Below are 57,117 nucleotides of genomic sequence, written 5' to 3'. Positions count from 1 at the left end.
GTAGACAACCCAGCGAGCATTTACCACCAGCAGGTTTTAAAGGCGCGTGTGGAGTGGATCATGCGCGCTGATGGGGTGGTGTATTTATGAAGGATAGCCCAGAGATCATCGCAGCGAGCACGCTTGTTACATGCGATGCGTCCTTTCATGTCCTAGAACATGGGGGGGTGGTGATCTTTGGAGGGCAGATTGTCAAGGTGGGTCCTTTGGCGCATTTGAAAAGCGCGTATCCGGGCGCGCCTGTGGCGTTTTACAAACATTGTTTGCTCATGCCCGCACTCATCAACGCCCATATCCATTTTGAATTTTCTAGCCACAAGGACACCTTCACTTATGGCAGTTTTGAAGCGTGGCTAAGCAGTGTGATCCAGCACAGAAACGCGGTGTTTCACAACGCTAAAAGGCATATCCACCACGCCATCCGTGCCCAGTTGCAAAGCGGGGTGGGCAGTGTGGGGGCGATTAGCAGTTATGGGCTAGAGCGCGAGATTTTGGCGCATTCTGCTTTAAGAGTGGTCTTTTTTGATGAACTCATCGGGAGCGCTCCCCATGCTTTGGAGCAAAATTTTAAGGATTTCCAAGAGCGCCACGCCCGGAGCTTAAAATACAAGAGTCCTAAATTCACCCCGGCCATTGCCATCCACTCCCCCTATTCGGTGCATAAAGAGCTCGCCCAACGGGTGCTAGAGAGGGCAGATGCCCACACGCCCATTTCTACGCACTTTTTAGAATCGCATGCAGAATTGGAGTGGCTGGAGAGCGGGAGGGGATGGTTTGGGCGCTTTTTTCAAGAGAGTTTGGGGGTGGCAAACCCTGCACCCAGTTTTGAGGGGGTTGTAGACTTCTTAAACTTGTTTGCCCACAAACATCTATTGCTCGTACACGCCCTGTTTGCCCGCCCAGAGCATTTTAAGCACGCCCAACAAATCGCCACACAAACCCATGTCATCACCTGCCCTAGGTCTAATCGCCTCTTGAGCGGGCATTTATTAGAAGTGGCGCGTTTGCGCACTTTGGCTTTACCCTATGCCCTGGCCACTGATGGGAAGAGCTCTAATTTGGATGTCCATCTTTTAGAAGAATTGCGCCATGCCCTCTTTTCTTTACCCGGCCCCTTAGAGCACAACGCGCAAGATTTATTGCTGGCTTGCACCGCGCATGCTAGCAAGGCTTTGGGTTTGAATAATGGGGTTTTGCAAGAGGGCAAAGATGCGGATTTGGTGCTTTTTAGCGCTAAAAAAGCCCACACCCCCCTAGACATTCTCTTAAGAATCCTCCAAGCCCAAAAAGCGCGCGCGCTTTACATTCAAGGCAGGCGCGTTTTTTTCTAGTTTTTAAGCCAAATTGCGCTAAACTAGGGGGTATTATATGTTGAGGAATCCCATGGAGTTACACTTAGCCAAACCGAGTAAAAAGCATAGCGCTAAGAGCCTGAAGGTGCGTTTGGAGGATTTGCTGAACAAATACCGCCACGGTGAGCACATCTTTTATTTTGCGCCCAGCAACACACACAAGGACATGTTGAGCGCGCTCGCCTCTCTAGAGAAACAGGGCTATCAGGCGTATTTATCCGAAGTGAGAATCAGCGCAGACGACAAGGATTTCATCTACGCCCTGCACATTATCTAAGGAGCATGCGATGACCCCCTCAAAAACCCTCTACATTGAAACGATGGGTTGCGCGATGAATAACCGCGATAGCGAGCACCTTTCTAGCGAATTGGCCAAGGTGGGTTATGCCCAAATTGACGACCCCAAACAAGCCGATCTCATCTTGCTCAACACCTGTAGCGTGCGCGAAAAGCCCGAGCGCAAATTGTTTTCTGAGATCGGGCATTTTGCCAAGATCAAAAAGAGAGGGGCCAAGATTGGGGTGTGTGGGTGTAGCGCTAGCCACATGGGGGCGCGTATTCTGCAAAAGGCCCCCAGTGTGGACTTTGTCCTAGGGGCGCGCAATATCTCCAAGATCACCCAAATTATCCACCAACCTAAGGCGGTTGAGGTGGCTTTAGATCACGATGATAGCCATTATGTCTTTGAGAGCTCCAAAAACCCGCTCAAGGCCTTTATCAATGTTTCTATCGGGTGCGACAAGCATTGCACTTACTGCATTGTACCCCACACACGGGGCAAAGAGATCTCCATCCCCTTGGATTTGATCTTAACAGAGGCGCGCTCTTGTGTGAAGCGCGGGGTGAAAGAAATTATCTTGTTGGGGCAGAATGTGAATAATTACGGCGCGCGTTTTTCTAGCGCGCACCCCAAAGTGGATTTTAGCGCGTTGCTATGCGCTTTGGGTGAAATTGTGGGTTTGGAGCGTATCCGCTTCACCTCGCCCCACCCTCTGCACATGGACGATGCCTTCTTAGAATGTTTTGCGCGCCATCCCAAAGTGTGCAAGAGTATCCATATCCCCCTGCAAAGTGGTTCGAATGCGATTTTAAGGGCGATGAAACGAGGTTATACTAGGGAATGGTATTTAAACCGCATAGAGAAATTGCGCGCGCTGGTGCCAGAGGTGGGCATTGGCACGGACATCATTGTAGGTTTCCCTGCAGAGAGCGAGGCGGATTTTCAAGACACTCTAGAGGTGGTGGAGCGGGTGCGTTTTGACACACTCTATAGCTTCATTTACTCCCCGCGTCCCTTGACTCCAGCAGCGCATCTGCACCACCAAGTGCCCAGCGCCATCGCTAAGGCGCGTTTGCAAGTCCTGCAACGCCGCCACCAAGAGCTTTTAGCCCAAAAGGCCCAAAGCGAAGTGGGCAAGGTCTATACAGTGTTGGTAGAAAATGTACAACAGGGCAGGGCACAGGGCAAGAGCGATCAAGGGCGCTTGTTGAGCTTTGAGGCGCAGGGCGTGGGCGTGGGCGATTTGGTGGCCGTGCAGGTGATCGCGCACCACAAGGGGAGCTTGCAGGCCCAGCGTTTAGGGGCTTAGTTTGTGCTAAAGCGTTTGCGCAATGGGTTTGTGTTAAGAGCGTTGCCGGTACTTCTCTATTGGATTTTGCAACTTCTCTTTAAAACCTGCAAAAACCGCTTTTATTTGGCGCATGGCTTGGAGGACACCCCCTTTATTGCGAGTTTTTGGCATGGGGAGATTGCGATGTTGCCCTTTGCCTACCTGCGCTTAAAAGAGGGTTCTAACCTCTATGTGATCGCTAGCCAACATTTTGATGGCTCTTTGGCCGCAAGGCTGTATGAATGCTTTGGATTTCGCGCCATTCGAGGTTCGAGCAAAAAGGGGGGGGTTAGGGTGTTGGTGGAGGGGATTAGGCATTTAAAGGCGGGGGCCGATGTGGGCTTAACCCCAGATGGCCCTAGGGGTCCCTATCATAGCGTGGCCGATGGCGTGGTGGCGTTGGCGCAAAAAAGCGGGGTGGGGGTGGTGGTGTGCCGCGTGGTCTTTGCCAACGCTTTCACCTTCAACACTTGGGATCGCTTCCAATTGCCCAAACCCTTTTCAGAGGTGCGCTACTACATGCGTGAACCCTTTTTCATCCCCAAGGATATGGCACTAGAACAGGCCAAGATGCTTGTAGCAACCCGTATGGGGGAGTGTTATTAATGTGGCGGGCTTTCAAGGCGATTTTTTATGACACTCTCAAAGAGTTCTTTTTTTCCGATGTCTTTATTTGCTTCAATGTGGATCATGAAATGCTAGTGGGGCGGGTGGAGCACCTCAAACGGGGCAAAACTTTAGAAGTCGTCAACAAGGTCTATGCGATCAAAGATGGGGTGATTCCCATCAAAGCCCTCAAGGACGCGCGCAATTTTACGCGGGTCTATCCCTTTTCATATCTGTGTGGCATGGCCAAGAGTTTGGATCAAGGGGTGTGTAAGAAGGAGCATTTAGAACACTACGCCCCCGTGCCCAAAAAAGACTTGGTGTTTTTGGAGATAGACCAACATTACTTCTTTATCCCTAAGAAATCGCTCAAGGAGGAGATTGCAGCTTTTGAAAGCGCGCTTTTCAAAGCAGACTATCTCTTTTCACCTTTTTTACTCATGTATGGTTATATCCGCCCTAATCTGCAAGAAAGCGCCACTCTCTATGCCATGCTAGAGCATTCTAGGCTTTGCGTGCTCATCACCCACCGCAAAAAAATCTGTTATGCACAATGTTATAACTTAAAGATTCCTGAACATCTAGGTTCAGCGGATGCCAAAGAGGAACAAGAAGACTATGTTCAAGACGAGGTCTTTTTAAAATCCCTATTGAGTTCTATGGAAGCTAATTTAACCCATATGAACGACACCGCCCAAGAAATGCACGACCAAATCCCCGGCGACACCACACCCCCCCTTTCCGCTCAAGAATCGAAACTCTTAGAAGAGGAAAAAGCGTCCATCTCTGAAGTGATTGGTCTTTTGCAAGAAAGTCTCAAGCAGGCCTACAAGCACCCTCTCTATCCCTTAGAAGATTTTGTAGAAAAGGCATGCATTCTCAACACCTACCAGCTTGGACCACGCATGGTAGAGAAACTACAGGACGAGCTCATGATAGAAGTATCCTGCGTGCCTATCTCTGTGGTGGAACAACTGAGCATCTTTGCTCAAAGAGAACAAAGTGATGACGCGTTATAGCTATAGCAAGCCCCATACCAAACACATGGTTAGCCCCCATACGAAAGTATGGGTGTTTTACATGATTTTGGCGGTGGCCTTGAGCGCGTGGATGGCGCATTTTTTGAACCAAGAGGCGCGCGCGGCCGGTCATAGAAGTGAAATTGCCCAAGTGGAGAGCAATATTTATGGGCATGAGAGCGAACGGGTACGCGGCAAACACAAAGAACTAGAGCGCAGAGTACGTGAAGTGGATCATAAAAAGATATACATTCTGAATATCAAAGATTCGATCAAGGGAATCCTAGAGATCATCCCCAACTCCATCACGATTCAATCCATCACCATTGACTATTCTAGTCTAGTAATCAAGGGAATCGTACCCTCTAAGGAAGTGTTCCAATTATCCTTGCAGCAACGACTCAATTCTATCTTTGAAAATAGCCAAGTAACCTTTTACCCTATGGGGAATGGGTGGTTTAGATTTGTGTCTCATAATTCTTCTACCGTGCCCTTTATTGACAAGGACCCCAAATGAGTAAAAAGACTCAAGAAGCCAAGCCAGAAAGCCATTTTACAGGCAGTGTGGTCTTTGAGAGGCTAGTTAGAAACTCGCTATTCACATTGGTGTTTTTTGTTTTGGCGATCGTCTCTGTGCGTTTTTTAGTGTGGGACAATTTGGAAAAGTTTCGATCCCAGCATGGCGATGAAGTACAAAAACTCCTTATCATGGAGCATAAACAAAAAATGTTTTTTGAAACTTTTGCAGACTACCAAGCTTACAAGCAAGCCATCGCGTCCAAACTCGCCCACCCCAGCTATCAAGAAAGTGTCAACACTCTTAACCAACTTCTCAGACAACACTTTACTCAAATCCAAATACAAGCGGGTACTGAAGACAAGCACTCCCAAGCTGACATTATCCACGAAATTTTTTACATCAAGGCGCATGCCCGCTCTTTACAAGATCTGTATACTTTTTTAAAAAGCATGCTAGAGATTAGCAATTACACGCAAATGGCACTCCCTATCAGTATCACCAAAGAAAAACGCGATTTGGCTCTAGAGTTTAGGATTCACATTGAATACAAAGTTACAGAGTTTTAGATTTGATTCCCAAGTTTGCGCCTCTTGTGGGGCGCGTTGTTGCATAGGGGAGGGCTATGTTTTTGTGAGTCTAGCAGAGATTCAAGGCATCGCTACGTTTTTAAACATGCCTTTAGATCAATTTGGGATGCGTTATCTCAAGCGTGTGGGGCATGCCTATAGCTTGTTAGAGCAAAACGCAGCGCATAGGGCATGCGTATTTTTAGACATGCAAAGCAAACGGTGTCGTATTTACCCCGTGCGCCCTAAACAATGCCGCAGCTATCCCTTTTGGCAGGATGATAAAACCCCCCAAGAGCGCGCGCTAGAATGTCCGGGGGTGGTGCTTGAGTAAATCAAATGTGAAGGTTTTATGCTATATTCTTAAGAAAAGGAGTTAAAAATGAAAAAGGCGACTTCCTTTAAGCGCAAGGGCGCGGTGTTGACGATGACGCTAGCAGGTGTACTCTTCGCCCAAAGCTTGAGCGAAGATCAACAGATTCTCATTACTTCTGATGCCTTCCATCGGGGCGATTTTGCCGCAGCTAAACGAGGCTATTTGCATCTCTATAAAGAGACAAACAATATTCTATACGCCAAAGAAGCGGCGATCTCTGCGGCCAGTTTGGGCGATCTCAGCACAGCGGTAAAATTGGCCATGCTCTATAGAAAAATCACTAAGGACAAAAAAGACATTTCTATCAATAAGATTTTGGTGGATGGCTATATCCAAACTGGGCAGACCGATAAGGCGATCGCGATGTTAGAAACTATCCGCCGCGAGGATAAGTCTTTAATGTTGGATGATGTTTTGGGTTCTCTGTATTTGAGTCAAAAACGCTATGATAAGGCGTTTTCCTTGCTCAACCGCTTTTACAACCAAACCCATAGCGAGGACAGTTTAGAGAAGCTCATCACCATTTATTTTATGCAAAACAGCCACCAAGAGGCCGTGAGTCTACTGAGCTCTCATTTGAAAAATTACGGCTGTTCGCCTGATTTATGCCAACGCGCCTACAACACTTTCTTGCAGCTTAATGAGTTAGACAGAGCTAAGGATGTCTTTGGGACCTTGTATGAGAGAGACCCTATTGTACAAAATGCCCAGCTCTACATCTCTGTATTAATAGCACTTAAGGAATTTGACAAAGCCCAAAAGGTCGCCGAGAATTTCCCCTTTGACCGTCGCTTGCTCCTAGACCTCTACACCGCGCAAAAGAAATTTGCCCTAGCTGCCAAACAAGCTAGCCTGATCTACAATGAAAAAAAAGACCCTAGCTTCTTAGCCCTAGAGGCCATTTACACTTATGAGCACCTCAACGCCATCCACAACCCCCCCAAAAAATCTGAAGTGGTCAAGATCACCCAGAAACTAGAGCGCGCCATTGCAGAACGTAGCCAAAATCTCAAGCGCACCAAGGGGGATATGAACCCTCAAGACGCGTTTTTTTACAACTTCTTGGGTTATTCTCTGATCGATTACAATTTAGACATCAAAAAGGGGATCGCCTATGTCAAAACCGCCCTAGAAGTCGAACCCGATTCGATCTTCTATTTGGACTCCCTAGCGTGGGGGTATTATAAATTGGGTGAGTGCGCGCAAGCTAGAGATATCTTTGCCAAGATTGACGCTACAGAAATTAAAAACCAGCCCGAGCTCAAAGAGCATGCCGATGCGATCGCCAAATGCCATTAGATTTAAGTGCCCTGAGCCATTACCTAGAAACCAAGCAGGCCTTGACCCCCCTAGAGGTCTTGGGGCGCACTCTAGCCTATAACCCCTATGCGCCTAGACTAAGAGTCCAAGACTTAGAACGCACCCAAAGCGGTCCCCAGCAGGTTTTGCGTCTAGATGCTAGCCTAGAGTTAGAAGTCCTGTTGGAACAATTGGAGCGCCCCGCCCGTGCCCTTTTGCTGGACTTCATGCCCCTTTATACCCCCTTACCTGCTTTAGAAAGTTTGGACTTGCTAGGTTATGTGCGCCGCCTAAGCCCCAACCCCTTGATTCACAAGGATTATTTTGTAGACCCCTACCAACTCTTAGAAAGTGTGGTGCACGGGGGCGATGGGGTGGTTTTGAGCGCACAACTCTTGGGCGCACACCTCAAAGACATGTGCGCTTATGCCAGCCGTCTAGGCTTATTAGACATTGTAGAAGTACGTTGCAAAGCAGATTTGAAAGCTGGTGTATTAGCTAGAGCGAGCGCTCTTTATTTGAGCCAAGATTTTGCGGCACTCCTAGAACTTACCCCTCAACGCTGCGTCATTCTCAAAGACTTTGATTCAAGCCATCCTGATGATCATGGGGTAGATGCGCTAATTTTACCCTAATCAACGCCTATTGCCCATTTTAAGGCAAGGAATACGCCCACTAAAGAACCCCCTCAATGGAATTTTGTTACCATGCGCTTCAAATTTTTTTAAGGAGTTTGTATGCTTTTTGGTATCATTGGGGTGGGGGGATTTATCGCCCCCAAACACCTACAGGCAATCCAAGAACTAGGGCATGTACTCGATTGTGCAATGGACGTTCATGACAGCGTACGCATCTTAGATCAATACGGGCTGGATTGTGAATTTTTCAACGATTTAGAGGATTTACACCAGTATTTACAAGATTGCAAGGCGCAAGAGAAGAACTTAGACTACATGGCCATCTGCAGCCCTAATTACCTGCATTTTGAGCATATTGAATTTGCGCTCTCGCATGGTATCCACGCTATTTGCGAAAAGCCCCTAGTGCTAGACCCTAGTGAGCTTGATGAAATCAGCGCGCTTGAGAAAAAATATAACAAACGGGTGTTCAATATCTTGCAGTTGCGCCTACATCCTAATATCATGCAGCTCAAAGAAGATGTACGGGCCGAATTGCTCAAAGTTCCCGATAAGATTTATGAGGTTTCTTTAACCTACTTGGTGTTGCGCGGAAAGTGGTATCTTAACTCGTGGAAAGGAGATGAAAACAAGAGCGGCGGGTTAGCCAGCAATATTGGCATCCACTTCTTTGACATTTTGCTAGATATTTTTGGAGGGGTGGTGGATAATGTGGTACATGTGCACCAAAATGATTGCATGGGGGGGTTTTTGACTTTGGAGCACGCGCGCGTTTCGTGGTTTCTCTCTATTAACCCCGAACATTTGGGCATACACCACGATAGTGCCTATCGCTCTTTGGTCTTGGAGGGGAATGAAATTGATTTTAGCGATGGTTTTGACGATCTGCACACCCAAAGTTACAAACAGATTTTAGACGGGGAGGGGGTAAGTGTACAGAGCGCGCGCCCGGCCATTGAATTGGTGAATGCCATTCGGTGCATGTCTCCTAGTAGTTTAGATGAGGATTGCCACCCCCTATGCCACAAAGCCCTGCATACAACGCCCTCAGAATAGCCCTAGTAGCCCTTGTGTGCTTGGGGGGGTGCGCTAGGGAGACGTACCTAAAAGATGGTGATAGGGCGCGTTATGCCCAAGACATCAAAAAGGCCATTGCAGACTACCAAAGGGCTGGGGAGTTGGGGAGCGCGCGGGCATATGAAAGACTGGGCTTTTTTTACTGGGAGGGCGCGCCTAAAGACATTACAAAAGCCGTTGTTTCTTTTAGAAAGGCATGTCAATTAGGCTCTAAGCAGGCTTGCGCGCTGGTGGCACGCCCGCCTGAGAGCCAAGTAAGTACCTATTTAGAAGGCTTGCTTCAGGCCGGTTATGCTAATGATCGCCCTAAAATCATGGCTTATTTAAACAAGATGGCGCAAATGGGGATCGCGCGCGCCTATTTGGCTCGTGGACAATTAGAAGAGAGCAGCAATCCCAAGCAAGCTATCATGGACTACCAAAAAGCGGGCAAAATGAGGGATATGCAGGCTTACCGCACTTTGGGTTGGATTTATGAGCAGGGTTTGTTAGGTGTGCACAAGGACATAGACCAAGCAATCAAATACTACCAACGGGGCGCAAAATTAGGCGACCCCTATGCTTGCCATAGCTTAGGGGTGATCTATTGGGATGTTCATAGTGTGCGTAAAAGTCGCAAAAAAGCTAAAAAATACTTTCTAAAGGGTTGCGATCTAGGCTTTAAAGGGTCTTGCGATATGCTCAAAGTAGAATGGCATATTGTTAAGCCTTAATCCCCTTGCATCTCAGTTTGAATCTCGCGCTCTAGGGCTTGGGTGAAAACCTCGCTATAGGGCTTGTCTTGGGGGAGTTTGCTTTTAAACTCTACCAAAATATTTAAATAATGCTCTTTAGCCAACTCTCCCTTAGAGAGGATGTATTTAAGATAAAGCCAATAGGTGTTGAGCACATCGGCCTGACAATAGTTATCGATGCGATCTAAGCGATCATCCTCTTGACCATAGTAAATTTCATGCACCCTCTCCCCACTCAAGCCAAATTTACCCGGCAAACCGGCCATAGAACACACCCCATCGAGGTTAAGCCGCGGCGCGCCAAACTGAGAAAGGCTATCGAGCAAATCCGTATGGAGCGCTTCGCTGTAGCGGTAGCGGTAATTGCTTTGCTCATAAAAGGCGTGCGCATCTAGGTTATAAGCTAGGGCTTTGAGCATGAGAGTGGGCAGATCAAAATTGCGCCCATTGAAACTAACAAGCATGGGCTTTCTGTGGTTAAAAAACTCTAAAAAGTCCCCCACTAGGTGCTTTTCCTCATTTTCATGCCCCTCTTGCTTGCCAAAATTGCCCACCTTGATAAAATGCCCCTGCGCGTTGGCTAACACCGCTGCAATAGAAATCACCTTATGCCAATACAGGGGCAAAAACTCGCTCCCACTCTTGGCTTTTTGTACTTCAAAGGCTTTAGCGCAAAGCTCTAGGGGGCTTAGTGTCCATTCGGGGTCTAAATCGCGACTAATGCGCTCGAGATCGGGTACGGTTTCAATGTCCAACACACAAAGCATGCGCGCCCCTTTAAGTCAGCTTATATTAAAATGTGTATTTTAGGACTTTTGCGCTTAAAGGACATGCATGGTTGTAACTCGTTTTGCGCCCTCTCCCACAGGGCATTTACACATTGGAGGCTTGAGGACGGCTCTGTTTAATTATCTTTACGCCAGGGGGCGTGGGGGTAAGTGTTATTTGCGCATTGAAGACACCGATTTGGCGCGCAATAGCCAAGAGGCCACAGAGGCGATTTTACAAGCCTTTGCGTGGATGGGTTTGGGCTTTGATGGAGAAATTCTCTACCAGTCTCAACGCTTAGAGCTTTATCAAAGCTATGTCCAACAACTCTTAGACACGCACAAGGCGTATTATTGCTACACGAGTAAAGAAGAGCTAGAGGCTTTAAGAGAAACCCAGCGCGCCAAAGGGGAGACTCCCCGCTACGATCGCCGTTATAGAGATTTTACCGGCACACCCCCTCAAGGGGTTAAGCCTGTGGTGCGCCTTAAAGCCCCTCTGCAGGGGGAGATCGCCTTTAAAGACGGGATCAAGGGCGTAGTGGTGGTACAGGCTAAAGAGTTAGACGACTTCATCATCGCGCGCGCGGATGGCACGCCCACTTACAATTTTGTGGTAAGCATTGATGACGCGTTGATGGGCATTAGCGATATTATTCGCGGAGACGACCATTTGAGCAACACCCCTAAGCAGATTCTCATTTACCAAGCCCTAGGTTTTAAATTGCCTAATTTTTACCATGTGCCCATGATTTTAAACGAACAAGGGCGCAAATTGAGTAAGCGCGATGGGGCGATGGGCGTGATGGATTACAAGGCTTTGGGCTATCTTAAAGAGGCTTTGCTGAATTTCTTAGCGCGCTTGGGTTGGAGTTATGGCGATCAAGAGATTTTTAGCCTAGAAGAATTGCTAAGACTCTTTGATGCCAAAGATTTAAATAGCGCGCCCAGCTGCTTTAGCCCCCACAAATTAGACTGGCTCAACGCCCATTATCTCAAAGCCACCTCTAACGCCCAATTAGAGATACTTTTACAAGATTTTGAGCTGCCCCCCGCCTTTGATCGTCTTAATACGCTCCAAAAAGACATGTTATTGGGCGCGCTTAAAGAGCGTTGCACCACCCTTAGGAGCTTGAGTACAGGCGTGCACGAAGTGCTAAACCCCCCTGTTAGCTATGACCCTATTAAAACCCTGCAAGCTAAACCCCTGCTAGAAGCATTCGCCCAAATCTTAAAAGACGCGCCCTTAGAGAGTTTAGAGAATATCCAAACCCTCTTGCACACCTTTTTAGACACCCACGCGCTCAAACCCGGGGCGTTCATGCCCGCATTGCGCGTCGCACTCTTGGGCAAGAAAGGGGGGATTGATCTCAAACAAGCCCTATTCGTGCTAGGTGATCAAGCTTTAGAACGCCTGCAAACTTTCTTAGCGCGCGCCTAGTGGCGGTGGCTGCGTACAAAGTCCACCAGTTCTCTAGTGTCAATGGAGAGGGTTACAAATTGCTGGAAGGTGGTATACCACTTGCCCCCTGTCCCATTCAAGCTGTGCCCATTGCCCCCGCCCATGAAGTTAAAGAACGCGTCCGCACGCAAGCTCATGAACTTGTTCTTATAGACATAGTAAAGCGCGAGGCGTTGGAAGTTAGGCGCGTGGTACCAAGGTAGCCCTGTGTAGAGCGCGCGCCCATAGGTGGCATAAAATTTCATCTGAGGCTTGTCTGAAAAGTAGTATTTTTCATAGAAACCAAAGCCCTTATACTGCGCCACAAAGTCAAATTGCCCCCCAAAGCTATTATACCACTGGCTGGGTCCACACTTCACCCCCGAACGCACGCAATAATGTTCTTGCTCAGACATCGTGCCAAAGGCAAAAGAGATTTTGTCCATATAGGGCATCAGACGCTTGAGATCGGTTTTGATATAGCCATAGTAGTAGATGCGATCGAGTACTGTGGGGTTGGCGTACTTGCCTGGCACGCCCCCTAGTGGCTCCCCGCTGAAATAGGGGTAACCATTGGGCCAAAGAGGGGTTTGGCCCCGCATGCTCGGATCCGAATGCCCATCAAAGGGGTATTTATCACCCATGCTATAAGAGCTAGTGTTGTGGAAAGCTACGATTCTGCCCCCAAAGCCAAGATAGCCTTTTAAAAACGACCACTCGGTAGAACCAAAGTAGAGCATTTGGTTCATGTTGTAATTTTTCTTAGCCGGACCATTGTTCCAGTTGCGCCCGCCATACCAGTCTATGATGAACTCCGCCCAGCCATTCCACCAGCGATTAGGGTTGTAAGCGGGCTTGTATTGCAACATTGCCCCTCTAGCGGTAGGGTCTTTAAACCAAAAGAGCTTTTTAAAAGCCGCTAGAGGGTAAGAAGAGATGGAATAAGTTCTAGGGATGATACCCACATGGGCTCTAAAATCCTTCCATACCCCACTATAATACATTGTAACCCCCCAAGAATAGGGGAAGTAGCTATAATGGGTGTGTAGGTTTTGGATGAACCACCCGCCAAACATGAGGGATTGGTTTTTATCAAACTGAATCCCAATTTCGGGCATGATTCGATTTTTCATGTTCACTAGGCTATTCCAGTAGGGGTTGTCTTTGCCGGCCAAATTGTAGGTGAAGCTTACAAACTTGAGATCGTAGGCAAAACTGGCTGCCTGTGCCATCGCTCCACACAGCACCATGCTACATGATAAAACCTTTAACACGCGCAAACTGTCCATACCGCACCTCAACTTTTTTAAATAATATTTACATTATACATTATAATAATAAAATAAATCTTAAGATATTTTATAAGACTCTTGAATCTATTTGTAAGGCTTATGTATCTAATTTCTGTGTAAAAAGTTTCTATTATTGCCCTAAGCGTTTCTAGATTTTAGGTTTGTGGTATAACTCCTTTCAAGAAAAATAAAGGATAAGCCATGAAAACCCCCTCACAGACCAAAGAAGAGTATTTTTTACTAGGCACTTGTGGGCATGTAGACCATGGCAAAAGCGCGCTTATTAAGGCATTGAGTGGGTTTGATGGGGACACAAGCGTACATGAGAAAGAAAGAGGGATGACGATCGATCTGAGTTTTTGTCGTGTACAAAGCCCTGGGCGCACTTTGGGTTTTGTAGATGTGCCCGGACACCAAAGCTTGATCAGCACGATGATTTCAGGGAGCTTTGCCCTAGACATGGCCTTGCTTGTGGTAGATGCCTATGAAGGAATCAAAGAGCAGACCTTGGAGCACATTTTGATCTGCGCTCTCTTGCAAATCCCGTGTTTGGTGGTGCTGAGTAAAGTGGATAGATGTACGCATACCCAGAACCTAGAACACAATGTTATGCATACTCTGCAAGATTATAAAGCTGCCTGTATCGGGCTTTTTAAATGCAGTATTTACGATCCTAGCAGTATAGAAGCTCTCAAACAATTTTTACTCCAACACCCCTTTAGCAAGAGAACCCCTAAAAATGCTCTAAAAGATCTTTTTAGGCTCTATATTGATCGTGTTTTTATGGTGCAAGGTAGGGGGGTGGTCGTGAGTGGAACTGTGCTAGGAGGACAAGTAAAAACCCATGATCATCTCAGTGTACTGCCTTTGCAAAAGGGGGTACGGGTGAAAACCTTGCACCAGCATGGCCAAGAAGTGGCGCAAGCTGGCATGCATGAACGCGTGGCATTGCACTTGGGCGGAGTTAAAGCCCAAGAACTGAAAACAGGCATGCTTTTAAGCCACAAAGGGGTCTTGCGTGCTTTTCATACTTTAGATGTGAAACTCTTAGCCCCCCCAGACGCTCCTGCACTCAAACACAATCAAGTCATTAGCGTGCAACTAGGCACTTTGCGCGCCCAAGCGAAACTTCTCTTACTAGATTCTCCTTTTGCCACTCTCCTCATCGATCAAAAGCTCTTTGCATGTTATGGAGAGTGTGTGATTTTGAGTTGTCAAGGGCGGGTGTGGGGAGGGGCTTTGATCTTAAACCCCATCGCCGATCCGCTCAAAAAAAGCCTAAAGCATGCCTTGCTCCATGCCTTAGAAGCCCAAGACTTTCCCCAAGCCTTTGCAATCCTTTGCCAAGCGCACCAAAAAGGTTTTGGACTCCTCTGCAGTGTACAACGCTTTGGCCTAAACCACACCCTAGCCCTAGAAATCGCCAAACAAGTACCCCATGCCATTGTAGATGCACAAGAAATGGTGATCTACCCTGTTAGCGCGCTCTCTAGCTTGGTGCAATCCATCAAAAGTATTTACATGCACAACCCCCATGCCCTCTTGAGTGTCAAGGGGATTTGTGCCAAATACAGCCATGTTAGCGCGCACTTAGCTACCCTAGCCTTTGTGGAGCTAGAAAAACAAGATTTTTTGCGACAAGAACATGGATTGTGGCTGCGCCAAGGGGTTAAACTAGAACAACTCCAAGACAATTTGAAAACCCAGCTCTACAACGCGATCCAACACGGGGGTTTTACCCCCCAAGCTCCTTACAATCTTTACGCAGTATTGGATGTAGACCGCCAAGCCGGCGACAATGCGCTCAAAGCCCTTTGTCGAGCCCAAAAAGTCGTGCGGCTATGCCATAATGTCTTTGTAGAAAAAAAAACCCTAGAACGCGCTATTACATTGATGCAAACGCTTCTAAAACAATATGGGTATCTAGACATCGCATTGCTCAAAACGCATTGGCCTCTATCGCGCAAATTTCTCATCGCCTATTTAGAGTATTTGGACACTTTGGGAGGCACAACCAATAGTCATGGCAAACGCCAAGCAAAGCCCTAGGGCAACCACTTTTCTATGGGGTGTAAAACTTGCGTCCCCAAATTGCTCTTGATCTCCACGCGCAGGGGGTCATCACAAAAGACCTCATAACGCATTTTCTCGTGCAGTAAAAGAGTATATCCAGGCAAAATGGGCAAAAGAGCGCACCGATCCGCATTAAGGCTGACGTGATCGACATGTACCCTGTCTACCAACGCTTCAATCTCCAAGACGCGTTTAAAGCGTTTAGCCCCATAATCGCGCGTCCAAGTTAGATAGGGAATCTCTTGAGTGTAAAGCGTAGCGCTCAGGGGGTTGGGGGGGGGTTTGTTTTCCTCTAAGAGTTCTTCGCCCGTAGGCAAGCGCTGCGCACCCAAAAGCATAAAACCCACCAATAACCACTTGAGCAAGATCACTCCTCAAGACCCTTATCTAAGATGGAATGGAGTTTTTCCACATTTTGAGGGGCTGTGGAGAAAAATATCTCAACGCGGTTATTGCGCATGCGATTCTCCACGCTGTCATTAGGGGCGATGGGGTTGTTTTGGCCATAGGAGGTAAAGGAGAGCTTTTGGGGGCTGATTCCATCGTTGATCAAGGCGCGCATCACTTTAGAAGCCCGGCTTGCGGCCAATTCATAGTGATCTTTAAAATGCACCCCCGGGGGGATGGGGGTGTTGTCTGTATACCCACGCACATTGATTTGCACTTGACCGGGCAAAGCGCGGATGATACTGGCAATCCGTACAATGTATTCGCGCATGCTAGCGTTGATGGTGTCGCTATAGGGATTGGTGAAAATCAAACTAGAGGGAAGCTTGAGAATAGCTCCCTGATCGGTCTGTTCTAACACACTCCCCTCCCCTACTTTGGTGATGGTAGCTTGCGATTGTACTGACTGTTCGCTTGCGCTACGCTCTTCTGTGACATTGTTTTGCAAATCCCCGGGGGCTGGGGGGATTTGGATAACAGGTTGCACCGAATCGGGCACAGGGGCGTAATCAAAGATTTTCAAAAACTCCTTTTTGAGCGCTTTGACTTTTGCCTTATTGATGACTGAAATGGCATACAGGGCGATGAAAAGCGCCAGTAAGAGGGAGAGGAAATCCGCATAGGGGACCGCCCAGCGCTCTCCAGCTGGACATTCGACCTTTTTTGCTTTCTTGGCCATTATTCAAACATGGATTTTTTGGGCTCACCCGGGGCGATGTAGTTGAGCAATTTCATCTCCAAATCCCTAGGGTTGTCCCCATTGGCAATGCCAATCACGCCTTCTAAAATCACGATCTTCTCCTTGAGAATGTCTTTGGATTTGTTTTTGAGCTTGTTGCCAAAGGGGCCAAAGAGCGCATAAGAGCACATGATTCCTGTTACTGTGGCCGTAAAGGCCCCGGCTATGCCCAGTGCCATCTCTTGGGGATTGTCCAGCTTTTGCAGGGCCAACATCAAACCCAACACCGCTCCCACCAGCCCAAAGGTGGGCGCGCTCTCCCCAGCGGTGATCCAGTAGTGCGCTGCGCCGTGGTAGTACTCTTCTAATTCTTCAATAGCCACTTCCAAGCTCTCTTGTACGGACTTGATGTCCTTACCATCCACAATCATAGAAAACCCATTACGCGCAAAATCGTCTTCAATCTGGGCGACTTTAGATTCTAGGGACAGTACCCCGTCTTTACGCGCCATCGTGGACAACTCCACAATACTCTTAATGGTCTCTTGCAAGTTAATCTTGGGGTTGAGAAACACAATCTTGATCTCTTTATAGGCCGCTTTGACATGGTGGGCGTGTGTGCCCACCATCGCCGCACACAAAGTCGTGGGGATGATGATGATAAGAGAACTCACATGCACCACGTGCACCGGGTTGCCCCCTTCTAAAATATCGCCCACGCTGATTGCGACAATGGCAAAGATCACGCCAAGCACAGAGGTTAAATCCATAAATGCCCTTTCTTATTGCTTTACTGGGGATAGTCTGTCAAGCGCACAATCCCTTGTTCACCGCACACGCGACACTTGGGGTTTTTTTTCACGCCCACGCGTCTAAAGACCATGCCCTTGGTATCTACCCCTAACAAAGCGTCCGTAAGCAAGGGGAAACCTAAAAAATACTTGATCGCTTCGGCTGCCTGGATACAGCCCAATAAACCGGGCACCACCCCAAAGAGACCGGCTTTAAAAATGGGGTTAAGAGTGGGGTCTGGGGGGGTGTCAAAGACACAGGCAAAGCACGCGCTTTTTTTGGGTAAAACCGTCATGGTTTGGCCACGGTACTTCAACACACCGGCATGGCTATAGGGTTTATCGCCTAGCACGCATGCATCGTTAATAAGAAATTTGCTCGCAAAATTATCGGTCGCATCGATGATAAAGGCGTAATCTTTGATCAGGTCTAGCGCGTTGCGCGCGTCCAACTTAGTAAAATGGGTTTCTACTTGCACGTCCGGATTGAGAGCCAACATCTTACGCTGTGCAGATTTGACTTTGGAAGCGTTGATCTCATCAGTGGTGTGGATGACTTGGCGTTGCAAATTACTCAGTTCAATAATATCAAAATCCAACACGCCGATGCGCCCGATCCCCGCTGCTGCCAAATACATCAGATTGGGCGATCCCAGCCCCCCCGCCCCGATCACCAAAACGCTAGCATTCAAGAGCTTCTCTTGCCCCTGCTCCCCCACATCCTCAAGCATCAAATGACGCTCGTAGCGCTCTCTTTGCGCGTCATCTAACATGCAATATCCTTAGAAATAAATTAGAGATGGGCAATCCACGCCTTCATACGGGGTTGCTCTTCTTGAAGACTTGTGGGTTGCCCATGCCCGGGATACAAGGGCTTGTCATAAGGACTTTTGAGATTTTCAAAACGCCTTAGGGAGTCTTTCATGTCTACAGGATTGGAGTAAGGAAAATCATAACGTCCAATACTGCGGTGGAAAATAAAATCCCCACTGAAAAAGACATCCGCAATCTCCACCATGCAACACCCCGGAGTGTGTCCAGGAAAATGCCAATACGTAACAGGAACATTGGCAACCTCAAAAGTGGTGTGCGCCCTTTGGCATTCCACTGGGCAAATCTCTTCGGGCAAACAGGGGGTGAGCCCTAGAGAAAAACAATCAGAGGTGAGCATAAATACATCTTCTTTGGGTGCGTATAGGGGCACATGGGGCAGGGCCTTTTTGAGGGCATGCGCGTCCCAAATGTGATCATAATGCCCATGGGTGATGCAAATGGCCAATGGTTTTTGAGCGTTCTCTAACACCCAAGTACACGCCCCCACACCTGGATCTACGATAAAATCCCCCTGTTCTAGAGACGCGATATAACAATTTGTTTGGGTGTTTCCAAAAGCCTGTACCTTGATTTGCATCACCATCCTTTGGTTGCCATTCTAGCAGATTTTTACTAAAGCTATCTAAGTGAGGATACAAACCTCTTCTTCTAACCATATTCCAAAATGTTGAAATACCCGTTCTTTAGCTAGACAGATGAGATCAAGAGCTTGATCGAAATGCGCATCTCCCAAATTGATGAGAAAATTGGCATGTGCGCTAGAAAAACCCACTTGCTTGAGGCAAAACCCCTTGAGTCCCACTGCTTCTAGTAACCTACCTGCAAAATCCCCAGGCGGGTTCTTAAAACAACTTCCAAAGCTGGGTTTCTTAGGGTGGTGAGCGCGCATGCGCTTGCACGCCTGCAAGATGTCATCCCTAAAACCACGCGTTTTTTGCAAACGTACCCCAAAGACCACGCCTCTAAACGCGCTAGAGCGATAGGCTAACCCCAATGCCTGAGAATCCAACCACACCCCATTTACATTAGCCTGCAAGATCACATCGCTCATTTGATATGTTTTCATGCCCGCATTCATTTTCACCAACCCCCCCACACTCCCGGGTAACGCACCTAAAAATTCTAACCCTGCTAAGTTATGATCCCTGAAATACTTAAAAAGAGTCTGTGCGCTAGTCCTTGCCCCCACTTCTATAAAACGCCCCTTATCTTCAATCCCCTCAAAACAGCGATCCAAGATCGCTAAGTTGTGCGCATGTGGAGAAACCAAGAGATTATTAGCCAACCCTACCATTTGCACCTCATAATTCCCATACGTGCGCAATAACGCTACCTCCACCTTGCCCCCGATCTTCACGCTAGAGTACTTGGAGAAATCCACAACCACAACGCACCTTTTTTTAGTCAATTCTCAAACCCTCCATTATAGCAAGACTGTATTAAGTTAAGTTGGACTACCATCGAAGGGTGTAGCTTATAGCCATGAATCCCTAGATAAAGGACACAATGAGAAAACCAACGTGTTTGTCAGCTCAGACAAGAAAGCTTGACCCAAATACAAATCGCCCAACATAAGGGGATACAGATTTGCCAAGCAACTGTCTAATTGTCTTAAAGAGCAGAGTTATCTTAAGGAAATTAAACGCTTGAAAACGGACAAGATTAGTTTAGCCACTCAGATTTGCACTCTTGAAGACAGAGTGAACGCGCTTGAGAAGCGCTTTGAGCGGTGTGGATTGCGCTATTGAGGGGCTCTATCCCATGCAGGTGAGCTTAAACGCGCTAGCTTTGAGACGATCAGACTGGAAGTCCAAAAAAGCTCAAGTTTCCTCTTGAGGCTTGGGTTGCCTTCATGAAGCGATCTTGGGGATGAGCTTAAAGAGCATGCTAGTGTAATCTAAGAGCATGTTGAGCATCCATGGCATGGTGAGTACGATTACCGCGATCACCGCTAAGATTTTAGGCACGAAAGAGAGAGTCATCTCGTTAATTTGGGTCGTGGCTTGGAAAATGCTCACCAATAGCCCCACAACCAAGCCCACTAAGAGCACGGGTAAAGAGATCATTAAAGTGATCTTATAGGTTTCAATGGCAAGTTTCATCAATTGGGCTTCCACGAAATTCCTCTACATGAATTCTTGCAAACAATTGGCCTTTTGCATCCATACGCGCAACGCCTCCCATTCTTGGGCTTCCAACATACTTTTAGTGCGTTGCATCTCTGCGATGAAGAGTTCTAGGGCCTCTAATAAATGGGCTTGGTTTTGCCTAAAAATGTCTTTCCACATGTCCGGCGCGCTTTTAGAGAGCCTGCTCATATCCCTAAACCCCCCTGCGGCTAAAGAGAGAATATCCTGTGGGCTTTCTTGGGCGAGCACCACGTTGGCTAGGGCGTAACTAATAGCATGGGGCAGGTGGCTCACAAAAGCCACATGCTGATCATGGGCTTGCGCGCCCATTTTTACCATTTGCATCCCTAGCGCACTAAAGACTTCTTTAGCGCGTTGTAAATGGGTGTCTGCGCTGTATTCACAATCCACCAAGATCACGATCTTATTCTTGTACAAGCCCTTTAAGGCGGCTTTAGGACCATGAAACTCTGTCCCACACATCGGGTGGCTGGCCACCACTTGGGGGCGCAAAGTGTCAGGAATCGCACAGACAATTTGTTCCTTAGCCCCCCCCAACTCAATGATAGTGCTTGTGGGTGGGGGTTGTAGATGCGTTAAGATGTGGATGATTCCCTCTACAGGAGTGGCCAAAATGAGCAGATCGCATGTTTGAATCTGGCTAAACTCCACGCATTCCTCCACCAACCCCAAACTCAAGGCCATTTGGGCGTGCAAGACGTGGCGATCAAAGCCCACTAGACTCTTAATCCCTAATTGCGCGCGTACCTCCTGCAAAGCCAACCCCATAGACCCCCCCATGAGCCCTAAACCCACAATGCCAACACGCATCAGGGCACCAAAGCCACTTCTAACACATCTTCAATATGACGCACGGGCTTGATTTCCATATTCTCTTGCACCTCCGTGGGGATGTCTTTTAAATCTCTTTGGTAATTCTTTTCAGGGATCAAGGCGGTTCTGATCCCGGCCTTATAGCTAGCGATCAGCTTTTCTTTTAAGCCACCGATGGGCAAGACCCGCCCGCTTAGAGTGAGCTCGCCCGTCATCGCTACATCGCAACGCACTTTTCTTTCACACAAGATAGAAGCGATGCTAGTGGCCATCGTGATTCCTGCGCTGGGGCCATCTTTAGGGGTCGCCCCCTCAGGGACATGCAAATGGATGTCATAGAGTTGGTAAATCTTGCCCTCTTTGGGCTTTTTCTTTTTGGGGATGAGTACCTCCTCATCAATGCGCGATTTCACCACGGAATGGGCGATATACGCGGATTCTTTCATCACTTCGCCCAAACTTCCGGTGAGTTTTAAATTCCCCTTACCTTTGAGTTTCATCGCTTCAATTTTTAACACATCTCCCCCAACACTCGTCCATGCCAAACCGTTGACGATCCCTATGGCATCTTCTTGATCTATAGGGTCAATCTCAAAGATGATTTTATCTAGAAACTCTGGCACATTGTCTGCTGTGATGTGGATTTTACGCTGTCTTCTGATTTTAGTCTTGCCCTCTTCTTTGAGTGCTTTTTCCTCACTGCTGTGCAAAATTTTCTTAGCGCATTTGCGCATGATACTGGCCAGCGCGCGCCTCAAGCCCCGCACCCCCGCCTCACGGGTGTATTTTTCAATGATAAGCTTGATTGCTTCTGGGGTGAAAAGCGCTTCAGTAGGTTTGAGCGCGTGCTTTTTGAGCTCTTGGGGGATGAGGTAGTTGCGCGCGATTTGTTCTTTTTCTTGGGGGGTGTAGCTAGATACCGCAATGAATTCCATGCGATCACGCAAGGGGGGGGGAATTGTGGTGGTGTCGTTGGCAGTGGCAATGAAGATCACCTGGGAGAGATCGATATTGAAGTTTGTGTAATAATCCCTAAAATTGGTGTTTTGTTCGGGATCTAAAATCTCCAAAAGCGCGCTGGCTGGATCGCCACGCATGCTCTTATCCACCTTGTCGATCTCATCTAGTACCATCACGCAATCCATCTTCTTAGCTTCAATCAAGCCTTGTACAATACGCCCGGGCATAGACCCTAAGTAAGTGCGCCGATGTCCCCTTAACTCGTTGACATCTTCTAACCCCCCCAAAGCGATACGGATTAAGGGGCGCTTGATGGCTTTAGCAATGGAATTAGCCAAACTAGTCTTACCCACCCCCGGAGGGCCATAAAAACACAGGATTGTGCCCTTAGTTTCCTTGCTCTCGGTTTGGCGCAAGCGCAAGAGCTCCATCGTGGCAAAGTACTCTACAATGCGTTCTTTAGGTTTTTCTAAACTGTAGTGATCGGCATCTAGCTGTTTTTCTACGTCTCTAATGGAAAGCTTCTTTTGGCTGTATTGCCCAAAGGGAATGTCTAGTACCCATTCGATGTAGTTTTGTAAAATCCCCACATCGGAGCTATCTTGATGAATACGACTCAAGCGCTCGATCTGTTTTTTGATCTCTTTGTGGATTTCTTTGGTGATGAAAGGTTCTATCGCGCTGAGTTTTTGGGTGTACTCTTGGATTTCCTCATCGCGTTGCTTGTCTACCCCCAGCTCCTTTTGAATCTGTTTGAGCTGTTCCTTAAGGAAATATTCCTTATTCACTTGCTCCATTTTGCTATGCACCTTGCTCTTGATCTCTTTTTGCAACTTCTGGGTTTTGATTTCTTCCATCACCAAATCAATGAGATCGAGGAGTCTCTCTTCGGTGTTGTCATTGGCAAAGAGTTTATAGGACTGATCTTTTTTTAAGCGCAGGGCGGAGGCAACCAAGTCCACGATGCGATTAGGATCGCTATTGTCTTCAATGGCGCGCAAGAGATCAGGGGGGAAGAATTGGCTGACATTAGCCAAACTACCCACCTTCTCCTTGAGAATCTCTAAGATGGCGTTGGTTTTATCATGGTCGTAATCCTTGTAGGTGATCACATCCACCATCGCCTCCAAAGGGTCATGAGATTGCAAGCTTAGGATTCGCCCCTTACAAATCCCCTGAAAAAGGATTTTCATGCGGTTATCTGGCAAAATCACTTTGCGCACAATGCTCCCAATGACTCCCACATCGTAGAACTTTTCTTCTAAAGCCTTGTCGCTTGGGTTACTTTTGGCACAACCCACGAAAATGAGATCATTCTTGTCTTGGGTGGCCTTGTTGGCTGCTTTGATATTGGCCTCGCTATTAATAAAAAGGGGGGCAATCATGAATGGATACATGAACGCTTCCTCTTCTACAATCACTGGCACTACACTTGGAAACTTCTCTGTCATATCAACCCTTACCAATTGAATATCGCCACATACCAAGGCATGTAAGACTTCTTAGGATGTGTTTCTTTCTCTAAGATCTCGTCCACGCGCTCTAAATAGTGCTTTACCCCTTCTTTTTGGTGGCGCTTCCTATAGACATTGGCGATGGCGCGGTTGAGTTCATTTTGCCCTAAAATAAATTTGACTTGCATGTACTCTACCTGATTGATAAAACGGCTGTCAGGGTATTTGTCTACGAAGTCATTGAGCATGCCAATGGTGTTGGACATGAATTCTTGGTCCTTGCTGTGGTTTTTGAAGGAATAATAACGCGCTTGGAGCTTGAGATATTTAAGATAGTCAATGTTGTTCTCATTACCAAAGCGTTTGATGTATTCATCAAAGTAGTACTCTGCCAAAACAAACTCTTTTTTCTTTAAATGGGCTTGTCCTAGCGCAATCATCGCCACGGGTACTAGGGGCGAATTGATATGTTCGCTCTGCAAGGAGGAGTAATAATTATCCGCAGTCTCCAAATTCATAAACAAGATTTCGCGCAAAATCCCCTGATACCAAAAGATCGCGGGGCGGTTGTAGATCGCGTCCTTGCCCTTTTTGGCACAACCCAACCACAACACCGCGCACGCCAACGAAAACCACAACACGCGCATGCTATTTCCTTTGTTCTAAAGCCTTATTATATCAAAAATCCCCCGTTAGAATTGATTTTTAGAGTGGATTGTAGTAAAATCGGGGCTTTACTCCATGTGCTAAGGGCGGGAATGTTATTTAGTGTCAAATCCCCCATTTTAGGGTTTGAGCAAGTCTCTAAGATGGATCTAGAAAAAATTGATGAAATTTTCATGCGCCTGCGCAACGCCGATGACATCGCGCCCACATTCACTTTAGTCAACCCCTTTGCCTTGCGCGCTTACGAATTTGATATTCCCATGGGCTTACAGGTCTTGCTAAATTTAGACAGCGCGCAAAATATTCTCATCGCTAATATTATGGTCATTCAAACCCCCCTGCAGGAATCTACGATCAATTTTCTTGCTCCCTTAGTTTTTAACTTTGATCACCAGCTCATGGCACAAGTGGTACTAGATAGCACTAAATACCCTCATTACCGCATTTCTGAAAAGATCGCTAATTTCTACCGCGCTCCGCAAGAACAGGTTGAGCCAGAGGAATGCCCATGAAAACGCGCCTGCTCGTGGTGGGTTATGGGCGCATGGCAGAAGCCATGTTGCGAGGTTTTGCCATCCACGCGCCTAAACTAGAATCCTACGCTCTCCAGATCACCGGGCGCAATCCGGAGAAAATCCGCTCCTTTTTGGAGCGTTTACCCCTTGCAGTGGAAATTTTACCCCCCACTCCCATTTTAGACATCGATCACGCCACGGTACTTTTGGCCATAAAGCCCTATGCCTTGGAGAGTTTTGAATACAAAGGGGTGGCTTCTTTGGTGCTCAGTGTGTTGGCTGGGGTGAGTGTGGGTAAGCTGGCTAAATGCCTTAAAAGCGATGCCTACGCGCGTTGCATGCCCAATATTGCTTCAAGCTACGCTCTTTCTTCCACAACTCTGTATGCCCCCTGTGCCGTTCCGATCAAAGCGCGCGCGCGCGCGCTTTTAGAGTGTTTAGGGGCAGTGGTGGAGGTATCTAGCGAGCAACTCATTGACGCGTCATTGGCCACCAATGGGAGCGCGTTGGCTTTTTTGGGCATGATGGCCCAGGGTTTAGTGAACGCAGGGGTACGTGAGGGCTTGAGTCATGATCAAGCCGTAATGTTGGTCGCACAGAGCTTCAAAGGTTTTACCCAACTCTTGCAAGAAAAAGCCCCTCAAGAGATCATTGACTCCATCTGCACCCCCGGGGGCGCGACTATCGCTGGTTTAAGCGTGCTTGAGGAGAAGGCTTTCAAGGGGATTATCATGCGAGCATGCCATGCTGTGGTTAAAAAAGGGCGTACCCCATAAATTTCAAAGAGAGAGGACTATGGAACACAGATTATTTACTTTCGCCGGGTTGTTGAGCACGGATCATAATTTCATCATTGGATTTTACACAGTCGTGTGCGCGCTGGCTACATTGGTTATTGGCAAGATTGCCACCAGCAGGTTACAGATGGTACCCTTTGGCTTGCAAAATGTCTACGAAGCCACTATTGAGGGAATTTTGCATGTGGCTAAGGATGTGATTGGAGAGGATTTAGCCCGCAAATATTTCCCCCTGGCGGGCACTATCGCGCTCTTTATCTTTTATTGCAATATGATAGGCATTATTCCTGGGTTTGAAGCCCCAACCGCTAATTGGAGCTTTACCCTTGTGCTCGCCTTGATTGTCTTTTTTTACTACCATTTTGAGGGGATTCGCACCCAAGGACTGATCAAGTATTTTAGCCATTTTCTAGGGCCGGTGAAATGGCTCATTCCTATCATGTTCCCTGTAGAGATTGTCTCGCACCTCTCTAGAATTATCTCGCTTTCCTTCCGTCTCTTTGGCAATATCAAGGGCGATGACATGTTCTTGCTCATCATGCTCTTGCTTGTGCCCTGGGTGATCCCCATTGCCCCTTTCATGGTGCTCTTCTTTATGGGAATCTTGCAAGCTTTCGTGTTCATGATCTTGACCTATGTCTATCTGGCCGGGGCGGTACTTGTAGATGAAGATCACTAGCGCATGAAAAAAGCAACCTTGATCTCTTTTTTGGATTTCTTTGCCGGTCTGTTTGTGGGGATTGCTTTGATCTGTGGCGTGTTATGTCTGTTCATTTTTAGCGATTTTGGCTTGAGGGTGGCGATCTTTTTTGCGCTCTTTGTCTTTGGCCTCTTTAGTTTTTTTGCCCTGCTTTCTAAATCCATCGCCGCCTTACTCAAAGACAGCGCGCGCGAGCGCATTTGAATTTAGAATCTTATTTCATCACTCCCCCTTACTTTAGCGCACTCGCTCCGTTCGATTTTCAGATAGCCCTATCTCAAGTCTTGCGTACCCACCGCCCCACCCATGCGTGTTTGCGCACCAATCAAGCCAGCGATGCACTTTTGTCGTCTTTTGTTAGAGTGTGCCAAGAGTTTGGGGTGTTGAGTTATGTGAATCTGGCTTGCTTGCAAACCAGTATAGACAAAGCCCTAGAGTTTGGCTTTTTAGGTGTGCATGCCAAGGCAAGCGCGCTCTCTGAGCTGAAGAATATCCCCTCCCCTTTGTACAGCTTCTACAGCGCGCACAGCCTCTTAGAGGTGCAAGAAGCCCTCAAACAAGGGGTGTGCTACACCACTCTAAGCCCTATTTTTCCCACGCCCAACAAACCCCCTCCCTTAAGTTTAGACTATCTAGATCAACTAGGCCCCAAAACCAAAAAGCGCACATTCGCGCTAGGAGGGGTTGTAACACCCCATCAGGTGTCTTTGATCGCTCAAAAGGGTTTGAGAGGGTTTGCCAGTATGCGCTATTTCTTGCAATCTTTGCTCTAGCACCGCTTTGAAATTCTGCGCTTTTGCGCAACATGTTATACTAATTAGAAATTGTGAGGAGTTTGTAAATGGAGTGGCACCAGATCTATGCCCCCTTAGGGGGCAATGTGTGGTTGAGCGCGTTGGTGGCAGTCTTGCCCATTGTGCTCTTTTTTGTCTCGTTGATTGTCTTCAAGCTCAAGGGGCATGTGGCCGCGTTTTTGAGCGTGGCCCTCTCTGTGCTCATTGCCTTGAGCATCTACAAAATGCCCATCAACATGGTGGGGGCTAGTTTTATTTATGGGTTTTTCTATGGGCTTTGGCCTATCGCGTGGATTATCATCGCGGCCATTTTTCTTTATAAACTCAGCGTCAAATCCGGTTATTTTGAAATTCTCAAGGAGAGTGTGCAATCCATCACTCCCGATCACCGCATTTTGGTGATTTTGATCGGATTTTGTTTCGGGGCGTTTTTAGAGGGGGCGATTGGCTTTGGCGGGCCCGTGGCCATTACTGCGGCGATTTTGGTGGGTCTTGGTCTCAACCCTCTTTATGCGGCCGGGTTGTGTTTGATCGCTAACACCGCGCCGGTAGCCTTTGGCGCGGTGGGCATTCCTATCACGGCGATGGCTGGAGCGGTGGGGGTACCAGCCACGGCGATCTCGGCTATGACGGGCAAGGTTTTATGGCTAGTGAGTTTAGGCATGCCCTTTTTCATCGTGTTTTTAATGGATGGGGTACGTGGGGTTAAGGAGACCTTTCCGGCAATTCTAGTGGCTGCAGGGAGTTTTGCAATCACACAATTTTTTAGCTCCAACCACCTAGGGCCCGAATTGCCAGATATTTTATCCGCAGTGGTTTCTCTAGTGTTGACCGGGGTATTTTTGAAATTTTGGCAACCTAAGCATATTTTTAGAAGCGATGGCAAGCCGGTACAATCCAGCACCCAACAGCACCATATCTGTAAAATTCTCGTGGCGTGGGCTCCTTTTTTGATCCTCATTTTAGCTATTCTCATTTGGACTCAACACTGGTTTAAAGACCTTTTTGCTAAGGGCGGACCTCTTGCTTTTTCTAGCTTTTACTTTGAATTTGAGAGCATTAGTCATAAAATTTTTAAAAGTGCACCTTTTGTGATGGAGGGTAAAGGCGCGGATTTCGCCGTGATTTTTAAATTACCCCTCATCAATACCGTAGGTACGGCTATCTTTGTGGCAGCCATTGTGAGCATGTTCGTACTAAGAGTTAGACCAAGTCAGGCAACAGGAGTCTTTATAGAAACGCTTAAGGAAATGCGCTACCCTATTTTGACTATTGGATTGGTGTTGAGCTTTGCCTTTGTGTCTAATTACAGCGGAATTTCAGCCACCATGGCTCTAGCACTCACCCATACGGGCAAGGCCTTTACTTTCTTTTCGCCCATCATCGGTTGGGTGGGCGTGTTCCTAACGGGGAGCGATACGAGCTCTAACCTGCTCTTTGGGTCTTTACAACAACTCACTGCCCATCACCTTAAAATCCCCGAAATTCTCACGCTTACGGCTAATACTGTAGGGGGGACTTTGGGCAAGATGATCAGCCCCCAAAGTATTGCTATTGCCTGTGCGGCCGTAGGTTTAGCCGGCAAGGAGTCCGATCTCTTTAAATTTACTGTCAAATACTCGGTGATATTTGTCATTCTCATGGGCATTGCTATCAGTGTGATCGCCTATGTTTTTCCCCAGATTGTACCCAGTGCCTAAGACTTGCAAAATGGAGGGCTTTAACAAGAGGCTTAAGGGTTTTAGGCTAGAATGGGGACTTTAGAAAATAGCGAAAGGTTGTTGTGGATTACTACGAAGTCTTGGGCGTGGATAAAGGAGCGGATAAAGAAACTCTGAAAAAAGCCTATAAAAAGCTCGCTCTAAAATACCATCCAGACCGCAATCTAGGCGATAAGGAAGCTGAGGAAAAGTTCAAGGAAATCAACGAAGCCTATGGGGTACTAGGAGACGATCAAAAGCGTCAAATTTATGATCGCTATGGCAAAGAGGGGTTGCAGGGGCGCGCAGGTGGAGGCTTTAGCGATCTCAACGACATTTTTTCAAGCTTCTTTGGCGAGGATTCCATCTTTGGAAGTGCCTTTGGCTTTAGCAAGTCAGAGACGCGTTCTAAAATTCCTAAGGACGCGTTGATTTCTTTGGAGTTGAGTTTTAAAGAAGCCGTCTTTGGGTGTAAGAAGAGCATTAAGCACGATTATAAGATTTTGTGCAAGGATTGTTCGGGCAGTGGAGCCAAAGAGGGCAAACTCAGCACTTGTGGGCTGTGCAAGGGCAAGGGGCAAACTTATGTGCAACAGGGTTTTATGACTTTGGCAAGTACTTGTTCTAGGTGTCAGGGTAGAGGGCAGGTCGCCATGCAGCCATGTGCGCCCTGTAAGGGGGAGGGTTTTGTGATGGCCAGCGAAGAATTTAGCTTAGAAGTGCCTGAGGGCATTGATGGGGGGCAGAGAATCCGCGTGGGAGGGCGGGGGAATGAGTACCAAAAGGGCGTGCGTGGCGATTTATATCTAGAGGCATTAGTAGGGGCAGATGAGCATTTTGTACGTGAAGGCTTGCATGTCTTTATTGAAGTACCCGTTTTTTTTACGTCTATCCCACTGGGGAGCACGATCATGGTGCCCGCTCTCAAACAGGAGTTGGAGCTCAAAATCCCCCCCAACACCCCCAACCGCGCCCAGTTTGTGTTTAAAAATCAGGGCGTAAAAGATGTCAATGGCCCTAGGCATGGGGATTTGATCGCCGTGATCAAGATCGTTTACCCAGAACGCCTAGATGAGAGGCAAAGAGAGTTATTACTCAAATTACACGAGAGTTTTGGCTATCAAAGTGAACCTTATAAAAGTGTCTTTGGGGTGTGCTATGACAAGGTCAAACAATGGTGGCAGGATTTGGTTAAAAAATAGTAAGGAGTTTTATGGAAAACAAGGAAAAAAAGACACTGGCCATTTTCGTAGATTGGGAGAATTTGCGTATTGAGTTAGAAAGTATCCAGCGCCACCATGCAGAATTTGGCGAACAGTTTTTTCGCTTTAATGATCAAGTGCATTTGCGCGCGTTTTTTGCAGCATTCGTGGAAGATGACGAGCAGTTAATGGAGGATAAAATTTTTTTTATACGTCTCCACTCCTCTAAAGGAATGGGAGGGGCAGATTCTAGATCACAGTCAAGATGGTTACAAGCTAGAAAGTTATAAACAGGAAAATCCTGAAGAATACAAGCAAGCTAGACGTAAGTCTGATATTACCAAGATTTTTAATCAAGAGATGCGTCTATCTGGCTTTTTTGAAGTGCGCCAAGTGAAGCTCAAAGTAGAGTTTGAAGAGCGCAACAGCGAAGAGTATGTGAAGGAACTTGGTAAGAATGTGAAGGTACCCAAGATCAAACCCCGCTTGAAGCAAAAGCAAGCAGACACCTATTTGACTGCCGATGTGGTGCGTGTGAGTTGCAAAGAATTAGCCGATCGCATTTTGCTTTTTAGCAAGGATACAGACATGGTGCCCCCTTTAGAGTACGCTAAAGAAGAGGGGCGTAAGGTATTTGTCGCCCATATTGCTGAGAGCAACTACTTTGTACCCAATGCGCTCAAGGAAGTTACGGGCAACGTGGGAGTGCGCCAGAGAAATATCAAGGAAATTTTGAGCAAAATCCCCAAAGGGCTCTCCAAACTGCCCACGGAAAAGCCGAACCGCCTTACTTCCCCTTTCAACGCCCCTTTAGGGGATGTGTTCAAACACTCCTAGAAATTATGCACCCAGTTAAAAAAGATGCTCATTTGGGTTTTATACACTAGGGTTTCAGAAAACCCGCTGATCGTGCCCTTAAAATAGGTATTATCGATCACGGGGAAACGCATCCCGATCTCAAAGCCTTCTGTACCAATATTGGTGCGCAGACCGACATTGATGGGCAATTGGAAAAAGGTGTTGGTGAGGCGCGCGCTCCCTCCAGAAGCCCTAATATTCTCTGCTAAAATCTCCCACCCACTGGATCCCTGTACCAGCCATGAGCTCCCTGTAAAAATCAGGCCGGCAAAAATGCCAGATGTGAAATTGCCACTCTGGCTTTCATAGAAGTTCCACAGCGCATCCACCCCCGCGCCATAGATAAAATTATTGAGCGCGCCATTCAAGCGACTACTGCCATGTTGGTAGCTAAAATATTCGTAGTAGCGCAAGCCAAAACGCCGTTTTGCGCCAAAAAAATGCTTGAATCCAAATTGAATATCCACCCCATACATGTTGCTATCTTGGCTACCCATGTTGATGAACTGCTCTAAAATCCCCAAAGTGGGGATGGCCGGACTCACCTCAAGCTGCCCGTAATAGCTCAACAAGTCTCGTAATTGTTGGGGCTCTGAGGTGCTCATGGTCGTCATGTCGCTTTTTAATACATTGTTGAGCTCTTGTTGGGCCTGTGCGATATTAGAAGCCCCTTGTAAAAAGGTCTGGAACGCCGCGCCATTGGCAAAGACATCTTTTTGCTGGACTTGTTGGGAAAAGGTGTTCAAGAGACTGCTACCCCCCGGATACATGGGCGAAAAAAGCCAGTACATGCTCGCATGCAGAACGCGGATGTCTCTAAAGGTTAGGGGCGTGGGAGAGTGGATCAAGGTGTTAAAGGGAGTCATGCCCATCCCCAAAGTGCCATTTTGACCTGTATGGTGCGCGCTATTCTTAGACATGTAGTCAAAGAGCACCGAAGCGATGTTATTCTCTGTGATCACCACCCCATCATAAGTCGTACCCGGTGGCAAGACTTTTAGAATTGTGGAAATGGCTGTACTGATGGAATCGGCGTAAGAAAGGGCGTTGATCACATTTTGCATTTGGGCTTGGCTGACAAGACAGCCCTTTGTCGCGCATGAACTGTCCTTAACAATCCCCTCTATCACCGCAATTTTGCGCGCGGCCGCAGCGATGTCGGTCTTGCTAGCACTGGGTCTAAAGAGTTTATAAAGTGTAGAGCTTTGGGTACTGGAGCGCAAAGAGCCTAAAGTACTAGGCACATTGGAGTGTTCAATAGTTTGCATGCGCGAGAATTCAAACCCCACATCGCTATAAAACCCATTGCTTTCCGCACACAAAGAGCCCACACCCATTCCAATCCAAGACAATGTTTTAAAAATGGGCTGCTTCATAGACACCTCTTGTTAACTGGGAGTAATACATGGGTCTCAAAACACACTACCAGCGGGCATAAAGTTTGGATTATCCATGATAAAAACTAAAATCTTAAGGATAGCTTTTAGGGAAGACTCTAGCTCTCTTTAAGTTGTTCCAAGCGTTCTTTCTTGCTGCCAATGTCAGTGATCTGAATTCCAAAATTGCCATCTATGATCACCACCTCCCCCTTAGCGATGACTTTATCGTCTACTAAAATCTCTAAAGGGTCATTAACCATCTGGTTGAGTTCGATCACGCTCCCAATATCCATAGACACGACATCTTTTAAGATCATTTTCTTTTGCCCGATGCGCACCTTGACATTGAGCTTGATGTCCAAGAGCATGTTGATATTGCGCACTTCTATTTGCTCTAGGTGGTTATTATCCCCCTCTGCGCGTTCGCTCTTGGGTACAACGGGGAGATTGGGCATGGAAGGGGTGTGTCTGATCTTAGAGGTGTTCTGTGGGACAACTTTCTTTTTGAAGAGATCGATGAAAATCCCCCCACAGAAAATAAAAAAGCTAGACTTGATCGTATTGAGCTCAAAGCTAAATTCAAAGCCATCGCTATAGGGGTCGAGCAAAGAAGCGTCCTGAGCGTCCACGGCTTCGCTCACCTCAAAAGAGAGTTTAGGGATCACTTCTTGAGCTTGCAAGGCCGTGGTGAGCGCGCCAAAAATATTAGAACCGATCTCTTTGATCGCGTCTAAATCATCTGTCTCTAAACTCTCCTTGCTCGTCCCTTCGCCTCCTATCATCAGATCGGCCAGCGCGGTGGCCATGGGCACGGGAATGGCCAAAGTGATGGTAACATTGGTTTCGGGCTTAACCTGCGTAACCACAGAAGCGTGCTCTATGAAGATAAAATCCCCTACAGAGATTTCGTTCTTCAATTCTACAGAGGGAGTTTTGCCCAACAACCCGCCTAAAGTAGAAGTACATTCTTGGACAAAGAGTTTTAGAAAATCCTCGATCATTCTTCTTCCTTCCTAATATTGCCAATTTTGATCTTGCGTTGGTTTTCTAGCACCTCTAGTACTTCTTTGACGCGGTCTTTTTCTGTGTAGATCACTTCTTTAATCTTAATTGTCTTGCGATAGCCTTGATAACCCACTGTGGCCAAATAACGTTCTTTTTTGTCAATATTGACCACCACTGTATCGTTAGCGACTTTATTGAGGCGCAAGGTATCCCCTACCACGAGATCCAAGACCTCTTTAAGTGTGAGTTTCACGCTTCCCAAAAAGGCTGAGACATCCACGCTCGCTCCGCCCACTAGAGCTTGCAATTCCTTATTACGACTCTTTTTAGAGCTGGTTTCTGTGAGCATCACATCGCGATTGCCCATTTTAGAGAGAATCCCCTCAATGGAGATCACCGGGTAGCACAGATTCATCATGCCCCGGCTATGCCCGATTAAAATTTCCATCACCACCATGATTACAATTTCATTTTGTGCCACGATTTGCACCACATTCGCGCTTGATTCCTTAGCATCAATAGTGGGGAAAAACTCGGTTACCGGGCTCCAAATATCCTTGAGAATTTGCATCACCTGCTTTAAAATGGTGTCTAATAAATTGAGCTCAATGTCGCTAAATTCGCGAGTTTGATCGTAAGAGCCCCCCTTGCCCCCTAGCAAGCGATCAATCATGGGGAAGACGATACTAGGGTTGACCTCTAAGACTCCTGTACCCCCTACTGGCTTCATAGAAAAGACATTAAAGCTCGTGGGGCTGGGCAAGCTCATTAAAAATTCCCCATAAGTCATCTGATCCACGCTGTGTAGCTGAATTTCCACAATGCTGCGCATGATGGCTGAGATTTGGCTAGAAAGACTGCGTGCCATCTTATCGTGGATGCTTCTAAAGGAGCGCAGTTGTTCCTTGCTCACCCGATTGGGGCGTTTGAAGTCATAAAGGGTGATCTGCTTTTGGGGCATGATCTCCTTTTTCTGAAGGGTATTGACATCCTCAGATTCGTCTACAACCTCTAGGAGAGCATCGATCTCTTCTTGGCTTAAAATATCAGCCATAAGCACCTCCTAAACTAGCGCGGATTTTCTTAATCACTTCCTTGATAATTTGTGAAATTCGAGATTCGGTTACGCCTAAGATTTCTCTAATCTCACCCAAGTGTAGCTCTTCAAAAAAGTAAAGTTGGATAATGAGCTGTTCGCGCTCAGACATGGTTTTTAACACACCATGAATATGGGCGATGAGTTCTTCTAGCTCTAGCTTCGTGCCGATAGTGTCCTGTTCTATGGCATTAAATTGTTCGTCCATAGGTACATGCGCATAAACATCAGAAGCCACCTTGGCTTCTCTAATCTTTTCTATATCTTCCTGCAACACCTCAGCCAAGTAGAGATCATCAGGCTCATGTCCGTGTTCGTTGTAGTATTTGGACACCTCATAGTCAATGCTTTTGATAAGTTTTCTAGAGGCGCGTGAAACCACATCTAAAGATCGTAAATAATCCAGCATTGCCCCATTGACACGGGTTTTAGCATAACCCCAAAAGGAGTCATTGAGAGCGACATCGTAGCGGCGTGCCAGCTTGATTAACTCTTCTGTACCCACCGACACTAGATCGTTAAAATCTACGGTGCTGGGGAGTCGTTCCTTTAAACGGAAAGCCATCGCGCGCACGGCGGGGAGATATTGGATTGCCAAATCGTCCTGTGTGCTTTGGATTTGCGCGTCATAACTGGATTTTTTAAGCACTTTATTGCTCATCGTATTCGTAGTCATGCACATACTTCAAGAGCGCATCTATTTCTTTTTCTCTCTCTACAAATTCCTTGCTAAAAAGCCCCAACTTACGTTCTAGCTCCGCTTTGTTTAAGAAACGTTTGCGTGGATAAATGAAGGTCATAAAGATAGAGGCAAACAAAAGCATGATCATATAAAAACCCGCTGTGGAAACTAGAGTACCAAAGAGTACGTATTCGGGTTTATCAAACTTAATGAGAGAGAGAATAAGCCCGATGAAAAACCCCCCCACGATGGCAAAATTCACAAAGTTATCCACTTTCATGCAACCACCTTATAAGTATTTAAGCAAGCGCTTGAAGAACCCGATAAAATTGTCCTTAGGCGTTTCTAACACATTGTGTTCCATTTTCATGGTTAAAATCTTAGAAACCTGTCCTATGGCAAAGGAAAAGGTGTTAAAGGGTTCACTCTGGCACAAGAGCTTGCGGTTTTTGATGGACTGTCTGAGCGCATTGCTATTTTGGATATAACCTAGATAATTCAAAGTCATGTGTGGGATATTCTCCTTAGCCACGCGCTGAATACCTGTAAAGATTTGCATCGCTTTGTCGGCTGAATCGACCATATTCACCAATACAAAGACATCGTCCTTATTCTTAGAGTTGATTTTAATGGTGGTGTAGGCATCGGTGATAGCCGCCGGGTCCGAAGTGGTGATTACCACCACACAATCGCTTGCGCGCAAGAAAGCTTGGGTAAACTCTCCAATCCCCGCTCCAGTGTCAATAATCATGTAATCTAGATCATCGAGTACATTTTCCTCATCTACAAAACTATCTAAGATCTCTTGGCTCACGTACTTAAAAATCTCTTCCCCACTATCTCCGGGCACCAAGTAAAACCCCTCTTCAAGGCGATAAACCACGTCGTTAAAACGCGCCTCTCCTCTGAGCGCATGCAAGATATTCTTACTGGTTTTGATCCCAAAGATAATATCTAAATTAGCCAGCCCAATATCTGCATCCAAAACGCCCACCTTGTAACCACTTTTAAACAAGCTATAACCTAGATTTGCGCTGATGGTAGATTTACCCACCCCGCCCTTGCCACTGGTAATAGCGACAAACTTGGTCTTGCCTTTTTTGTTGAAAATACTTCTAGGCTCCATGATGTGCTCCAAACCGCTTGCTTGGTTGTGCGTCATACTCTTTTCCTATCCGGGTGGACAAATCCATCCAACATGCAATCCACCAAGTAATCATTACTCGCCACCAATAAATCCATCGGTACTTCCTGTCCGATACACAAGTAGCTAATGGGTTTTTTACTCTCATAAACCAACGAAAACAAATTCCCAAACCCCCGACTCTCATCTAGTTTAGTGAAGATCAAACTATCAATTTCTAGGGGGCTAAAGGCGCTGTAAATATCTTTCAAATCCTCATATTTTGTGGTGAGAGATAACACCAAAGTCGTGTCTATTTTGTAGCCATTTTGCGTAAACTTCCTTAACGCTTCAATTTTCTTTTTATCATGTTGAGAGTGTCCAGTTGTGTCGATCAACACTACATCACAATATTCTAAAGCCTGCATTTCCTTGCTAAAGTCTTCTGAATCCATCACGGTTTCAATGCTGATTTTCATCTTTTTAGCATACCACATGAGTTGTTCCACCGCACCGATGCGGTAAGTGTCTAAGGTTAAAATTCCTACCTTGTACTTCTTGTCTAATAGTTTAGAATAGCGCGCGGCCAACTTGGCCAAAGTCGTGGTTTTACCCACACCCGTAGGCCCCACCAACATCAATATCTTTTTGTAATTAGGGTCTAAACTCTCATGACGACAATAGATCATTTTGCGCAGAACTTCCCTGAAGTAACGTTTCACTGTTACAGAATTTTCGCGCATTTTCACAGGCATCATTTCCAGGCTCAAACGCATGATCTCATCTAGATGGAGCTTGTGCATGCCACTATTCTTGGCCAAGCGGTAAATCTCAGCAAATTCATGAGGAATCACAAAGTTCTGTCCCTTTTCCTCGCTCCATACCATGTTTTGGATGAGCTTGAGATTATCGTTGATCTTATTGAGCTCTCCCTTAATAGAATGCAATCCCACTCCCTCTTTTTCTTTTTTGGGAGGAGGTATTTCTTTTGGGGTGCTCTCCTCTAGGGTACTGGCCTGCACGGGGGTGGGGGGTGGAGCAGGTTGACTCACCCCGGCGAGTTTGCGCATCTCCTCTAGGGTCTTAGAGAGTTCGATGCGCACTTCAGCAGGGGGGGGGTCTTTAGGGCGAGGAGAGGGTTGCAAGGCACTTTCCAAGCGCTCTTGCATATTATTGCTTTTGGGTTTGGAATCCTCTTTGGGTTTGTCCACAGCCACCACCACCTCATAGAGTCCAGGTTCTGTCAAGCTCTTCTTGCGAATCTCTTGGGCTTTCACCACTAAGGCATTATGCCCATGCTCGCTTTGGGCACGTTTAAGGGCTTCGGCGGTGGTTTCACCGCTGTAGGTATAGAGTTTCATGCCCGTCTCCACGCCATGCATTGCAAGATCAAGGGCACGAGCACAGAGGCGCGTCGATTCCACCCTGGATGGGGTAAGGTCAGATAGGACTGCTTGTAGGTCATGTGGTTAAAAAAGAGAATATCGATGTCTAGCGTCCTTGGGGCGTTTTTAAAAGGGCGTCTGCGCGCACGCCCCCAGCGTCTCTCCAAATAAAACACCAATCTAAACAGCTCACACACACCCAACGCCGTACTGAAAGACAAGGTGGCGTTCATAAAATCTCTCTGCTTGGTGTAGCCAAAGGCGGGGTTGATGTACAGAGGTGAGGAACACATCTGCGAAAAGAGGCGATGGCGCGCCAACCACAGCCACAACCCTTCAAAAATTTTCTTAGAATCGCCCACATTGCTCCCTATACCCAAAGTTGCCACATTTCGCAAAGCGCGTACACGCGGACATCTGCCCGGAAAAAAGCGTGTGTAAACCAGTGTGCCACTCACCCCATCAAAGAACCTCAGCCCTAGAGTGCTTGATCACAACCAAATCCTCAATGCGCACTCCATACTGTCCGGGGATATAAATCCCGGGCTCCACAGAAAAGACCATGCCTTCCTCAATGATCGCCTCACTCCTAGGGGAAATAGAAGGCAATTCATGAATGTCTAAGCCAATCCCATGCCCAGTGCTGTGGGAAAAAAACTCCCCATACCCACTTTCTGTAATCACTCCCCGCGCAATGGCATCGATTTCTTTGCCCGTCATGCCTGCGCGCAAATTCTCAATGGTGCTCTCTTGAGCCTTGCGTACCACATCGTAAATCTTTTGCAAAGTCTGATCCTTGAAATGCTGGGTGCGCTCAAAACCAAAATCTTCCCCAAAATAAGCCGTGCGAGTGCGATCGGCGCAGTAACGCTGGTATTTGATTCCCATATCTGCCAAGAGCAAATCGCCCCTTTGCAAGCGCGCCTCTGGGCTGGGTAAAGCATGGGGCTTGGCCGCGTTGGCGTTGATCGCCACAATGGGTTCGAAACTCAAGTCAAATTCCCCATTGCAGGTTAAAAATTCCTTACTTTTAAACTGCAACGCCCTTTCTACATGCCCTTGCGCGTTGGCCACATGGCGCGCAAAACTCTCAAAAGCCTGTACATTCAGTGCTTGCGCACGCTTGAGTAAGGCGATCTCTGCCTCATTCTTGACAACGCGTTGTTTTCTGTGGTAATCGCTCTCCCCCACCAACTCACACCCGCCTAGTCCCGCAGTAAGTCGCTCATAAACCTGTAAACTAATTTGCGCCTTGTCAAAGTAGAGCTTGGGGGTCTTTTGGGCTAATTCGATGAGCTTTGCCCATAAGTCAAAGGTTTCCACGACCTCAACGCCCGCGCACACTCCCGCGCGCGCCTCTAGGGTGTAACGCGCATCGGTGATGAAAAACGCTCGATCTTCTAATTGTAGAAAAATCCCATGGTCGCAACTGTAACCGCAGGCGAAGTATTGGGCGTTTTCATCGGTGGTGAAGTGAGGGTTCAAGCGTTGGCTCCAGGAGTGGGGTTATTTTGGGCTTGATTCTCTTTGATCGCTTTGATCTCGGCCAACACCTGTATCATGGCAATTAGGGCCACGTGGTAGCCATAATGCCCCAGACCTGTTACCACGCCCATACTGGCTGCTCCTGTGTAGCTGGTTTTTCTAAAGTCTTCACGCGCAAAGATATTACTCAAATGTACTTCAATCACGGGCATGTCCGCAAGCATGATCGCATCGGCAATGGCAACAGAAGTGTGCGAAAACGCCCCGGGGTTGATAATAATTCCCTCTATTTCACTCCCCACGCATTCTTGAATGCGATCGATGATCTCTCCCTCAAAATTAGTTTGGAAAAATTCCAATTCTAGATCGCTTTGTTCGTTTTGTTTGGCAAAGTTCTCCAGATTTTCATGGATTTGATCCAAAGTTACAGGACCATAAAGTCTAGGGTCGCGATGCCCCAACATGTTCAAATTAGGCCCCTGAATCACTAAAATTTTCATCAAAACTCCTTAGCGTAAATGTTGGATTATAGCACAATTAGAGCGTAAAATTACGCACGATTTTTTGTAAATCCTGCGCCGTGCGCTCTAGAAAGCGGATTTCTTGGGCGTTCCCACTCATAGAAGTGGCAACTTCATGGGCAATTTGTGCGATCTGCTTGATCTGTGTGGCGATGTTGGCGATGTCTTGGGTTTGACTATTGGAATGTTTTACCACACTCTTAGCGTCTTCTAGCGAGCTAGCAGCTTTGTTGTAAATGGCTTCCAATGCGCCGGACGCTAAATTAGCATGTTCCTGACTCTTGGTAATCTCAACAACCATGTGTTCCATACTGGCCACTGATTTTTTTGTCTCTTCTTGGATCATTTTAATGATGCGATCGATCTCCTGAGTGGCTCCACTAGTGTGTTCGGCTAACTTGCGGATCTCATCAGCCACTACTGCAAAGCCGCGCCCATGTTCGCCAGCGCGCGCCGCTTCAATGGCGGCATTGAGCGCGAGCAAATTGGTTTGATCGGCAATACCCTGAATGAGTTCGGCACTTTGCCCGATATTTTGGGCATGTTTGTCTAGAGATTGGATTTGTTCAGCGCCAGCGCGCGCGCTTTGGGTAATGCCCTCCATGCTCTGCGCGGTGTTATGCACGGCTTCCTTGCCCTTTTGGCTCAATTCCACGCTTTGTAAGGAATTTTCTTCTGTTTGGGCGATGATATTGCTCACTCCCTGAATACTATCTTGGACATAAGTCATGCTCTTGATAAGCTGAGTGGTTAGTTCTTCTTGTTTGTTAGCATTTTCTTGAGAGACACGCGAGAGATTAGAAACCAAAGTGGATTTCACAGAAATGTCATCAGAAGATTGGCCTATCTGCCTGATAATATCCACCATAGAAGTTTGCATCTCCTTAATGGCTTCTAGGGCACTGCCTGTAGAGCACGCGCTAATGGACCTAGAGAGATTGCCCTCGGCAATGGTACACACAATCCTCTTAATAGCGATGGGTTCAGCCCCTAAGGAAGTGTTGATATGGCGCACGATATAGATAGCAACAGCAATCCCTATGGCAAGCGCGGCAAGAGTCAAGGTGATCATCAAGTGGCTAAAACCATTGGCGATCCTCTTAGCTAGCGAAGTGAGCTGCTTATTGAGATTCTCTTCATGGTCAATGAAAGCGTTGATAGCCGCTAACCACTTGATAAAATTTTGGGCCAAGTACTGGTTCAAAAAGTCCGCGGCCAACTGTGTGTTTTGCTTCTTTAGGGCGATGAGTTGTTCAATTTGGGGGACGGCGATGACATCTATAGCATTGATATGGCCATAGAGAGTGCGCTCTTCTTGGCTCACGTGTTGATCATGGGGGTGCGCAAAGAGATTATCCATGGATTCCTTGGCGTGTTTGTAATCGTTGTAGAGTTTGGCAATTAAAGCGATCTGCGTTTCTAAAAACTTAGAATCCCTGGTGATCACCACATCGCGCACGGCAATGGAGCGGTCATGCACAGCTCCGCGCATGTTGATCGCATAGCGCGCCTTCATGGCATTATAATTGGTGATCTCGTTTAGGATATGGTTGATATTGCGCACCCGGGACATCCCGATCACGCTCAAAATCACCATTAAGATGATCACAACTCCAAAGCCCCCATAGAGTTTTGCAGAGATACTCAGGCGATTCATTATAGCTATCTTTTAATCTTCTCTATAGCATTTCTGTAGCGGTTGATATTGGCATCTGTGAGTTCGTCCACCAAAGAACGCATGACTTTGGCGTAGATGTCATTGAGAATCTTGCGGATTGCATCGTCTTTGTTTTTGATCAATTGAGTTTTATCTTCCACGCGGGGCGCATAAAACCCCCCCGAATTGGTGGCGCGGTAACTATAGGTGTGCGTTACCGCTTGGTAATTGCCCACCTCCACGCCAAAATTGTGAATCACCCTGCCCGTTTCTGGTTCAAAGAAATTAAACCACACCGAACCCGAGCTTTGATCTACCATCACATCCAAATTCTGTTTAGCCGGGTCGCTGGTATTCATCTTCACATCCTCAAGCACCCCCACCCAACCGCTCAGATCCAAAACAGCCCATGTTTTGTGTTTCTGTGCCGCCGTGAGAGCGTCTCTTGTGCTAAAGCGCAAGACCTGATAGCCGCGTTTCTGAAAAATCTCTTGGATTTGATCAAGCAGCGCTTCTTGAAACTGCCCGGCATAGGGCTTGAGATTGTCGCTCACCTGCATGTGGGGAAGAAGAATGCCCACGAAGCGATTATTGATGGGCTCTTGAACGATGTTGATGGGGTAGTGAAAATCCAAAAGAGTGTCCCCTGTAATTTGTTTAGGTTGGTGTTTTTTGGTGAATTTTTGCGCAGGCTTAGGGTTAGCGTGCTGGGCAGGTTTGCTAGTTGGAGTTGAAGTTTTAGAAGGGTGCTTGCTAATGAAAAGACAACCCGAAAAGGTCAGGGCGATGCTTGCGAACAAAACCCCCCGCTTGATATCTTGCATGAGAAACCTTCACGTATTAAAATGACAGCTCCATTATAGCACAGATTGAAAACTAACCCCCCTCCACCCCTCTAAATGGGCAAAACGCGGATATGCTCGTCTAGATGTTCTTGCAACACCCCTTCAATGGCGTATAAAGTCCCCGTGGCTGCGCTCGCACATCCATCGCACGCACCCATGTAGCGGATATAGACATCCACAAAGCCTCCGCCCTCCTTGATGTCCAAGATTTCCAAATTCCCCCCGTCCATCATGAGCATGGGGCGGATGTGTAGGTCAATGGTGTGATCGATGGCCTTGACTTTTTGTACCATCGTCATGTCTACAAAGGCTAGGTCTCCACTCAAGGATTTTTGCGCATTCTCTTTTAGGGCTTCAGCCTGCATTTCTGTGCGCACATCTCTGAGAATATCCACTAAATAATGCTCCCTAGCCTCATGCCCACCGGGTTTAACACAGCTCTTACAAAAGCCTCCGGCTTTGGTGTATTGGGTGATCTCCTCCACGCTCTTTAAATCGTTGAGCTTAATCACCTCCTTGATCGTGCCCAAGCTCACCCGCGCACACTCGCACACAATGATCTCACTTTCAAAATCTTCCGGGTTCTTGCCCAAATACTGCCCGGCAGCCTGCTTGATCACATCATAGGCCATCACAGAGCAGTGCATTTTTTGCCCGGGTACGGCAGGTACATCGGGATGATCCCTAAGACTATGTTCTACATCTAAATTTGTGATCTTCACCGCGTCCTGTACCCGTTTGCCCAAACACAGCTCAACCATCATATCCGAGCTAGCAATCGCTGTCCCGCATCCAAAACTCTTAAATTTAGCGTCTACGATCACATCGGTTTTAGGGTCCACCAGCCAATAAAGGCGCACCGCATCCCCGCACGCCTCTGCGCCATAGTCAGCAATAATGAGTTTACCCCCTTTGGCTTGCGCCTCCTCCTGCGTGATGACCCCTAAATGTGTAGGGTTATCCATGCGTCTGCTGACCTCTTTAGAATAGGCATCCCACAACGCCCCACCGAGTAAATTATTCTTTGCCATGCAACCTCCTTAAAACCCATAGGCGCTAGAAATATTGCGCAAGCGTTTCACCGCTTTTCCAAACGCCTCAATCGTGTAGTCAATTTCCTCTGCCTTGTTAAAACGGCTCAAAGAAAAGCGAATCGCAGTGTGAGCGAGCTCTTTATCCGCACCAATGGCAACCATCACCGGATTAGCCTCTAAATCCTCGCTCGCGCACGCGCTCCCCGTAGAAGCGGCGATATTGGCGCGATTCAAATCCCAAAGCATTGCCTCGCCCTCGATCCCGCGTACACTCACTAAAGTCGTATTGGGCACGCGATATGTGCGATCCCCAATCACAAAAACATCTCGAATACTCAAAAGCGCGTCTTCAAGTCTGTTGCGCAAATCCCCTACAACCTTTTCTTCATAATCCAAATGCTCTTGAGCCAAGCGCATTGCCTCGCCCATGCCCACAATATAGGGCACATTCAAAGTTCCGCTACGCCGTCCGCGCATGTGCTCTCCACCATGCAAAAGCGGGGTGAGTTCTACGCCTGAGCGGATGTAAAGCCCTCCGATCCCTTTGGGTCCATGGAATTTATGCGCTGAAAAAGAGAGAAAATCCACATGGGCTTTTTGTACATTGACCGGGATTTTGCCAATGGCTTGCACCGCGTCCGTGTGGAAGAGCACACCCTTTTGCTTGCACACTTCTCCGATCTGCTCAATGGGGAAAATCAAACCTGTTTCGTTATTAGCCCACATCACGCTCACTAAGGCGGTTGCGTCTGTGATGGCTTCTTTAACCTGATCTGCACTGATAGTGCCCTGCGCGTTAATGGGCAGGTAGGTAACTTCCATCCCCACACTTTCTAAAAACTCACAAGTGGCCTGTACGGCGGGGTGTTCCACTTCGGTAGTGATGATGTGATTCTTCCCCCGCTTGAGATACGCGTCAAAATACATGGACTTGAGTACCCAGTTATTGCTTTCTGTGGCGCAGGAAGTGATGATAATATCGTCCTCATTGCGCGCGCCCACGCCCGCGTAGAGCTTATCAAAAGCGTCTAAGATTGCTGGGTGGGTCTCTGTGCCAAATTTGTGTAAAGAATTGGGGTTACCATATTGAGCACCAAAATAAGGTGCCATTAGGTTCTCTACGGCAGGGTCTACTTTAGTGGTGGCATTATTGTCTAAATAAACACGTTCCATGAAGTCTCCTAATAAAAAATGGGATTGGAAAAAAGATAGAATTGAATTCTCATGGCAATTCCCGTATACCACGCTATCCTTTAACACAATCTTAAGATTCTTGCATGAGTGCGATCAATTGGGAAATACTGGCCGCACTTTGTATAATTTCTTCCTCCTCTTGGAACATAAAGGCCTCCATGCCCGCTTTTTTAGCGATCGCCTCGTCCAAATCCGAATCGAAGCCCTGTTGGTAAGATCCGATGCGAATCAACACCTCATTTTCTTTGAGCAGGGCGTAAAGTTTGCGGAATTTACGCGCAGCGAGCATGTGCGCTTGTGCGCTCACTTCTCTACTCACCCTAGAGGCAGAGTTTAAAATGTTGATGGGAGGGTAAATGCCATGATCGGTCAACTCTCTACTGAGTACAATATGCCCATCTAAAATACTGCGTGCCTGATCGGCAATGGGGTCTGAGAGATCATCGCCCTCCACTAAGACGGTGAAAAATGCTGTAATGCTGCCCTTGTTTTTCTCTTTACCGGCACGCTCCATTAGTTGGGGGAGTAGAGTTAGAGCAGAAGGGGGGTAGCCTTTGCTAGTGGGGGGCTCGCCCATGGCTAGGCCTATCTCGCGCTGTGCCATCGCAAAACGGGTGATCGAATCCATCATAAACAACACATCATGCCCTTGGTTTTTAAAATACTCCGCCACACTCATCGCACAGAACGCGCCGTATTTGCGCATCAGAGGCGAATCATCGCTAGTGGCGACCACCAATACCGTGTTTTCTAAATTGCCTTGTAAATTTTTATGAATAAACTCTGGGATTTCGCGCCCGCGCTCCCCAATGAGGGCGATCACCTTGATAGGCGCGCTGGATCCGCGCACCACCATACCCATCAGTGTGGATTTGCCCACCCCACTCCCTGCAAAAATACCCAATTTCTGCCCCTTGCCACAGGTGAGCAGGGCATCGATGCTTTTAACCCCCACGCCAAACATTTCATCGATCACGCCCCGATCTAAGGGCTTCATAGGCTCTACCATCACGGGCGCAAACGCGTTTGCACGCACAAAGCCTAGCCCATCTAAGGGGTTGCCCAGCGGATCGAGTACGCGCCCTAGCAAACCCTCCCCCACTGGGAAACTCAAACCTTCTTTGACAAAGAGCACGCGATCCCCTACCTTGCACCCCTCCACAAAGGAAAAGGGTGCAAAGCCAAATTGGTGTTGCTCCACCACCACCACCATGCCCAAACATTCCTTGCCATCAGCGCGTTCCACTTTCACCACATCGCCCACGGAGGGCAAAAAACCTTGCACGAAGACCATGTTAGGTAAAATCTTACAAACCATGCCATAGCGTGGCGAGAGATCGCGACTGAGCTGTAGACGGGCTCTGAGCACTTCTAAAGAAGACATGATCCTCCCAAAGCTTTATTGTGAATTAACCCATATTTGGCTAGAATGGCCCCTTTATTATACTCAAACTCAAAGGAGTTATGGATGGATTTAGAAACCAAAAAGCTAGATGGAGCCAACGCGCGCATCTACGCCAAGCCCTCCATGCAGGATTTTGAAGAGAAATCCAACAAAATTGCCCAGAAAATTGCCAAAAATACCAAGCTAGATGGCTTTAGAAAGGGCAAGGCCCCTTTGGAGATCATCAAGCAACGTTATCAGGGTCATATTGAGCAAGAATCCCAAAAGGAGTTGCTAGACTCAGTCTTGCAAGCGGGGGTGAAAGCCCTAGCACTCACCCCCCAAGAGATGATAGGTAATCCGGCAGTTTTTAAGTTCACCAAAGAGCACACGCATTTTGAGATCGAACTTAGAATTGGGCTCAAACCCGCCATTGATCTTTCGAGCGTGGAGACTTGTATCCCTGATTTCTCCATTGCGCAGATCAGCCAAAAACAAATCCAAGAACGCTTGGAATTGCTAGCCAAGGAACGATCGACTTTTTCAGATGCGCCAGAAGGCAGTGCTGTAACCAAAGGGCATGGTGTAGTGATAGATTTTGAAGGTCTTTTAGACAACCAACCCTTTGAGGGCAATCAAGCGCAGAACTTTGCCCTCATTGTGGGAGAAGGGCGTTTATTAGAAGGTTTTGAAAAAGAGTTGGTGGGCATGAAAGTGGGCGATGAAAAATATTTTTCTGTAACTTTCCCCAAGGACTACAGCAATGCCACTTTGGCGGGTAAGGAAGTCTCTTTCCATGCCAAACTCCACAAAATCCAAATCCGACAAATCCCTGAGATCGACGATGCGTTTGTCAAGGCTGTACTCAACCAAGAAAAAGAGCCCACTTTGGAATTGCTTCAAGAGAAGATCAAAGAACAATTGTTTTTAGAAGCCAAAACCAAGCTCTATAATCAAGAGCTAAAAGAACAGCTTATCAACAAGCTAGATGAGACTCTTAATTTTGATTTGCCCAGCACCATTGTAGAGCAGGAGATGGATCTCTGCTTGCGCCAATCCTTGCAAAACATGCCCGCAGAAGAGATCAAGCACCTTCAAGAAAACCCCTCAAAATTGCAGAAGAAACGCGAAAGCTTTAGAGAAAATGCGCTCAAAAGTGTGAAGATAACTTTCATCATAGACGCTCTAGCCAAGCAAGAAAAAATTGAAGTGCAGGATAATGAGGTCTTCCAGACACTTTATTACGAAGCCATGATGACTAACCAGAACCCCCAACAATTCATTGATTACTACCAAAAGAACAATATGCTACCGGCTGTCAAAATGGCGATGATTGAGGATCGCGTGCTCACTTTTTTGCTTGACAAACATTTAGCCAACGATTAAGGAGATATTTTGAATTATATTCCCTATGTCATTGAGAAAACCGGGCGCGGAGAGCGCAGTTACGACATTTACTCTAGACTGCTCAAGGATCGCATCGTCTTGCTCAGTGGGGAGATCAACGATGCGGTGGCTTCTAGCATTGTGGCGCAGTTGCTCTTCTTAGAGGCTGAAGATCCCGAAAAGGATATTAATCTTTATATTAATTCGCCCGGAGGTTCTGTAACTAGCGGCTTTAGCATTTATGACACCATGAACTACATCCATCCGGATATTTGCACCATCTGCATCGGGCAGGCCGCTTCGATGGGGGCGTTTTTACTCAGTTGTGGCACCAAGGGCAAACGCTTTTCTCTGCCCCATTCGCGTATCATGATTCACCAACCCCTAGGGGGCACACAGGGGCAAGCAGCCAACATCGCCATCTACACCAAAGAGATCTTGCGCCTAAAAGATTTGCTCAATCAAATCATGGCGACTAACACCGGCCAGCTTTTAGAAAAGATCGAGCAGGACACCGATCGCGATTTTTTCATGAGCGCGTTGGATGCTAAAGAATACGGGCTCATAGATGAGGTGTTGGTGAAGAGTTCCAAACAGGCTTAAAAATGGCAGTGTTAGAAATCTTACAATACCCTAATAAAAAGTTGCGCGCGCGCTCCAGTGAAGTACATGTCTTTGATTCAACATTGCATACACTCTTAGAGGACATGCATGAAACCATGCTCGCGCGCAAGGGCATCGGTTTAGCCGCCATTCAGGTAGGCATTCCTAAACGCATTCTCATCATCAACTTACCTCAAGGAGAGGAAGGAACCCAACACCCAGAAGATTGCCTAGAGATTATCAATCCTGTGATCACGCATACAGAGGGGAGTATTCTTTGGCGTGAGGGCTGTTTGTCCGTCCCAGAGTTTTACGAAGAGATCGAACGGCATGCTAATCTTACTCTGGCTTACCAAGACCGCCACGGGGAATCGAAAATGTTGCAAGCTAGCGAACTTTTGAGTGTGGCGATCCAGCATGAGATCGATCATCTCAATGGGGTTTTATTCGTGGACAAGCTCTCCATGCTCAAGCGTAAAAAATTTGAAAAGGAATTTAAAAAAGCCCTCAAGAGTGAGGGCTGATGCGCGCGCGCGTGCATGTGAATACGCTCTATTGTGCGACCATGCGTGGCGCGGGTGCCAAGATTGTACAAGTAGAGGGGAGTTTCACGCGCGCCCTGCCTGCTTTTGTGATCGCTGGGTTGCCCAATAACGCCATTCAAGAATCTAAACAGCGCGTGCAGGGCGCACTCCAAAATAATGGCTTTGCCTTCCCGCCCCTGAAAATCACGATCAATCTCTCCCCCTCCGATCTGCCCAAAAGCGGGAGTCATTTTGACTTGCCCATGGCGCTCTTGGTCGCTTTACAAAAAAATCCTCTCAAGCACACTTGGTTTGCCTTTGGAGAATTGGGTTTAGATGGCAAAATCAAGCATAGCGACACCATTTTTCCTATGCTCTTAGACATCGCCCTGCAAGCCCCCAACGCTCATGTACTCGTACCACAGACCGGACAAGAACTCTTGAGCCTGATCCCCAATTTACACCTGCACTTTGTAGAACATCTAAACCAAGCCCTAGAGATCATCACCCAAGACACCCAACCACCCCACACGCACGCCCCCAAACTGCCCTTTGAGAGTTTGCAAATTGATCACACTCCCTATTATTACTTGCAAGATTTTGCCCTAGATTTTAGCGATGTGAAGGGGCAAGAACACGCCAAACACGCCGCGCTTATCGCGGCAAGTGGCATGCACAATGTGATCTTTGAAGGGAGTCCGGGCTGTGGGAAGAGCATGATTGCCAAGCGCATGCGCTACATTCTGCCCCCCAGCACTTTGGACGAAATGATCACTTCTACCAAATTGCGCATTTTAAGCGATCAAGAAAGCGCCTACACACCTCTGAGAAATTTTAGAAACCCCCACCAAAGCGCGTCAAAATCCAGCATTCTAGGCTCTACTCAGGCAAATAACCCCAAGCCCGGGGAGATCGCATTGGCGCACAATGGGATTTTATTCTTTGATGAACTCCCCCACTTCAAAAGAGATATTCTAGAAGCCTTGCGCGAGCCGATGGAAAATGATCAATTGGTGATCTCTAGGGTGGCTAGCAAGATCACCTATGAGACTTCTTTTCTCTTTGTGGGGGCGATGAATCCCTGCCCTTGCGGGAATTTGATGGATAATTTTAAGGTCTGCCGTTGTCTAGAAAGGGATATTCTCGCCTATCAAAGCCGTTTGAGCGCGCCTTTTTTGGAGCGCATCGATCTCTTTGTGCAAATGAGTCCCACAGACGCGCAAGCCAAAAGCACGCTAGATTCTGCACAGATGCACCAACAGGTCTTAGAAGCCTTTAAAATGCAAAAATCTAGGGGGCAAGCCCGTTTGAATGGCAAGCTGAACGAACAAGAGATCGCACAATTTTGCCTTTTGGACTCCCAAGCTACGCAAATATTGGATCAAGCAATTTTGCGCTATGGATTCTCTGAGCGCGCCATCAACAAGATGAAGAAAGTGGCGCGCACCATTGCCGATTTAGCAAGCTGTGCTACTATCCAGAAAGCCCACATGCTCAAGGCACTCCAATTTAGAAAGGTTTAAGCCATGCAGAAATACCACTTCAAGGGGCTAGATTGCCCTGATTGTGCCAATAAACTAGAAAGCGCGCTCAATAAACAAAGCTATGTCCAAGAAGCGCGCGTGATCTTTAACACCAACACGCTTTATTTAAAAGCCCATGACATGCCCAAAGCCCTAGCACTCATCAAACAGCTAGAGCCAGAAATGGAGCTCTCTGAGCAAGCCCAAAGCGAGTCTAGACCCAGCGCGACACCCCTACTCATTAGCATCGCGTTCTACTTGATAGCCGTAGCGACCATCCACTTTAGCACCCAAAATTGGGCGCTTTATTTAAGTTACGCCATCTTAGTTGGGGTGTATGTGGTGGCGGGCAAAGATGTCTTTTTGGGCGCGTTGCGTGCCATTAGAAACAAACAATTCTTTGATGAAAACACGCTCATGCTCAGTGCGACCATCGCCGCCTTTGGGGTGGGTGCGCATGAAGAAGCCGTGTCTATTATGGTCTTTTACTCCGCAGGGGAGTTTTTACAACAACTCGCCATCGCGCGCTCTAAGCAATCTTTGCACGCGCTCTTAGATGTCGCGCCCAATCGTGCGGTGCGCAAGGTGGGGCAGGAAATGCAAGAGGTCGAGCCTAGCGCGCTCTCTATTGGCGATGTCGTAGTGGTCAAGGTGGGGGAGAAGATCCCCACGGATGGCGTGGTGCTCAGTGGGGAGAGTCTGCTAGATCAAAAAGCCCTCACAGGCGAATCCTTGCCGGTCAATGTCAAGGAACATAGCGCGGTGCTAGGGGGAAGTATCAATCTTAAAGGGGTGCTAGAAATCCAAGTGAGCAAGCCCTATGCGGATTCTTCGGTGGCTAAGATTGTGGATTTGGTTTCTAATGCGGTGAGTCAGAAATCTCAAACCGAGAAATTCATCACCACCTTTGCGCGTTATTACACCCCCGCTGTCTTTGGCATCGCCTTGCTCATCGCCTTTATCCCCCCCTTGCTAGGGCATGGGGACTTTAACACTTGGATTTATCGCGGGCTCTTTGCCTTGATGGTGAGTTGCCCATGCGCGTTGGTGATCTCTGTGCCCTTGGGGTATTTTGGGGGCGTGGGGGCGGCTAGCCGCGCGGGGATTTTGGTAAAAAGCGTGCAAACTTTAGAGGCGCTCAGTCAGGTGAAAAATATCGCTTTTGACAAGACGGGCACTTTGAGCAAGGGAGAATTTAAAGTGGTAGATGTCGTGCCCATCGCCCCCTTCTCTAAAGAAGAGGTGCTAGAACACGCCTCTTGTGCGCAGATTCTCTCCACCCACCCCATTGCCATCTCTATTCAAAAAGCTCACAAACGCCAATGCCAGCATGAAATTGAGGACTATCAAGAGATCGGCGGGCTTGGAGTCAAGGCTAGTTGCCACTCTCACCTCATCATCGCGGGCAATGATAAAATGTTGCACAAATACAATATCCCCCACAACACCTGCAGTTTAGAGGGCACGATCGTGCATGTGGCTGCCAATGGGCAACATGTGGGCTATATTGTGGTGGCAGACACGCTCAAAGATAATGCTAAAGAATGCCTAGATGCGCTCAAGCATGCGGGCATTGAACACATGTGTATTATGAGTGGGGACAATGAGTACAGCACCAAGCGCGTGGCTAAAGCGCTTGATTGCCCCTATTACGCCAATCTCTTGCCTGAGGACAAGCTCAAAGCCTTTGAAGATTTTCAAGCCCAATACCCCCATAAGAGCATGTTTGTGGGCGATGGGATCAACGATGCGCCCACTTTGGCGCGTGCGGATGTGAGCATGAGCATGGGGAGTGCGAGCCAAATTAGCAAGGAGAGTGCGGACATTGTGATCACTAATAACGCCTTGGAATCCGTGCTCAAAGTCTTTAAAATCGCCAAGAAGACCAAGCGAATCATCATTGAAAATATTGTCTTTGCCTTAGGGATCAAGGCGCTTTTCATCGTGCTGGGCTTTTTTGGCATCGCCACTTTATGGGAAGCGGTCTTTGGAGATGTGGGCGTAACCTTGATCGCCCTAGCCAATTCTATGCGCACCATGCGCATTTAAAGAGTGGCTTTGATCGAGCAAATTTGGGAGGCGCTCAAATTGGGCGTGAGCGAATACGAATTCAACACCTATATGCAACTTTTAGACTATGACGCGCACGCCTCCAAAGCCGATCTCTTTGTCTTTTACGCGCCCAATGTGTTGTTATGCCATTATATCAGCGCGAAATACCGCACGCTTTTAGAAAACACGATCGGCGCGCACAAGGGGTATAAAGTGCAGGTGCAGGTGCGCCCTAAAAGCCAACAGCAACACACCCCCCCTAAACCCTTAAATCTAGCTAAACACAACCCCACCCTCAACCCCGCCTTTTGCTTTGAAACTTTGATCGTGGGCGCGTGTAACCAAATGGCGGTCAAAATCGCCACCCAAGTAGCGCGCGCTAGGGGGGTGTATAATCCTGTGTTATTTGTGGGGGGGGTGGGTTTGGGCAAAACCCATTTGCTCAACGCCATTGGCAATTACGCCTGCGATCAGCTTAAAAGTGTGCTCTATGTTACAGCCGAGCAATTTCTCAATGATTATGTGTCTGGGCTCAATAGCCATAGCATGGATAAATTCCAAGACAAATACCGCTCTTGTGATTATCTCTTGATTGACGATGTGCAATTTTTTGGCGGTAAAGAAAAGGTACAAGAAGAATTTTTTCACACCTTTAACGCCCTGCATGCCCAAAACAAGCAGATTGTGATGAGCTCAGACAAGCCCCCTAAGGATATTAAAGGTTTAGCCGAGCGACTCCTCTCGCGCTTTGAAATGGGTATGATTGCTAGCGTGCATCCCCCCACCCTAGAGACAAAGCTGGCGATTATTGAGCAAAAATGCCAACTAGACAAGATAGAAATCCATCAAGAAGTCTTACACTATCTAGCGAGCCATCTCAATGAGAATATCCGCCAGATTGAAGGTACTCTCTTGCGCCTCAGCGCGAGGGCTGCCCTCAGTCACCAACCTATCACCTTGCAAATGGCACAAAGCATAGTGCAAGAAACTACCAAAGAACGCGCTCAAGAGATCAGTCTAGAGCGCATTTTAAGAGTGGTCGCTTCTACTCTCAATCTCAAACCCTCCGCCATTCAGAGCAACGCACGCACGCGTCAGATCAGTTTGGCTAAAAAGAGCGTGATTTATCTAGCCCGCCAGCTCACCCCCCACTCTAGCATCACCATCGCACAATTTCTAGGGCTTAAAGACCATAGCGCGGTGAGCAAATCCTTAAAACTAATGCAACAGGCCATGCTTGAAGATTCTCAGAGTAAATTACTTTTAGAAGAGATGGCGCACAAACTCCAGGCTATGGAATGTGAGAGAGGCAAAAGCTAGTACGAGAGCTAGAGGTGCGTAGCGCAAAGTTTGGGGATTATGGATATTGCTAAAGATTCCCAACATCCAGTGCATCCATTTCACACAAAAAACACGTCCATAGCATCGCGATCGCTAATAGCAAAAGTGGTAGGTTCTAGAAAAGCCAAGCTTGCATGCCTTGTTATCCGTGTAGGGGCTTGGTGGTGAGCGTGCGCTCATTCGCGTTGTATATTTTACAAAGCTGATCTGCACAATTATCTTTAGAAATTAGTATTTGGATTGGTTTAGACTTAACAATGTTTAAGATTAAAGCCGTTGTAAGCGGTTTAGAATTATTTTCTACCGTCCTACTGTGATCCACGATCTTTACTGGATATTGATTCTTTCTATGTCAACTCCATGCTATTGGATCGGTTATCAGATAACACATGGCAATCGACGCAGGGTGTCATTGATATACGAAATTGTTTTTATCATGCTCAAAAAGGGATTGTTTTCAATAAGGATGGGGTATATGTTTGATTTTTGTGATACAAGAGAAACTATATCTAGCGAGATTTACGAACCCCTCTTCCTAATAAAGGATTTCCATGCTCACCTTCCTAGTCCGCCATTATGTAGATCATGGATATATACCTTTATTCTTTGCGTACCTTGCCAAGATGAAGACATGCTCGATCAAGGGAATTGTGTTAGAATGGAAAGTGTACTTGGAAGGGAGCTTAATGACACGCGATCAACATCAGATCCTTATTGAAGCATCCCTAGAAAATATCAGAAAAGCCCACAATGAAAATTATTTAAGTATTTTTGCCGATGCTGGAATCAGTGCTGATTCTGGTTTGCCAAAGTGGAGGGAATTGAGTCGAAGGGTTATGTCAGTGAGCTGGAGGGTGTGGAGGCGATCAAGACAACCCAAGATGCCGAAATTTTAAACGCATTGTGTGGGGTCTTTGGGATTGAGGCAGATTTAGAAACGATTAATGCCATTTTAGAAGACCATGAGCACGCCAAAGAGCAAGAAAAGACAAAAGCCGAAATGAGAGAAACATTACAAGCCGAAATTAAAGCACAACAAAAAGCCTTAATCCCCATTGCCACGCAACAACAAGCCCTAGTCCCTCTAACAGCGCAAAATGCTCTAGTTACCCCCCCCCCCCCCCCCTCACACAGCCCACGCCCAGCTTTAAAGATTATCTAAAGTCCTACACCGCCCTTAAAAACAAACTCTTCAACGCCCAAACTTTAGAAGAGGGCAAGGACGCTTTAAGGGAGCTCATCCACGATTACGCCAAATTGTTGGAGATGGATAAACTCAACATTGCGGCGGTGTTGCATGCAGAGGCTAAATTGCATCTAATGAGCGAGTATGGCTATGATAGAAAACCAAAGATTGCACCCCTTTTGTGGATGTGCTTTTTAGTGCATTTTTGGGGGTTCAAGTGGGCTAACTGCGCTTACCAAATGCATGTAGGTTTTAATGAGCTATTCCCTTGTCCTTCCATTCGTGATGGCGACAACAGATTTGACCCCTTTACACATTTTACGAAAAAGGTTCATGTGTTTGATAAGGTGGTTTGTGTGCGAAAAGAATACACCGAGAACAATAAGGGAGAACATTACATAATCAACTCTTACGACTTAAAAACAAACTTAGCAATTAAAGATAGGGGCAAACAAGAGAATTCTGCTTGATCTTTGGTCTGATGGGGGCTTTTACCTGCTTAAGGGAGCGGCAGAAATCCGCTATTGCCATTGGAGTCATGAAACTCAAAGCACCACCCTATCTTACATAGAACTCGACCTTTAAGGACACACCATGACCCCCACAAATTTAGCCCAACAACTCCAACAACTCATAGACACCCATGCCCCTATTCTCTACATGCCATGCCAAGATAAGGACGCGCTAGATAGCTTGATTGCACAAATCAGGGGAAGCAGAGAGTGCCTAGAATTTGATCACGCCTTAGGCACGCTAGACTTTGCCACTAAAAGACCCTTAAAGCCAGATAAGCCCCAAGACCTAGAGAGCTTTTTAAAAGACAACTCCGATCGCCCCTTTGATCAAGAACTCTTTATTGTGCTCAAAGACATCGACCAACAGCTAGAACAAGAGCCCAAAGTAGTCGCCCTTTTGCAACGCATGGCACGCAATATCTTAAGCAAAGAGGATTACAGCGCGACTATCTTTATTTTCTCTAGCCATTTAGGCACGCCCAACATTCCTAAAGAACTAGAAATTTACACCCGTGTTAATATTTACTCCCTTGCAAAGTGCAGGTCTTAGTCTAAAAATTTCTTAAAGTACAAATCGATCTCTTCTGACATCTGTACACCAACTTCTTCAAAACACTCCAAGAGCATGACATAATTCTCCTCTCTCCCTACAAAATCCCATTTTTTCTAACCGCAGATCTACACTTGTGGGTCTGATTTCAAGAATTTTAGCGGTTTCAAATCGCTTGTCTGGTTTGAGAGTCGCCGTTTCCAGTTGATTCATCATGTCTTAGATCGCTTGCTGGGCTCCTTGGGTGATTTTGTCCCCCGCTTCGCTTTATAACGTTGCGCTGTCAAATTGGGTGCGTCCTAGTGTCTTTGCCACCGATTCAAATATACTTGAGCTAAAGTTTGTACTTAAACCGTGGATAAAGCTATACAAAGCCATTCTGTCTTTGCCTAAAAGTCTCGTATGGGGGCATATGGCTTGTTTCTAGCTGATAATTTTGGAACTTCTTGTGCAAAACATGCACCAAGATCTTTTTTATGCGTTGTTTGGTTTCTTATTGGATTGGCATTTGGTATTGTCTTTGAGATGGAAGATGCTTTCGTGATAACCCCGTGTGTCCTTTTCGCTCCGGTTCATCACGGGCCGGTTGTAACATCGGACAATGTACATGCCCGCAAGTTTAGCAATACGCGGGTAGAAATGGAATTTATCATTAGCCACTAAGAAGACATTATAATCCGATTTTAAAAGTTTCTTGGTATTTTTAAGAATCTGGCGATGCCATGGACATGCTCTCCTTGCGCGATTTTGCTCTGCCTTGCTTGCATCGCTCCAATTTCTAAGTGATCTTGGTGTTTTAGAGAAAAAAGTTCATGGGCATAAGCGTGCTATTCGTGATAATCTGTGAGCCCCACATAGGGCAGTGAGCTAAAGATGCCGGCAATTTTTGTGTGCCAATCAAGTGGGCAAGGTCCTTATTGTGCTCAGAAACTTCCGCCATCAAATTCACACCACAAGCATCGGCCTGTACACATGAAGAAAAGCAACCGCTCCGCACCAGCTAGTCCAGCGCACCGATTTTGACAACGCCACCAAAGCCCTCATCAGAGAGATCGAGGGGGGTTACCTCCAGATGATGGAGGCTCGGGAGGGTAACTAGGGGGCAGGTTAGAGGAGAGCGAAATACCAGAACCCACTCCAGCAGGAGGAGGCAAGGGGGGAGAACCGCCTAAGGGCAATGATGCGCATACGGGCAAAGAGGGAGATGAAGGGGATGGGGGGAAATCAGGGAATGGCGATGGTGATGGGGAACTTATTAGCAAAACCACGCCCACACGCAAAGCCACTAAGGAGGATTTAACAGAAGAATTTTTAGAAGAAGTTAAAAGACGCAAGAATGATAAGGTTTGGGTGGGGGATTTAACAAACCCCCAAATTATCCAACATCTAGGCTTTGACCCCAATAAGCCGATTAAAATGCTCTTTGATGGGGACGCTTTAACGCACATTGAAAAAAGACATGGAGAGGGGAGTCCTTTAGTTGAAAGTAGTGGGCAACCAGCGGTCAAATTGGAAGATATCCAAAACTACCCCGACATTGTGAATCATGCGGATTTGATGAGGGTAGAGGACACGCCTAAGGGCAAGTATCTTTTAGTCGGCAAGCAAATTAACGGGTATATGGCAGTGGTGGAGGTGATAGGTACAAAAAACAACCAATTAACCCTAAAAACGATGTACAAAGAACATGGGAAACTAGAGAATGCAAAGGAGTTTAAAAAGTCCATCAGTAACCACGATGTGGCGGATTCACGCCCGTTAAATACGGGTGATTCCTTAGATACTGCTATGGACTTGGGCAAGGATACCACATCCCCCCTTAAGAGTCAAGCCCAAACCCTCTACACCCAAGCCCAAGAGCAAGAGGGTGGGTTTAGGGGGTTATTGGAGGGTTTGAAAACTACTAGCAACACAATA

62 protein-coding genes and 1 pseudogene (1 of these 63 only partly in view) are annotated in these 57,117 nt (G+C 47.2%); 35 read left to right on the top strand and 28 right to left on the bottom strand.

The window, feature by feature from the left end:
* The 13 genes from EAO38_RS03205 to EAO38_RS03145 all read left to right on the top strand — a co-directional run.
* On the top strand, positions 1-90 hold the 3' portion of the coding sequence (locus EAO38_RS03205) for an amidohydrolase family protein (RefSeq protein ID WP_121021059.1). The gene continues 1,170 nt to the left of window position 1, outside the view; only the last 90 of its 1,260 coding nucleotides appear in the window; its start codon lies off the left edge, out of view; its stop codon occupies positions 88-90.
* A complete protein-coding gene (gene mqnF, locus EAO38_RS03200; RefSeq protein ID WP_121021057.1) occupies positions 87-1,331 on the top strand; it encodes an aminofutalosine deaminase family hydrolase in 1,245 nt (414 codons plus the stop codon). Before EAO38_RS03205 ends, mqnF begins: the two co-directional genes overlap by 4 nt.
* A gap of 52 nt (positions 1,332-1,383) precedes the next feature.
* Positions 1,384-1,629 carry an HP0268 family nuclease gene (locus tag EAO38_RS03195; protein ID WP_121021119.1) on the top strand — a complete coding sequence of 82 codons (246 nt, stop codon included), beginning with the start codon at positions 1,384-1,386 and terminating at the stop codon, positions 1,627-1,629.
* Between the two features lie 10 nt (positions 1,630-1,639).
* Complete coding sequence (gene miaB, locus EAO38_RS03190; RefSeq protein WP_121021055.1) at positions 1,640-2,941, top strand: tRNA (N6-isopentenyl adenosine(37)-C2)-methylthiotransferase MiaB; 1,302 nt, start codon at positions 1,640-1,642, stop codon at positions 2,939-2,941.
* Positions 2,942-2,944: 3 nt separating this feature from the next.
* Positions 2,945-3,568 (top strand): lysophospholipid acyltransferase family protein, encoded by a 624-nt coding sequence (locus EAO38_RS03185; RefSeq protein WP_121021053.1) that lies wholly within the window; start codon positions 2,945-2,947, stop codon positions 3,566-3,568.
* Entirely contained in the window at positions 3,568-4,587 is a 1,020-nt protein-coding gene (locus EAO38_RS03180; protein ID WP_121021051.1) for a hypothetical protein, read from the top strand. Before EAO38_RS03185 ends, EAO38_RS03180 begins: the two co-directional genes overlap by 1 nt.
* Complete coding sequence (locus EAO38_RS03175; RefSeq protein WP_121021049.1) at positions 4,574-5,104, top strand: hypothetical protein; 531 nt, start codon at positions 4,574-4,576, stop codon at positions 5,102-5,104. The genes EAO38_RS03180 and EAO38_RS03175 overlap by 14 nt, the downstream gene beginning before the upstream one ends.
* Positions 5,101-5,673 carry a hypothetical protein gene (locus tag EAO38_RS03170; protein WP_121021047.1) on the top strand — a complete coding sequence of 191 codons (573 nt, stop codon included), beginning with the start codon at positions 5,101-5,103 and terminating at the stop codon, positions 5,671-5,673. Before EAO38_RS03175 ends, EAO38_RS03170 begins: the two co-directional genes overlap by 4 nt.
* The gene (locus EAO38_RS03165; protein WP_121021045.1) at positions 5,648-6,007 is read left to right on the top strand and encodes a YkgJ family cysteine cluster protein; all 360 of its coding nucleotides are present in this window, start codon (positions 5,648-5,650) and stop codon (positions 6,005-6,007) included. The genes EAO38_RS03170 and EAO38_RS03165 overlap by 26 nt, the downstream gene beginning before the upstream one ends.
* Before the next feature lie 48 nt (positions 6,008-6,055).
* Positions 6,056-7,348, top strand: a complete 1,293-nt coding sequence (locus tag EAO38_RS03160) for a tetratricopeptide repeat protein (RefSeq protein ID WP_407927410.1) — start codon at positions 6,056-6,058, stop codon at positions 7,346-7,348.
* Entirely contained in the window at positions 7,339-7,983 is a 645-nt protein-coding gene (locus EAO38_RS03155) for a beta/alpha barrel domain-containing protein (protein ID WP_121021043.1), read from the top strand. Before EAO38_RS03160 ends, EAO38_RS03155 begins: the two co-directional genes overlap by 10 nt.
* Positions 7,984-8,085: 102 nt before the next feature.
* Complete coding sequence (locus EAO38_RS03150) at positions 8,086-9,042, top strand: Gfo/Idh/MocA family protein (protein WP_121021041.1); 957 nt, start codon at positions 8,086-8,088, stop codon at positions 9,040-9,042.
* Positions 9,006-9,776, top strand: a complete 771-nt coding sequence (locus tag EAO38_RS03145; RefSeq protein ID WP_121021039.1) for a tetratricopeptide repeat protein — start codon at positions 9,006-9,008, stop codon at positions 9,774-9,776. The genes EAO38_RS03150 and EAO38_RS03145 overlap by 37 nt, the downstream gene beginning before the upstream one ends.
* Here the strand turns inward: EAO38_RS03145 and EAO38_RS03140 are convergent.
* Positions 9,773-10,564, bottom strand: coding sequence for a 3'-5' exonuclease (locus tag EAO38_RS03140; protein WP_121021037.1), 792 nt, complete (start codon positions 10,562-10,564; stop codon positions 9,773-9,775). The genes EAO38_RS03145 and EAO38_RS03140 overlap by 4 nt on opposite strands.
* A gap of 67 nt (positions 10,565-10,631) precedes the next feature.
* On the opposite strand from EAO38_RS03140, the gene gltX reads away from it, so the two are divergent.
* Positions 10,632-12,005, top strand: a complete 1,374-nt coding sequence (gltX, locus tag EAO38_RS03135) for a glutamate--tRNA ligase (protein ID WP_121021035.1) — start codon at positions 10,632-10,634, stop codon at positions 12,003-12,005.
* Here gltX and EAO38_RS03130 read toward each other — a convergent pair.
* Positions 12,002-13,294 (bottom strand): hypothetical protein, encoded by a 1,293-nt coding sequence (locus EAO38_RS03130; protein ID WP_205588332.1) that lies wholly within the window; start codon positions 13,292-13,294, stop codon positions 12,002-12,004. The two genes, gltX and EAO38_RS03130, sit on opposite strands and share 4 nt — an antisense overlap.
* 204 nt (positions 13,295-13,498) lie before the next feature.
* Between EAO38_RS03130 and selB the strand changes: the two genes are divergently transcribed.
* Positions 13,499-15,346 (top strand): selenocysteine-specific translation elongation factor, encoded by a 1,848-nt coding sequence (selB, locus tag EAO38_RS03125; RefSeq protein WP_121021031.1) that lies wholly within the window; start codon positions 13,499-13,501, stop codon positions 15,344-15,346.
* Here the strand turns inward: selB and EAO38_RS03120 are convergent.
* The 10 genes from EAO38_RS03120 to bamD all read right to left on the bottom strand — a co-directional run bounded on the left by EAO38_RS03120 (position 15,343) and on the right by bamD (position 24,145).
* Entirely contained in the window at positions 15,343-15,735 is a 393-nt protein-coding gene (locus EAO38_RS03120; protein ID WP_235852491.1) for a hypothetical protein, read from the bottom strand. The two genes, selB and EAO38_RS03120, sit on opposite strands and share 4 nt — an antisense overlap.
* 2 nt (positions 15,736-15,737) lie before the next feature.
* The gene (gene motB / locus EAO38_RS03115) at positions 15,738-16,496 is read right to left on the bottom strand and encodes a flagellar motor protein MotB (RefSeq protein ID WP_121021029.1); all 759 of its coding nucleotides are present in this window, start codon (positions 16,494-16,496) and stop codon (positions 15,738-15,740) included.
* On the bottom strand, positions 16,496-17,266 hold the full coding sequence (motA, locus tag EAO38_RS03110; RefSeq protein WP_121021027.1) for a flagellar motor stator protein MotA: 771 nt from the start codon (positions 17,264-17,266) through the stop codon (positions 16,496-16,498). The genes motB and motA overlap by 1 nt, the downstream gene beginning before the upstream one ends.
* A gap of 20 nt (positions 17,267-17,286) precedes the next feature.
* Complete coding sequence (locus EAO38_RS03105; protein WP_121021026.1) at positions 17,287-18,060, bottom strand: HesA/MoeB/ThiF family protein; 774 nt, start codon at positions 18,058-18,060, stop codon at positions 17,287-17,289.
* A 20-nt stretch (positions 18,061-18,080) separates the two neighbouring features.
* On the bottom strand, positions 18,081-18,698 hold the full coding sequence (locus tag EAO38_RS03100; protein WP_121021024.1) for an MBL fold metallo-hydrolase: 618 nt from the start codon (positions 18,696-18,698) through the stop codon (positions 18,081-18,083).
* A gap of 45 nt (positions 18,699-18,743) precedes the next feature.
* A complete protein-coding gene (locus tag EAO38_RS03095; protein ID WP_121021022.1) occupies positions 18,744-19,508 on the bottom strand; it encodes a UDP-N-acetylmuramate dehydrogenase in 765 nt (254 codons plus the stop codon).
* Positions 19,509-19,971: 463 nt separating this feature from the next.
* Entirely contained in the window at positions 19,972-20,238 is a 267-nt protein-coding gene (gene fliQ / locus EAO38_RS03090; protein WP_121021020.1) for a flagellar biosynthesis protein FliQ, read from the bottom strand.
* Between the two features lie 9 nt (positions 20,239-20,247).
* Complete coding sequence (locus tag EAO38_RS03085; RefSeq protein WP_121021018.1) at positions 20,248-21,081, bottom strand: prephenate dehydrogenase; 834 nt, start codon at positions 21,079-21,081, stop codon at positions 20,248-20,250.
* Entirely contained in the window at positions 21,081-23,495 is a 2,415-nt protein-coding gene (lon, locus tag EAO38_RS03080; RefSeq protein WP_205588331.1) for an endopeptidase La, read from the bottom strand. Before lon ends, EAO38_RS03085 begins: the two co-directional genes overlap by 1 nt.
* Before the next feature lie 8 nt (positions 23,496-23,503).
* Complete coding sequence (bamD, locus tag EAO38_RS03075; protein WP_121021014.1) at positions 23,504-24,145, bottom strand: outer membrane protein assembly factor BamD; 642 nt, start codon at positions 24,143-24,145, stop codon at positions 23,504-23,506.
* Between the two features lie 111 nt (positions 24,146-24,256).
* Here bamD and fliW point away from each other — a divergent pair, with 111 nt between their 5' ends.
* The 9 genes from fliW (at position 24,257) to EAO38_RS03030 (ending at position 30,709) form a co-directional block, all read left to right on the top strand.
* Positions 24,257-24,676 carry a flagellar assembly protein FliW gene (gene fliW, locus EAO38_RS03070; RefSeq protein ID WP_121021012.1) on the top strand — a complete coding sequence of 140 codons (420 nt, stop codon included), beginning with the start codon at positions 24,257-24,259 and terminating at the stop codon, positions 24,674-24,676.
* A complete protein-coding gene (gene proC / locus EAO38_RS03065; protein ID WP_162982664.1) occupies positions 24,673-25,455 on the top strand; it encodes a pyrroline-5-carboxylate reductase in 783 nt (260 codons plus the stop codon). The genes fliW and proC overlap by 4 nt, the downstream gene beginning before the upstream one ends.
* A gap of 19 nt (positions 25,456-25,474) precedes the next feature.
* Positions 25,475-26,155, top strand: a complete 681-nt coding sequence (locus tag EAO38_RS03060) for a F0F1 ATP synthase subunit A (protein WP_121021008.1) — start codon at positions 25,475-25,477, stop codon at positions 26,153-26,155.
* 3 nt (positions 26,156-26,158) lie between these two features.
* The gene (locus EAO38_RS03055) at positions 26,159-26,380 is read left to right on the top strand and encodes a hypothetical protein (protein ID WP_121021006.1); all 222 of its coding nucleotides are present in this window, start codon (positions 26,159-26,161) and stop codon (positions 26,378-26,380) included.
* Positions 26,377-26,949, top strand: a complete 573-nt coding sequence (locus EAO38_RS03050; protein WP_162982663.1) for a thiamine phosphate synthase — start codon at positions 26,377-26,379, stop codon at positions 26,947-26,949. Before EAO38_RS03055 ends, EAO38_RS03050 begins: the two co-directional genes overlap by 4 nt.
* A 68-nt stretch (positions 26,950-27,017) precedes the next feature.
* Positions 27,018-28,670 carry an L-lactate permease gene (locus tag EAO38_RS03045; RefSeq protein ID WP_121021002.1) on the top strand — a complete coding sequence of 551 codons (1,653 nt, stop codon included), beginning with the start codon at positions 27,018-27,020 and terminating at the stop codon, positions 28,668-28,670.
* An 83-nt stretch (positions 28,671-28,753) separates the two neighbouring features.
* The gene (dnaJ, locus tag EAO38_RS03040; protein ID WP_121021000.1) at positions 28,754-29,872 is read left to right on the top strand and encodes a molecular chaperone DnaJ; all 1,119 of its coding nucleotides are present in this window, start codon (positions 28,754-28,756) and stop codon (positions 29,870-29,872) included.
* Positions 29,873-29,883: 11 nt separating this feature from the next.
* A complete protein-coding gene (locus EAO38_RS03035) occupies positions 29,884-30,162 on the top strand; it encodes a hypothetical protein (protein ID WP_121020998.1) in 279 nt (92 codons plus the stop codon).
* 70 nt (positions 30,163-30,232) lie between these two features.
* Positions 30,233-30,709 carry an NYN domain-containing protein gene (locus EAO38_RS03030; protein WP_121020996.1) on the top strand — a complete coding sequence of 159 codons (477 nt, stop codon included), beginning with the start codon at positions 30,233-30,235 and terminating at the stop codon, positions 30,707-30,709.
* Here EAO38_RS03030 and EAO38_RS09130 read toward each other — a convergent pair.
* From EAO38_RS09130 to fliI, 15 genes are all read right to left on the bottom strand, one after another.
* Positions 30,706-32,106: an outer membrane protein gene (locus tag EAO38_RS09130; RefSeq protein ID WP_235852490.1), complete on the bottom strand. Its 1,401-nt coding sequence runs from the start codon at positions 32,104-32,106 to the stop codon at positions 30,706-30,708. The genes EAO38_RS03030 and EAO38_RS09130 overlap by 4 nt on opposite strands.
* Before the next feature lie 119 nt (positions 32,107-32,225).
* Positions 32,226-33,107 carry a flagellar motor switch protein FliY gene (gene fliY, locus EAO38_RS03020; protein ID WP_205588336.1) on the bottom strand — a complete coding sequence of 294 codons (882 nt, stop codon included), beginning with the start codon at positions 33,105-33,107 and terminating at the stop codon, positions 32,226-32,228.
* Complete coding sequence (gene fliM, locus EAO38_RS03015) at positions 33,107-34,168, bottom strand: flagellar motor switch protein FliM (RefSeq protein WP_121020992.1); 1,062 nt, start codon at positions 34,166-34,168, stop codon at positions 33,107-33,109. Before fliM ends, fliY begins: the two co-directional genes overlap by 1 nt.
* Positions 34,161-34,871, bottom strand: coding sequence for an RNA polymerase sigma factor FliA (locus EAO38_RS03010; RefSeq protein ID WP_121020990.1), 711 nt, complete (start codon positions 34,869-34,871; stop codon positions 34,161-34,163). Before EAO38_RS03010 ends, fliM begins: the two co-directional genes overlap by 8 nt.
* Positions 34,861-35,172 carry a hypothetical protein gene (locus EAO38_RS03005; RefSeq protein WP_121020989.1) on the bottom strand — a complete coding sequence of 104 codons (312 nt, stop codon included), beginning with the start codon at positions 35,170-35,172 and terminating at the stop codon, positions 34,861-34,863. The genes EAO38_RS03010 and EAO38_RS03005 overlap by 11 nt, the downstream gene beginning before the upstream one ends.
* Positions 35,173-35,181: 9 nt before the next feature.
* A complete protein-coding gene (locus EAO38_RS03000; RefSeq protein WP_121020987.1) occupies positions 35,182-36,054 on the bottom strand; it encodes a P-loop NTPase in 873 nt (290 codons plus the stop codon).
* Positions 36,051-37,376, bottom strand: coding sequence for a flagellar biosynthesis protein FlhF (gene flhF, locus EAO38_RS02995; RefSeq protein ID WP_121020985.1), 1,326 nt, complete (start codon positions 37,374-37,376; stop codon positions 36,051-36,053). Before flhF ends, EAO38_RS03000 begins: the two co-directional genes overlap by 4 nt.
* Positions 37,373-37,789, bottom strand: coding sequence for a 2-amino-4-hydroxy-6-hydroxymethyldihydropteridine diphosphokinase (folK, locus tag EAO38_RS02990; protein WP_268877813.1), 417 nt, complete (start codon positions 37,787-37,789; stop codon positions 37,373-37,375). Before folK ends, flhF begins: the two co-directional genes overlap by 4 nt.
* A gap of 73 nt (positions 37,790-37,862) precedes the next feature.
* A complete protein-coding gene (locus tag EAO38_RS02985) occupies positions 37,863-38,885 on the bottom strand; it encodes an aminopeptidase P family protein (RefSeq protein WP_121020981.1) in 1,023 nt (340 codons plus the stop codon).
* Positions 38,882-39,385 carry a type II 3-dehydroquinate dehydratase gene (gene aroQ / locus EAO38_RS02980; protein WP_121020979.1) on the bottom strand — a complete coding sequence of 168 codons (504 nt, stop codon included), beginning with the start codon at positions 39,383-39,385 and terminating at the stop codon, positions 38,882-38,884. Before aroQ ends, EAO38_RS02985 begins: the two co-directional genes overlap by 4 nt.
* A 37-nt stretch (positions 39,386-39,422) precedes the next feature.
* Complete coding sequence (locus tag EAO38_RS02975; RefSeq protein WP_121020977.1) at positions 39,423-41,063, bottom strand: methyl-accepting chemotaxis protein; 1,641 nt, start codon at positions 41,061-41,063, stop codon at positions 39,423-39,425.
* Between the two features lie 5 nt (positions 41,064-41,068).
* On the bottom strand, positions 41,069-41,887 hold the full coding sequence (locus tag EAO38_RS02970) for an HpaA family protein (protein ID WP_121020975.1): 819 nt from the start codon (positions 41,885-41,887) through the stop codon (positions 41,069-41,071).
* Between the two features lie 71 nt (positions 41,888-41,958).
* Complete coding sequence (locus EAO38_RS02965) at positions 41,959-42,939, bottom strand: iron-sulfur cluster assembly scaffold protein (RefSeq protein ID WP_121020973.1); 981 nt, start codon at positions 42,937-42,939, stop codon at positions 41,959-41,961.
* Between the two features lie 9 nt (positions 42,940-42,948).
* Entirely contained in the window at positions 42,949-44,115 is a 1,167-nt protein-coding gene (locus tag EAO38_RS02960) for a NifS family cysteine desulfurase (protein ID WP_121020971.1), read from the bottom strand.
* Positions 44,116-44,206: 91 nt separating this feature from the next.
* Positions 44,207-45,520: a flagellar protein export ATPase FliI gene (gene fliI / locus EAO38_RS02955; RefSeq protein WP_121020969.1), complete on the bottom strand. Its 1,314-nt coding sequence runs from the start codon at positions 45,518-45,520 to the stop codon at positions 44,207-44,209.
* Positions 45,521-45,604: 84 nt separating this feature from the next.
* Here fliI and tig point away from each other — a divergent pair, with 84 nt between their 5' ends.
* From tig to EAO38_RS02905, 10 genes and pseudogenes are all read left to right on the top strand, one after another.
* On the top strand, positions 45,605-46,906 hold the full coding sequence (gene tig, locus EAO38_RS02950) for a trigger factor (RefSeq protein ID WP_121020967.1): 1,302 nt from the start codon (positions 45,605-45,607) through the stop codon (positions 46,904-46,906).
* Between the two features lie 6 nt (positions 46,907-46,912).
* A complete protein-coding gene (gene clpP, locus EAO38_RS02945) occupies positions 46,913-47,509 on the top strand; it encodes an ATP-dependent Clp endopeptidase proteolytic subunit ClpP (RefSeq protein WP_205588335.1) in 597 nt (198 codons plus the stop codon).
* A 2-nt stretch (positions 47,510-47,511) separates the two neighbouring features.
* The gene (gene def / locus EAO38_RS02940; RefSeq protein WP_121020963.1) at positions 47,512-48,033 is read left to right on the top strand and encodes a peptide deformylase; all 522 of its coding nucleotides are present in this window, start codon (positions 47,512-47,514) and stop codon (positions 48,031-48,033) included.
* Entirely contained in the window at positions 48,033-49,556 is a 1,524-nt protein-coding gene (locus tag EAO38_RS02935; protein ID WP_121020961.1) for a YifB family Mg chelatase-like AAA ATPase, read from the top strand. Before def ends, EAO38_RS02935 begins: the two co-directional genes overlap by 1 nt.
* Before the next feature lie 3 nt (positions 49,557-49,559).
* Positions 49,560-51,605 carry a heavy metal translocating P-type ATPase gene (locus EAO38_RS02930; RefSeq protein WP_121020959.1) on the top strand — a complete coding sequence of 682 codons (2,046 nt, stop codon included), beginning with the start codon at positions 49,560-49,562 and terminating at the stop codon, positions 51,603-51,605.
* 9 nt (positions 51,606-51,614) lie between these two features.
* Positions 51,615-52,928: a chromosomal replication initiator protein DnaA gene (dnaA, locus tag EAO38_RS02925; RefSeq protein WP_121020957.1), complete on the top strand. Its 1,314-nt coding sequence runs from the start codon at positions 51,615-51,617 to the stop codon at positions 52,926-52,928.
* Positions 52,929-53,635: 707 nt separating this feature from the next.
* Positions 53,636-53,773, top strand: a pseudogene (locus EAO38_RS09500) (SIR2 family protein); the annotation flags it as partial.
* Positions 53,774-53,805: 32 nt separating this feature from the next.
* On the top strand, positions 53,806-54,111 hold the full coding sequence (locus tag EAO38_RS02915) for a hypothetical protein (protein WP_121020952.1): 306 nt from the start codon (positions 53,806-53,808) through the stop codon (positions 54,109-54,111).
* Between the two features lie 104 nt (positions 54,112-54,215).
* The gene (locus tag EAO38_RS02910) at positions 54,216-54,605 is read left to right on the top strand and encodes a hypothetical protein (RefSeq protein WP_121020950.1); all 390 of its coding nucleotides are present in this window, start codon (positions 54,216-54,218) and stop codon (positions 54,603-54,605) included.
* A gap of 124 nt (positions 54,606-54,729) precedes the next feature.
* Positions 54,730-55,200 (top strand): hypothetical protein, encoded by a 471-nt coding sequence (locus EAO38_RS02905; protein WP_121020948.1) that lies wholly within the window; start codon positions 54,730-54,732, stop codon positions 55,198-55,200.
* Positions 55,201-55,467: 267 nt separating this feature from the next.
* On the opposite strand, the gene EAO38_RS09125 is transcribed toward EAO38_RS02905, so the two are convergent.
* The gene (locus tag EAO38_RS09125) at positions 55,468-55,578 is read right to left on the bottom strand and encodes a TdeIII family type II restriction endonuclease (protein WP_235852488.1); all 111 of its coding nucleotides are present in this window, start codon (positions 55,576-55,578) and stop codon (positions 55,468-55,470) included.
* Positions 55,579-56,550: 972 nt separating this feature from the next.
* On the opposite strand from EAO38_RS09125, the gene EAO38_RS02895 reads away from it, so the two are divergent.
* On the top strand, positions 56,551-57,117 hold a 567-nt coding region (locus EAO38_RS02895), incomplete at its 3' end, for a PBECR3 domain-containing polyvalent protein (protein ID WP_456237297.1).

The organism is Helicobacter vulpis (genome assembly GCF_003660395.1).
In the GTDB taxonomy this organism is placed as follows: domain Bacteria; phylum Campylobacterota; class Campylobacteria; order Campylobacterales; family Helicobacteraceae; genus Helicobacter; species Helicobacter vulpis.
This window is presented reverse-complemented; position numbering and strand designations above follow the sequence as displayed.

Excerpts from the sequence above, each read along its gene's own strand:
- EAO38_RS03145 (WP_121021039.1), top strand. The coding sequence starts at position 9,006 with ATGCCACAAAGCCCTGCATACAACGCCCTCAGAATAGCCCTAGTAGCC.
- lon (WP_205588331.1), bottom strand. The coding sequence starts at position 23,495 with ATGACAGAGAAGTTTCCAAGTGTAGTGCCAGTGATTGTAGAAGAGGAA.
- motB (WP_121021029.1), bottom strand. The coding sequence starts at position 16,496 with ATGGCCAAGAAAGCAAAAAAGGTCGAATGTCCAGCTGGAGAGCGCTGG.
- EAO38_RS03130 (WP_205588332.1), bottom strand. The coding sequence starts at position 13,294 with ATGGACAGTTTGCGCGTGTTAAAGGTTTTATCATGTAGCATGGTGCTG.
- def (WP_121020963.1), top strand. The coding sequence starts at position 47,512 with ATGGCAGTGTTAGAAATCTTACAATACCCTAATAAAAAGTTGCGCGCG.
- bamD (WP_121021014.1), bottom strand. The coding sequence starts at position 24,145 with ATGCGCGTGTTGTGGTTTTCGTTGGCGTGCGCGGTGTTGTGGTTGGGT.
- EAO38_RS03150 (WP_121021041.1), top strand. The coding sequence starts at position 8,086 with ATGCTTTTTGGTATCATTGGGGTGGGGGGATTTATCGCCCCCAAACAC.
- EAO38_RS02970 (WP_121020975.1), bottom strand. The coding sequence starts at position 41,887 with ATGCAAGATATCAAGCGGGGGGTTTTGTTCGCAAGCATCGCCCTGACC.
- EAO38_RS03005 (WP_121020989.1), bottom strand. The coding sequence starts at position 35,172 with ATGAAAGTGGATAACTTTGTGAATTTTGCCATCGTGGGGGGGTTTTTC.
- EAO38_RS03160 (WP_407927410.1), top strand. The coding sequence starts at position 6,056 with ATGAAAAAGGCGACTTCCTTTAAGCGCAAGGGCGCGGTGTTGACGATG.
- mqnF (WP_121021057.1), top strand. The coding sequence starts at position 87 with ATGAAGGATAGCCCAGAGATCATCGCAGCGAGCACGCTTGTTACATGC.
- miaB (WP_121021055.1), top strand. The coding sequence starts at position 1,640 with ATGACCCCCTCAAAAACCCTCTACATTGAAACGATGGGTTGCGCGATG.
- EAO38_RS02905 (WP_121020948.1), top strand. The coding sequence starts at position 54,730 with ATGACCCCCACAAATTTAGCCCAACAACTCCAACAACTCATAGACACC.
- EAO38_RS03010 (WP_121020990.1), bottom strand. The coding sequence starts at position 34,871 with ATGAGCAATAAAGTGCTTAAAAAATCCAGTTATGACGCGCAAATCCAA.
- EAO38_RS03170 (WP_121021047.1), top strand. The coding sequence starts at position 5,101 with ATGAGTAAAAAGACTCAAGAAGCCAAGCCAGAAAGCCATTTTACAGGC.
- EAO38_RS02930 (WP_121020959.1), top strand. The coding sequence starts at position 49,560 with ATGCAGAAATACCACTTCAAGGGGCTAGATTGCCCTGATTGTGCCAAT.
- EAO38_RS03175 (WP_121021049.1), top strand. The coding sequence starts at position 4,574 with ATGACGCGTTATAGCTATAGCAAGCCCCATACCAAACACATGGTTAGC.
- gltX (WP_121021035.1), top strand. The coding sequence starts at position 10,632 with ATGGTTGTAACTCGTTTTGCGCCCTCTCCCACAGGGCATTTACACATT.
- EAO38_RS03195 (WP_121021119.1), top strand. The coding sequence starts at position 1,384 with ATGGAGTTACACTTAGCCAAACCGAGTAAAAAGCATAGCGCTAAGAGC.
- EAO38_RS09125 (WP_235852488.1), bottom strand. The coding sequence starts at position 55,578 with ATGGCTTTGTATAGCTTTATCCACGGTTTAAGTACAAACTTTAGCTCA.
- EAO38_RS03045 (WP_121021002.1), top strand. The coding sequence starts at position 27,018 with ATGGAGTGGCACCAGATCTATGCCCCCTTAGGGGGCAATGTGTGGTTG.
- EAO38_RS02910 (WP_121020950.1), top strand. The coding sequence starts at position 54,216 with ATGGATAAACTCAACATTGCGGCGGTGTTGCATGCAGAGGCTAAATTG.
- EAO38_RS02975 (WP_121020977.1), bottom strand. The coding sequence starts at position 41,063 with ATGAATCGCCTGAGTATCTCTGCAAAACTCTATGGGGGCTTTGGAGTT.
- EAO38_RS03085 (WP_121021018.1), bottom strand. The coding sequence starts at position 21,081 with ATGCGTGTTGGCATTGTGGGTTTAGGGCTCATGGGGGGGTCTATGGGG.
- proC (WP_162982664.1), top strand. The coding sequence starts at position 24,673 with ATGAAAACGCGCCTGCTCGTGGTGGGTTATGGGCGCATGGCAGAAGCC.
- motA (WP_121021027.1), bottom strand. The coding sequence starts at position 17,266 with ATGGATTTAACCTCTGTGCTTGGCGTGATCTTTGCCATTGTCGCAATC.
- EAO38_RS03105 (WP_121021026.1), bottom strand. The coding sequence starts at position 18,060 with ATGTTAGATGACGCGCAAAGAGAGCGCTACGAGCGTCATTTGATGCTT.
- EAO38_RS02935 (WP_121020961.1), top strand. The coding sequence starts at position 48,033 with ATGCGCGCGCGCGTGCATGTGAATACGCTCTATTGTGCGACCATGCGT.
- EAO38_RS03060 (WP_121021008.1), top strand. The coding sequence starts at position 25,475 with ATGGAACACAGATTATTTACTTTCGCCGGGTTGTTGAGCACGGATCAT.
- EAO38_RS02960 (WP_121020971.1), bottom strand. The coding sequence starts at position 44,115 with ATGGAACGTGTTTATTTAGACAATAATGCCACCACTAAAGTAGACCCT.
- EAO38_RS09130 (WP_235852490.1), bottom strand. The coding sequence starts at position 32,106 with ATGAAGCAGCCCATTTTTAAAACATTGTCTTGGATTGGAATGGGTGTG.
- fliI (WP_121020969.1), bottom strand. The coding sequence starts at position 45,520 with ATGTCTTCTTTAGAAGTGCTCAGAGCCCGTCTACAGCTCAGTCGCGAT.
- EAO38_RS03055 (WP_121021006.1), top strand. The coding sequence starts at position 26,159 with ATGAAAAAAGCAACCTTGATCTCTTTTTTGGATTTCTTTGCCGGTCTG.
- fliM (WP_121020992.1), bottom strand. The coding sequence starts at position 34,168 with ATGGCTGATATTTTAAGCCAAGAAGAGATCGATGCTCTCCTAGAGGTT.
- EAO38_RS03100 (WP_121021024.1), bottom strand. The coding sequence starts at position 18,698 with ATGCAAATCAAGGTACAGGCTTTTGGAAACACCCAAACAAATTGTTAT.
- EAO38_RS03030 (WP_121020996.1), top strand. The coding sequence starts at position 30,233 with ATGCGTCTATCTGGCTTTTTTGAAGTGCGCCAAGTGAAGCTCAAAGTA.
- EAO38_RS03180 (WP_121021051.1), top strand. The coding sequence starts at position 3,568 with ATGTGGCGGGCTTTCAAGGCGATTTTTTATGACACTCTCAAAGAGTTC.
- fliW (WP_121021012.1), top strand. The coding sequence starts at position 24,257 with ATGTTATTTAGTGTCAAATCCCCCATTTTAGGGTTTGAGCAAGTCTCT.
- flhF (WP_121020985.1), bottom strand. The coding sequence starts at position 37,376 with ATGAAACTCTATACCTACAGCGGTGAAACCACCGCCGAAGCCCTTAAA.
- EAO38_RS02965 (WP_121020973.1), bottom strand. The coding sequence starts at position 42,939 with ATGGCAAAGAATAATTTACTCGGTGGGGCGTTGTGGGATGCCTATTCT.
- EAO38_RS03035 (WP_121020998.1), top strand. The coding sequence starts at position 29,884 with ATGGAAAACAAGGAAAAAAAGACACTGGCCATTTTCGTAGATTGGGAG.
- aroQ (WP_121020979.1), bottom strand. The coding sequence starts at position 39,385 with ATGAAAATTTTAGTGATTCAGGGGCCTAATTTGAACATGTTGGGGCAT.
- tig (WP_121020967.1), top strand. The coding sequence starts at position 45,605 with ATGGATTTAGAAACCAAAAAGCTAGATGGAGCCAACGCGCGCATCTAC.
- EAO38_RS03140 (WP_121021037.1), bottom strand. The coding sequence starts at position 10,564 with ATGCTTTGTGTGTTGGACATTGAAACCGTACCCGATCTCGAGCGCATT.
- EAO38_RS03155 (WP_121021043.1), top strand. The coding sequence starts at position 7,339 with ATGCCATTAGATTTAAGTGCCCTGAGCCATTACCTAGAAACCAAGCAG.
- EAO38_RS03000 (WP_121020987.1), bottom strand. The coding sequence starts at position 36,054 with ATGACGCACAACCAAGCAAGCGGTTTGGAGCACATCATGGAGCCTAGA.
- selB (WP_121021031.1), top strand. The coding sequence starts at position 13,499 with ATGAAAACCCCCTCACAGACCAAAGAAGAGTATTTTTTACTAGGCACT.